This window comes from Streptomyces lycii (assembly GCF_009735685.1).
Taxonomy (GTDB): Bacteria; Actinomycetota; Actinomycetes; order Streptomycetales; family Streptomycetaceae; genus Streptomyces; species Streptomyces lycii.
Genome location: NZ_WHPN01000076.1, coordinates 1 through 55,746, shown reverse-complemented (window position 1 = coordinate 55,746; position 55,746 = coordinate 1). Strand labels below are relative to the sequence as shown.

Annotated in this window: 52 protein-coding genes (1 of these 52 only partly in view); 31 read left to right on the top strand and 21 right to left on the bottom strand. The window is 72.7% G+C overall.

Annotated features, from left to right (window positions below):
• The 3 genes from hemC to hemB form a co-directional block, all read left to right on the top strand.
• Positions 1-902, top strand: partial view of a hydroxymethylbilane synthase gene (gene hemC, locus GCU69_RS03880; RefSeq protein WP_268969217.1) — the 3' portion only. 226 nt of this gene lie to the left of the window's left edge; the window shows 902 of its 1,128 coding nt (coding positions 227-1,128); its start codon lies off the left edge, out of view; it ends in the stop codon at positions 900-902.
• Positions 899-2,566: a bifunctional uroporphyrinogen-III C-methyltransferase/uroporphyrinogen-III synthase gene (locus GCU69_RS03875; protein ID WP_098752442.1), complete on the top strand. Its 1,668-nt coding sequence runs from the start codon at positions 899-901 to the stop codon at positions 2,564-2,566. Before hemC ends, GCU69_RS03875 begins: the two co-directional genes overlap by 4 nt.
• A gap of 397 nt (positions 2,567-2,963) precedes the next feature.
• The gene (gene hemB, locus GCU69_RS03870; protein ID WP_156205126.1) at positions 2,964-3,959 is read left to right on the top strand and encodes a porphobilinogen synthase; all 996 of its coding nucleotides are present in this window, start codon (positions 2,964-2,966) and stop codon (positions 3,957-3,959) included.
• Between the two features lie 135 nt (positions 3,960-4,094).
• Here hemB and GCU69_RS03865 read toward each other — a convergent pair whose 3' ends face one another.
• Together GCU69_RS03865 and GCU69_RS03860 are read right to left on the bottom strand one after the other, a co-directional pair.
• Positions 4,095-4,415: a hypothetical protein gene (locus GCU69_RS03865; RefSeq protein ID WP_235978201.1), complete on the bottom strand. Its 321-nt coding sequence runs from the start codon at positions 4,413-4,415 to the stop codon at positions 4,095-4,097.
• Positions 4,408-5,292 carry a hypothetical protein gene (locus GCU69_RS03860; RefSeq protein WP_098752440.1) on the bottom strand — a complete coding sequence of 295 codons (885 nt, stop codon included), beginning with the start codon at positions 5,290-5,292 and terminating at the stop codon, positions 4,408-4,410. The genes GCU69_RS03865 and GCU69_RS03860 overlap by 8 nt, the downstream gene beginning before the upstream one ends.
• A gap of 348 nt (positions 5,293-5,640) precedes the next feature.
• Here GCU69_RS03860 and GCU69_RS03855 point away from each other — a divergent pair, with 348 nt between their 5' ends.
• Positions 5,641-7,740, top strand: coding sequence for a glycosyl hydrolase (locus tag GCU69_RS03855; RefSeq protein ID WP_156205125.1), 2,100 nt, complete (start codon positions 5,641-5,643; stop codon positions 7,738-7,740).
• Between the two features lie 273 nt (positions 7,741-8,013).
• Positions 8,014-9,153 (top strand): pyridoxal-phosphate-dependent aminotransferase family protein, encoded by a 1,140-nt coding sequence (locus GCU69_RS03850; protein WP_098752438.1) that lies wholly within the window; start codon positions 8,014-8,016, stop codon positions 9,151-9,153.
• Positions 9,154-9,288: 135 nt separating this feature from the next.
• Here GCU69_RS03850 and GCU69_RS03845 read toward each other — a convergent pair whose 3' ends face one another.
• Together GCU69_RS03845 and argS are read right to left on the bottom strand one after the other, a co-directional pair.
• Positions 9,289-13,356, bottom strand: coding sequence for a S8 family serine peptidase (locus GCU69_RS03845; RefSeq protein ID WP_156205124.1), 4,068 nt, complete (start codon positions 13,354-13,356; stop codon positions 9,289-9,291).
• Positions 13,357-14,044: 688 nt separating this feature from the next.
• Entirely contained in the window at positions 14,045-15,829 is a 1,785-nt protein-coding gene (gene argS, locus GCU69_RS03840) for an arginine--tRNA ligase (RefSeq protein ID WP_098752436.1), read from the bottom strand.
• A 350-nt stretch (positions 15,830-16,179) separates the two neighbouring features.
• On the opposite strand from argS, the gene lysS reads away from it, so the two are divergent.
• Positions 16,180-17,961 (top strand): lysine--tRNA ligase, encoded by a 1,782-nt coding sequence (gene lysS, locus GCU69_RS03835; protein ID WP_218940476.1) that lies wholly within the window; start codon positions 16,180-16,182, stop codon positions 17,959-17,961.
• 74 nt (positions 17,962-18,035) lie between these two features.
• Here the strand turns inward: lysS and GCU69_RS03830 are convergent, their stop codons facing one another.
• The 4 genes from GCU69_RS03830 to GCU69_RS03815 all read right to left on the bottom strand — a co-directional run bounded on the left by GCU69_RS03830 (position 18,036) and on the right by GCU69_RS03815 (position 22,768).
• A complete protein-coding gene (locus GCU69_RS03830) occupies positions 18,036-19,262 on the bottom strand; it encodes a PARP domain-containing protein (protein ID WP_156205123.1) in 1,227 nt (408 codons plus the stop codon).
• Positions 19,263-19,608: 346 nt separating this feature from the next.
• Complete coding sequence (locus GCU69_RS03825; protein ID WP_156205122.1) at positions 19,609-20,871, bottom strand: DUF2637 domain-containing protein; 1,263 nt, start codon at positions 20,869-20,871, stop codon at positions 19,609-19,611.
• Between the two features lie 122 nt (positions 20,872-20,993).
• Positions 20,994-21,656 (bottom strand): DUF3558 domain-containing protein, encoded by a 663-nt coding sequence (locus GCU69_RS03820; RefSeq protein ID WP_235978199.1) that lies wholly within the window; start codon positions 21,654-21,656, stop codon positions 20,994-20,996.
• 104 nt (positions 21,657-21,760) lie between these two features.
• Positions 21,761-22,768: a hypothetical protein gene (locus GCU69_RS03815; RefSeq protein WP_156205121.1), complete on the bottom strand. Its 1,008-nt coding sequence runs from the start codon at positions 22,766-22,768 to the stop codon at positions 21,761-21,763.
• A 212-nt stretch (positions 22,769-22,980) separates the two neighbouring features.
• Here GCU69_RS03815 and GCU69_RS03810 point away from each other — a divergent pair, with 212 nt between their 5' ends.
• The gene (locus GCU69_RS03810) at positions 22,981-24,174 is read left to right on the top strand and encodes an RtcB family protein (protein ID WP_098753302.1); all 1,194 of its coding nucleotides are present in this window, start codon (positions 22,981-22,983) and stop codon (positions 24,172-24,174) included.
• Positions 24,175-24,244: 70 nt separating this feature from the next.
• Here the strand turns inward: GCU69_RS03810 and GCU69_RS03805 are convergent, their stop codons facing one another.
• Both GCU69_RS03805 and GCU69_RS03800 read right to left on the bottom strand, forming a co-directional pair.
• Positions 24,245-25,015, bottom strand: coding sequence for an SDR family NAD(P)-dependent oxidoreductase (locus tag GCU69_RS03805; RefSeq protein ID WP_098753303.1), 771 nt, complete (start codon positions 25,013-25,015; stop codon positions 24,245-24,247).
• A gap of 252 nt (positions 25,016-25,267) precedes the next feature.
• Positions 25,268-25,600, bottom strand: coding sequence for a YnfA family protein (locus GCU69_RS03800; protein ID WP_098753304.1), 333 nt, complete (start codon positions 25,598-25,600; stop codon positions 25,268-25,270).
• Between the two features lie 127 nt (positions 25,601-25,727).
• Here GCU69_RS03800 and GCU69_RS03795 point away from each other — a divergent pair, with 127 nt between their 5' ends.
• Both GCU69_RS03795 and GCU69_RS03790 read left to right on the top strand, forming a co-directional pair.
• Complete coding sequence (locus GCU69_RS03795) at positions 25,728-26,213, top strand: cation:proton antiporter regulatory subunit (RefSeq protein WP_098753305.1); 486 nt, start codon at positions 25,728-25,730, stop codon at positions 26,211-26,213.
• Positions 26,214-26,217: 4 nt separating this feature from the next.
• Positions 26,218-27,468, top strand: coding sequence for a cation:proton antiporter (locus GCU69_RS03790; RefSeq protein ID WP_098753306.1), 1,251 nt, complete (start codon positions 26,218-26,220; stop codon positions 27,466-27,468).
• An 81-nt stretch (positions 27,469-27,549) separates the two neighbouring features.
• Here the strand turns inward: GCU69_RS03790 and GCU69_RS03785 are convergent, their stop codons facing one another.
• Positions 27,550-29,127: an FAD-dependent monooxygenase gene (locus GCU69_RS03785; protein WP_156205129.1), complete on the bottom strand. Its 1,578-nt coding sequence runs from the start codon at positions 29,125-29,127 to the stop codon at positions 27,550-27,552.
• 100 nt (positions 29,128-29,227) lie between these two features.
• Between GCU69_RS03785 and GCU69_RS03780 the strand changes: the two genes are divergently transcribed.
• Positions 29,228-29,833: a TetR/AcrR family transcriptional regulator gene (locus tag GCU69_RS03780; protein ID WP_098753308.1), complete on the top strand. Its 606-nt coding sequence runs from the start codon at positions 29,228-29,230 to the stop codon at positions 29,831-29,833.
• Here the strand turns inward: GCU69_RS03780 and GCU69_RS03775 are convergent.
• Positions 29,785-30,801, bottom strand: a complete 1,017-nt coding sequence (locus GCU69_RS03775) for an AAA family ATPase (RefSeq protein ID WP_328629979.1) — start codon at positions 30,799-30,801, stop codon at positions 29,785-29,787. The two genes, GCU69_RS03780 and GCU69_RS03775, sit on opposite strands and share 49 nt — an antisense overlap.
• Positions 30,802-30,886: 85 nt before the next feature.
• Between GCU69_RS03775 and GCU69_RS03770 the strand changes: the two genes are divergently transcribed.
• On the top strand, positions 30,887-31,543 hold the full coding sequence (locus GCU69_RS03770) for a class I SAM-dependent methyltransferase (protein WP_156205120.1): 657 nt from the start codon (positions 30,887-30,889) through the stop codon (positions 31,541-31,543).
• A 27-nt stretch (positions 31,544-31,570) separates the two neighbouring features.
• On the opposite strand, the gene GCU69_RS32500 is transcribed toward GCU69_RS03770, so the two are convergent.
• Both GCU69_RS32500 and GCU69_RS03760 read right to left on the bottom strand, forming a co-directional pair.
• Positions 31,571-31,705, bottom strand: coding sequence for a DUF397 domain-containing protein (locus GCU69_RS32500; protein WP_235978197.1), 135 nt, complete (start codon positions 31,703-31,705; stop codon positions 31,571-31,573).
• Positions 31,662-32,576, bottom strand: coding sequence for a helix-turn-helix domain-containing protein (locus GCU69_RS03760; RefSeq protein WP_098753311.1), 915 nt, complete (start codon positions 32,574-32,576; stop codon positions 31,662-31,664). The genes GCU69_RS32500 and GCU69_RS03760 overlap by 44 nt, the downstream gene beginning before the upstream one ends.
• Before the next feature lie 166 nt (positions 32,577-32,742).
• On the opposite strand from GCU69_RS03760, the gene GCU69_RS03755 reads away from it, so the two are divergent.
• The 5 genes from GCU69_RS03755 (at position 32,743) to GCU69_RS03735 (ending at position 35,618) form a co-directional block, all read left to right on the top strand.
• On the top strand, positions 32,743-33,351 hold the full coding sequence (locus tag GCU69_RS03755) for an ATP-binding protein (RefSeq protein WP_176604516.1): 609 nt from the start codon (positions 32,743-32,745) through the stop codon (positions 33,349-33,351).
• Positions 33,352-33,589: 238 nt separating this feature from the next.
• A complete protein-coding gene (locus tag GCU69_RS03750) occupies positions 33,590-34,075 on the top strand; it encodes an acyl-CoA thioesterase (RefSeq protein ID WP_235978195.1) in 486 nt (161 codons plus the stop codon).
• Between the two features lie 97 nt (positions 34,076-34,172).
• Positions 34,173-34,835, top strand: a complete 663-nt coding sequence (locus tag GCU69_RS03745; protein ID WP_098753312.1) for a class I SAM-dependent methyltransferase — start codon at positions 34,173-34,175, stop codon at positions 34,833-34,835.
• A gap of 205 nt (positions 34,836-35,040) precedes the next feature.
• Positions 35,041-35,322, top strand: a complete 282-nt coding sequence (locus GCU69_RS03740; protein WP_098753313.1) for a hypothetical protein — start codon at positions 35,041-35,043, stop codon at positions 35,320-35,322.
• Positions 35,323-35,405: 83 nt separating this feature from the next.
• Entirely contained in the window at positions 35,406-35,618 is a 213-nt protein-coding gene (locus GCU69_RS03735; RefSeq protein WP_143671182.1) for a hypothetical protein, read from the top strand.
• 68 nt (positions 35,619-35,686) lie between these two features.
• Here the strand turns inward: GCU69_RS03735 and GCU69_RS03730 are convergent, their stop codons facing one another.
• The 3 genes from GCU69_RS03730 to GCU69_RS03720 form a co-directional block, all read right to left on the bottom strand.
• Positions 35,687-36,409 (bottom strand): cation diffusion facilitator family transporter, encoded by a 723-nt coding sequence (locus GCU69_RS03730; protein ID WP_156205119.1) that lies wholly within the window; start codon positions 36,407-36,409, stop codon positions 35,687-35,689.
• Positions 36,409-36,744 (bottom strand): ArsR/SmtB family transcription factor, encoded by a 336-nt coding sequence (locus GCU69_RS03725; RefSeq protein WP_156205118.1) that lies wholly within the window; start codon positions 36,742-36,744, stop codon positions 36,409-36,411. Before GCU69_RS03725 ends, GCU69_RS03730 begins: the two co-directional genes overlap by 1 nt.
• 300 nt (positions 36,745-37,044) lie before the next feature.
• A complete protein-coding gene (locus tag GCU69_RS03720) occupies positions 37,045-37,506 on the bottom strand; it encodes a hypothetical protein (RefSeq protein WP_408055755.1) in 462 nt (153 codons plus the stop codon).
• Positions 37,507-37,746: 240 nt separating this feature from the next.
• Between GCU69_RS03720 and hemL the strand changes: the two genes are divergently transcribed.
• Positions 37,747-39,078, top strand: coding sequence for a glutamate-1-semialdehyde 2,1-aminomutase (gene hemL / locus GCU69_RS03715; RefSeq protein ID WP_098753317.1), 1,332 nt, complete (start codon positions 37,747-37,749; stop codon positions 39,076-39,078).
• An 80-nt stretch (positions 39,079-39,158) separates the two neighbouring features.
• A complete protein-coding gene (locus tag GCU69_RS03710) occupies positions 39,159-39,863 on the top strand; it encodes a histidine phosphatase family protein (RefSeq protein ID WP_098753318.1) in 705 nt (234 codons plus the stop codon).
• A 211-nt stretch (positions 39,864-40,074) separates the two neighbouring features.
• On the opposite strand, the gene GCU69_RS03705 is transcribed toward GCU69_RS03710, so the two are convergent.
• Positions 40,075-40,713, bottom strand: coding sequence for a TetR/AcrR family transcriptional regulator (locus GCU69_RS03705; protein ID WP_098753319.1), 639 nt, complete (start codon positions 40,711-40,713; stop codon positions 40,075-40,077).
• 122 nt (positions 40,714-40,835) lie between these two features.
• On the opposite strand from GCU69_RS03705, the gene GCU69_RS03700 reads away from it, so the two are divergent.
• The 6 genes from GCU69_RS03700 to ccsB all read left to right on the top strand — a co-directional run bounded on the left by GCU69_RS03700 (position 40,836) and on the right by ccsB (position 47,069).
• Positions 40,836-41,624: an SDR family oxidoreductase gene (locus tag GCU69_RS03700; RefSeq protein ID WP_098753320.1), complete on the top strand. Its 789-nt coding sequence runs from the start codon at positions 40,836-40,838 to the stop codon at positions 41,622-41,624.
• A 349-nt stretch (positions 41,625-41,973) separates the two neighbouring features.
• Positions 41,974-42,579 carry a hypothetical protein gene (locus GCU69_RS03695; RefSeq protein WP_098753321.1) on the top strand — a complete coding sequence of 202 codons (606 nt, stop codon included), beginning with the start codon at positions 41,974-41,976 and terminating at the stop codon, positions 42,577-42,579.
• A 199-nt stretch (positions 42,580-42,778) separates the two neighbouring features.
• The gene (locus tag GCU69_RS03690) at positions 42,779-43,408 is read left to right on the top strand and encodes a TlpA family protein disulfide reductase (protein ID WP_098753322.1); all 630 of its coding nucleotides are present in this window, start codon (positions 42,779-42,781) and stop codon (positions 43,406-43,408) included.
• A gap of 5 nt (positions 43,409-43,413) precedes the next feature.
• Positions 43,414-44,178, top strand: a complete 765-nt coding sequence (locus GCU69_RS03685; RefSeq protein WP_408055756.1) for a cytochrome c biogenesis CcdA family protein — start codon at positions 43,414-43,416, stop codon at positions 44,176-44,178.
• Between the two features lie 3 nt (positions 44,179-44,181).
• The gene (gene resB / locus GCU69_RS03680) at positions 44,182-45,966 is read left to right on the top strand and encodes a cytochrome c biogenesis protein ResB (protein WP_156205117.1); all 1,785 of its coding nucleotides are present in this window, start codon (positions 44,182-44,184) and stop codon (positions 45,964-45,966) included.
• On the top strand, positions 45,963-47,069 hold the full coding sequence (gene ccsB / locus GCU69_RS03675; RefSeq protein ID WP_098753325.1) for a c-type cytochrome biogenesis protein CcsB: 1,107 nt from the start codon (positions 45,963-45,965) through the stop codon (positions 47,067-47,069). The genes resB and ccsB overlap by 4 nt, the downstream gene beginning before the upstream one ends.
• 211 nt (positions 47,070-47,280) lie before the next feature.
• Here the strand turns inward: ccsB and GCU69_RS03670 are convergent, their stop codons facing one another.
• Positions 47,281-47,616: a PLDc N-terminal domain-containing protein gene (locus tag GCU69_RS03670; protein ID WP_156205116.1), complete on the bottom strand. Its 336-nt coding sequence runs from the start codon at positions 47,614-47,616 to the stop codon at positions 47,281-47,283.
• Between the two features lie 89 nt (positions 47,617-47,705).
• Between GCU69_RS03670 and GCU69_RS03665 the strand changes: the two genes are divergently transcribed.
• Positions 47,706-49,160: a menaquinone biosynthesis decarboxylase gene (locus tag GCU69_RS03665; RefSeq protein ID WP_098753327.1), complete on the top strand. Its 1,455-nt coding sequence runs from the start codon at positions 47,706-47,708 to the stop codon at positions 49,158-49,160.
• Positions 49,157-50,089, top strand: coding sequence for a menaquinone biosynthesis prenyltransferase MqnP (gene mqnP / locus GCU69_RS03660; protein WP_098753328.1), 933 nt, complete (start codon positions 49,157-49,159; stop codon positions 50,087-50,089). The genes GCU69_RS03665 and mqnP overlap by 4 nt, the downstream gene beginning before the upstream one ends.
• A gap of 192 nt (positions 50,090-50,281) precedes the next feature.
• Here mqnP and GCU69_RS03655 read toward each other — a convergent pair whose 3' ends face one another.
• Complete coding sequence (locus tag GCU69_RS03655; protein WP_098753332.1) at positions 50,282-50,929, bottom strand: rhomboid family intramembrane serine protease; 648 nt, start codon at positions 50,927-50,929, stop codon at positions 50,282-50,284.
• Positions 50,930-51,082: 153 nt separating this feature from the next.
• Here GCU69_RS03655 and GCU69_RS03650 point away from each other — a divergent pair, with 153 nt between their 5' ends.
• Positions 51,083-51,925: a UbiX family flavin prenyltransferase gene (locus tag GCU69_RS03650; protein ID WP_235978193.1), complete on the top strand. Its 843-nt coding sequence runs from the start codon at positions 51,083-51,085 to the stop codon at positions 51,923-51,925.
• 52 nt (positions 51,926-51,977) lie between these two features.
• Here the strand turns inward: GCU69_RS03650 and GCU69_RS32495 are convergent, their stop codons facing one another.
• Positions 51,978-52,121, bottom strand: coding sequence for a hypothetical protein (locus tag GCU69_RS32495; protein WP_170315771.1), 144 nt, complete (start codon positions 52,119-52,121; stop codon positions 51,978-51,980).
• A 155-nt stretch (positions 52,122-52,276) separates the two neighbouring features.
• On the opposite strand from GCU69_RS32495, the gene GCU69_RS03645 reads away from it, so the two are divergent.
• The 4 genes from GCU69_RS03645 to GCU69_RS03630 all read left to right on the top strand — a co-directional run bounded on the left by GCU69_RS03645 (position 52,277) and on the right by GCU69_RS03630 (position 55,473).
• A complete protein-coding gene (locus GCU69_RS03645; protein WP_098753333.1) occupies positions 52,277-52,729 on the top strand; it encodes an Lrp/AsnC family transcriptional regulator in 453 nt (150 codons plus the stop codon).
• A 92-nt stretch (positions 52,730-52,821) separates the two neighbouring features.
• On the top strand, positions 52,822-54,003 hold the full coding sequence (gene mqnE, locus GCU69_RS03640) for an aminofutalosine synthase MqnE (protein WP_098753334.1): 1,182 nt from the start codon (positions 52,822-52,824) through the stop codon (positions 54,001-54,003).
• Positions 54,004-54,209: 206 nt separating this feature from the next.
• On the top strand, positions 54,210-54,920 hold the full coding sequence (locus tag GCU69_RS03635; RefSeq protein WP_098753335.1) for a UdgX family uracil-DNA binding protein: 711 nt from the start codon (positions 54,210-54,212) through the stop codon (positions 54,918-54,920).
• A gap of 31 nt (positions 54,921-54,951) precedes the next feature.
• Positions 54,952-55,473 carry a GNAT family N-acetyltransferase gene (locus GCU69_RS03630; RefSeq protein WP_156205115.1) on the top strand — a complete coding sequence of 174 codons (522 nt, stop codon included), beginning with the start codon at positions 54,952-54,954 and terminating at the stop codon, positions 55,471-55,473.
• The last annotated feature ends 273 nt before the right edge of the window (positions 55,474-55,746 follow it).

Sequence of the window (55,746 nt, the reverse complement as noted above, 5' to 3'; positions counted from 1 at the left end):
TCCGCGAGCTGACCGGCCGGCCCGTCGAGCTGGTCGAGATCACCACGTACGGCGACACCTCCCGCGAGCACCTCGCGCAGATCGGCGGCACCGGGGTCTTCGTGTCCGCGCTGCGCGACGCGCTGCTGGCGGGTGAGATCGACTTCGCGGTGCACTCGCTGAAGGACCTGCCGACCACGCAGCCCGACGACCTGGCGCTGGCCGCCGTCCCGCCCCGGGAGGACCCGCGGGACGTGCTCGTCGCGCGCGACGGCCTCACCTTCGAGCAGCTCGTGGCGCAGCCCGGCCGGGCGCGTGTCGGCACCGGTTCGCCGCGCCGCATGGCGCAGCTCAACGCCTGGGCCAAGATGCTCGGCGGCGACATCGAGACCGTGCCGATCCGCGGGAACGTCGACACCCGCATCGGTTTCGTGCGCTCCGGTGAACTCGACGGTGTCGTGCTCGCCGCCGCCGGTCTGAGCCGGGTCGGCCGGATCGACGAGGCGACCGAGAAGCTGCCCGTCGACGCGATTCTGCCCGCCCCCGGCCAGGGGGCCCTGGCCGTCGAGTGCGCCGCCGACCACACCGTGGACGGCGTCTCCCTCGCGGCCGTGCTCGCCGAGCTCGACGACCCGTACACGCGGGCCGCCGTGACCGCCGAGCGTTCCCTGCTCGCCGCCCTGGAGGCCGGTTGCAGCGCACCTGTGGGCGCGCTGGCCGACCTGTTGGCCGACGGGCAGGTTGTCACCGAACTGCGCCTGCGCGGCGTCGTCGGCACCACCGACGGCAAGACGCTGGTGCAGCTGTCCACCACCGGTCCCGTACCGTCGTCTCTCGAGGACGCCGCGGCTCTCGGCCGCGAACTCGCCTCCGAGATGCTCGCCAAGGGTGCGGCCGGTCTGATGGGGGAGCGAGCACTTTGAGCCCCACCGCCGTAAATCTTCGATCCGCAACGCACTCCGCTCTCGGTCAGGTCACCTTCCTCGGTGCCGGGCCCGGGGACCCGGGGCTGCTGACGCTCCGCGCCGTGGAGGCGCTGGGCCAGGCGGACGTGCTGGTCGCCGACCCGCAGGTGCTCGACGTCGTGGTGACCCACGCGCGCGCAGGGGTGGACATCCCGCAGCAGGCCGGGCATGACGGCACGTCAAACTCCACGGGCGGGCGCGTCTTGGAAGACGCCGCCAATCTTGTCATGCAGGCCGCGCGGGGCGGCAAGCGGGTGGTCCGTGCGCTCTCCGGTGACCCGGGACTGGACGGCGACGCCGTCGGGGAGATGCTCGCGTGCGCCGCCGAGGGCATCGTCTTCGAGGTCGTGCCGGGAGTGGCGAACGCCGTCGGCGTGCCCGCGTACGCCGGTGTGCCGCTGCGCTCCCCGGACGGGGCCGACGTCCGTTTCGTGGACGCCGCCACCGCCTCCGACCGCTGCTGGACGGAGGTCGGCGCGAGCGACGCCACTGCCGTGGTCTCCACCACCCTGGAGTCGGTCACGGCCGCCGCCGGGGAACTCGTCGCCGCCGGGCGCAAGCCCGACACCCCGATGACCGTCACCGTCGCGGGCACCACCACCCGCCAGCGCACCTGGACCGCCACCCTCGGCACCGTCGCGCAGGTGCTCAAGGCCGCGAAGGTGCTGCCGTCGGCCGAAGGCGGGCAGTCCGTCGTCGCCGTCGTCGGCGAGCACAGCGCGGCCGCGCACCGGGACCGGCTCGCCTGGTTCGAGTCCAAGCCGCTGTTCGGCTGGAAGGTCCTCGTGCCGCGCACCAAGGAGCAGGCGGCCTCGCTGTCCGACCAGCTCCGTTCGTACGGCGCGGTGCCCAGCGAGGTGCCGACCATCGCCGTCGAGCCGCCGCGCACCCCGCAGCAGATGGAGCGCGCGGTCAAGGGCCTGGTCACCGGCCGCTACGAGTGGATCGCCTTCACCTCCGTGAACGCGGTGAAGGCCGTCCGCGAGAAGTTCGAGGAGTACGGGCTCGACGCGCGCGCCTTCGCCGGGATCAAGGTGGCCGCCGTCGGCGACCAGACCGCCAAGTCGCTGATCGACTTCGGTGTGAAGCCGGACCTGGTGCCCAGCGGTGAGCAGTCGGCCGCCGGACTCCTGGAGGACTGGCCGCCGTACGACCCGGTGTTCGACCCGATCGACCGCGTCTTCCTGCCGCGTGCCGACATCGCCACCGAGACCCTGGTGGCCGGGCTGATCGAGCTGGGCTGGGAGGTCGACGACGTCACGGCGTACCGCACCGTGCGCGCCTCGCCGCCGCCCGCCGAGACCCGCGAGGCCATCAAGGGCGGCGGTTTCGACGCGGTGCTGTTCACCTCGTCCAGCACCGTGCGGAACCTCGTCGGCATCGCCGGCAAGCCGCACAACGTCACCGTCATCGCCTGCATCGGTCCGGCGACGGCCAAGACGGCCGAGGAGCACGGGCTGCGGGTCGACGTCCTGTCGCCGGAGCCGTCGGTCACCAAGCTGGCCGAGGGGCTCGCGGACTTCGGCGCGAAGCGCCGGGCGGCGGCGGTCGAGGCGGGCGAGGCCGTGACCCGGCCGAGTGAGCGCCGGCCCGGTTCACGGCGGCGTCGCGCGGCGACCTGACCCGCGTCCGCGGGTGCGTCCGGAGGTGACTGACCCGCGTTCGCGGCGGCGTCGGGCGGCGACCGACCCGGGTCCACGGCCGGACGCCCGGGATCGTGCCGCACGCCCCAGGGGTTGGGCCCTGCGCCCGGGGCCCGCACGCGGGCTCTACGGGGCCCGTCGTTCGCCCGTTTCGCGACGCGAGCCCGTACGCTCGGGCCCCGCTCCGTAAGCCCGTGCCCGTGCGCTCGGGCGCGGGATCGCGGGCGGTCCCGCGCCGTAGGGTTCCGGCCGCGCGAGCGCCGGGGCGCCGCCGCGGCCCGCGCCGTACGCCGCTCGCTCCGCCGGGGCCCGGCCCGCGCGCGGGTCGACATCGCGTCGGCAAAGGCTCCCCCGGGACGGGCGTAGCGTGGAAGGCATGAGTGAGCACGGATCCTTCAACGGTATGCGTCCCCGTCGGCTCCGCACGACCCCGGCCATGCGCCGCCTGGTGAGCGAGCACCGGCTGCACCCGGCCGAGCTGATCCTCCCCGCCTTCGTACGGGAGGGCATCAGCGAGCCGGTGCCGGTGTCGTCCATGCCGGGTGTCGTCCAGCACACCCGGGACACCCTCCGGAAGGCCGCCGCCGAGGCGGCCGCGGCGGGGCTCGGCGGGATCATGCTGTTCGGCGTGCCGCGCGAGAAGGACGCGATCGGCTCGGCCGGGACGGACCCGGACGGCATCCTCCAGGTGGCCGTCCGGGACGTGAAGGCCGAGGTCGGCGACGATCTCGTCGTCATGTCGGACCTGTGCCTGGACGAGTTCACCGACCACGGCCACTGCGGCGTCGTGGACGAGCGGGGCCGGGTCGACAACGACGCGACGCTGGAGCGGTACGCCGAGATGGCCCGCGTCCAGGCCGACGCGGGCGTCCATGTCGTCGGCCCCAGCGGCATGATGGACGGCCAGGTCCGGGTCGTCCGGGAGGCTCTCGACGGCGCCGGTCACCAGGACGTGTCGATCCTCGCCTACACCGCGAAGTACGCGTCCGCCTTCTACGGTCCCTTCCGCGAGGCCGTCGACTCCTCGCTCCAGGGCGACCGCAAGACGTACCAGCAGGACCCGGCCAACGCGCGCGAGTCCATGCGCGAGCTAGCCCTGGACCTCGACGAGGGCGCCGACATGGTCATGGTCAAGCCGGCGCTGCCGTACCTGGACGTGCTGCGCCGGGTCGCGGACGCCGTGGACGTGCCGGTCGCGGCGTACCAGGTGTCCGGCGAGTACGCGATGATCGAGGCCGCGGCGGAGCGGGGCTGGATCGAGCGCGACCGCACCATCATGGAGACCCTGACCGGCGCGAAGCGGGCCGGGGCGAACATGATCCTGACGTACTGGGCGGCGGAGGTCGCGCAGCGCCTGAACCGCGGCGAATAGGCCGTCCGCCCCCGGGTTCACTGCCTGGTTGCCGCCGTGCCCCGGTTGCCCCGCTCGGGGAGACCGGGGCAACCGGGGCATACGGCTTTCGCGCTGTCCGCGAGGCTTCGTCAGCTCGGCGGTCGGGCGCCCGGGCTACGCCTCGGTGAAGACGTCCTCGGTGGAGGTGGCGGTGAGGGCTCGGCGTAGCCAGCGCACCGGGAGCCACGGGTCCTCGCAGCCGGTGATGCGTTCGCGGGCAGCGTCGGAGAGTTCGACTCCGCGGCGCTCCAGGACGAACAGGACGACCTCAGTCCGGCTCCTTTCCCGCCCTTCGGGCAAAAGTTCGGCCAGGGCTTCCGCCACGACTGCGAAACGACCCTCTTGGCGACCCTCTTCGCGGATTTCTTCCGCGAAAGGCGACTTGTAGAACGAAAGGTCGGCGATGAAAAAGGGGCCCTCCGGTGCCTCAGCCACCGGGGTGTGACTCGGTGAAGATGTCCTCGGTGGAGGTGGCGGAGAGGGCTCGGCGGAGCCAGTGCCGCAGGAGTGCGGGGTCCTTGCAGCCGGTGATGCGTTCGCGGGCCGCGTCGGAGACCTCGAGACCGCGGTCCTCCAGGATCAGCACGATGTCCTCGGCGCGGCCCTCGGCGCGGCCTGCGTCCCGGATCTCTTCCGAGAGGGGCGACTTGTAGAAGGAAAGATCCACTGCCACCAGGGTCCTCCACTGTTCCGAGGCCGGGAGCTTGCCCAGGCCCTGTGCGATGAATTCGACGATGGGATCACTGATCGTTGGCGGTGTGTCCCGCAGCGCGGTCGACATCGCTTTGAGTATGGCACCGACATCGGGGTTCGCGGCGTGCGTGATCGCGGCGAGCGTGGCGAGGGCGAAGTCCTTGCGCACCTCGGCCGGGTCGGTGATCACGGGCATGTTGTGCGGCCCCGCGACGAGCGGGTGCAGCATGAGCGTCGCCCACTGCGGGGGCCCGATGCGGACCGGTCGTGCCGCCCACTCCGCGGTCGCCCGGTCCTGGCAGACGACCAGCAGCAGGGGCGGCAGGCTGTACTTCGTGTGCAGGTACGAGGCGTAGTACGCCCAGCTGGCGGGCTTGGCCGGGTCCTTCCTGCCCTGGGCCTCGACAGCCAGCAGGAAGGACCCGCCGTCGGGACCGTCGAAGCGCAACAGCGTGTCGACGCGGCGCTCGACGGGCCGGGCCTCGGTGAGGTCGGTCGGCAGGACGGCGACGGCGCTCGGAGCCGGAAATGTGACGCCGAGAACCTCGGAGAGGCCGGAGAACAGCCCCGGATACTCCTGGAAGATGCGGTGCATCGCCTCGTGGGGCGAGCTGACCATGCTGATTCCTGTGGTGGTGTGGCGGTACGGGGAGGCATGCCGTCGGCACGTGTACGTGTGCCCGGCCTGCCGTACGGCGAGCATAGGTATGCAAAACGGCTCATTGCTCGGCCAGTTGGGTGGATTCCCCCATATGGATGGTTCCTGGGCGGCCGGGGCAACTTGCTGGTCGCGTCGGCTGCCGTCCGTGGAGTCCCGGTGGGCCGTGGGCGGATGGCCCGGTGCAAGGGATTCTGTTTAGTTACTTCACCGACGTAAGTAAGTTCTCTATAGTCCCACTCCAGCAGGACGGCCCGCGGCATCCCCGCCGTCACCGGCGCCACTTCGGCATCCATCCCTGGAGAGTCCATGCACAGACGCAGCTTCTCCCCGTCCGGCAGGTGGCAGGGCGCGGTCGCCGCGTTCGCCGCCGCCGCGGCCGCGGTGGTCGGTCTCGGGGTCCTCACCCCGGTCGCCGCCGCCGACAGCGGTCCGGCGGACGGCCGGCACCACGGCAAGCCCAAGACGGTGCGAATCGTCGATCCCGACGCGACGCCCGAGACCCGTTCGCTCTTCTCCTATCTGCGGGACCAGCAGGGGAAGGGCATTCTCTTCGGGCACCAGCAGGACACCGAGTTCGGCGTGACCTTCGACGAGTCCGCGGAGACCGACGGCTTCCGGTCCGACGTGGAGGCCGGGGTCGGGGACCATCCGGCCGTCTTCGGCTGGGACGTGGGGCACGACGGCTGGGGCTCGGCGCCGGGTGAGCCCACTCCCGAGGAGAACTTCGAGCACACCGTCGAACTCATCGAGCGGGCCGACCGGATCGGCGGCATCCACACCGTCACCGCCCACATGGACAACTTCGTCACCGGCGGGGACTTCTACGACACCGATGGCAACGTTGTCGAACGCATCCTGCCCGGCGGTGACCACCACGCCGCGTTCAACGCCTATCTCGACCGGGTCGCCAAGCTCGCGCACGCCGCCGACGACAAGGACGGCAACCCGATCCCGATGGTGTTCCGCCCCTTCCACGAGAACAGCGGATCGTGGTTCTGGTGGGGCGCCGCGCACGCCTCGCCCTCGGAGTTCACCGAGCTGTTCCGCTACACCGTGGAGTACCTGCGCGACACCAAGGACGTGCACAACTTCCTGTACTCCTACTCGCCCGGCGGCTCCTACGGCGGCACGGACGACGTCTACATGCGCACCTACCCCGGCGACGCGTTCGTCGACGTCCTCGGCTACGACAACTACGACGACAGCGGCGCCTCCCAGCAGTGGCTGGACGGTGTCGTCGCCGACCTCGGCATGATCGCGAGGATCGCCGAGGAGCGCGGCAAGGTGTCGGCCTTCACCGAGTTCGGGATCAGCGGCGCCCTGAAGCCCAACGGCGGCAACAGCGAACTGCGGTGGTACACGAAGGTCCTCGACGCCATCGCCGCCGACCCGGACGCGAGCCGCAGCGCCTGGATGCTGACCTGGGTCAACTTCGGCACCGAGCAGTTCTTCGTCCCGTACCCGGCGACTGCGGACGAGGAGGAGCACGAACTGCTTCCCGACTTCCGGGACTTCCACGCCCGCCCCGCCTCCGTCTTCAGCGCGGAGCTGGACCGGCGCGACGTCTACGACCGCAGGGTGCGCGCCCGGGACCACGAGCCGTATCTGCACATCGTCTCGCCCACCGACAACCAGCGGATCACCACCCCGGAGGCCACCGTCCGGGTGCGGCTCTCCGACTCCGCGCAGCCGCACGAGGTCCACTACACCGTCGGCGACGACCCCGCCCGCCGTCCGCTGCGGTACGACCGCGACACCGGCTACCACACGGGCATCTGGGAGATCGGCGCGGAGAACCTCGACAACACGGTCACCGAGCTGACCGTCACCGCCGAACTCCGCGGGCCCGGCCGGCGGAGGCTGGAGCTGACGAACCGGATCGTCCTCGGCGAGAAGCCGCCGCTCCCGCCGGGTGTCGTGGACGACTTCGAGGGCCACGCCGACGATGTCGCGCTCCGCGCGGAGTACAGCCCGTACGGCACGAACACCATCTCGCTGTCCCAGGACCCCAGGGGCGGCGGCGAGAACGCGCTGAAGTTCGACTACGACTTCACCTATCAGACGTACACCGGCATCGGTAAGCGCATCGAGGGCGACTGGTCGGCCTACGATTCCTTCTCGCTGTGGCTCCGGCCGGACGGCTCGGACCACAAGCTGGTGCTGCAACTGGTCGCGGGCGGTGTCGCCTACGAGGCGTATCCGTCGATGGCCGGCACCGAGGCGGGCGAGGTGACCATTCCGTTCGCCGACTTCCGGCCCGCGCCCTGGGACACGGAGAACGCCGGCCGCCGGATCTCCGGTGAAGACCTGCGGAACCTCTCCCAGTTCAACGTCTTCGTCAACCAGGCCGAGGGCGGGACGACCACCGCCGGCAGCTTCCACGTGGACGACCTGCGCGCCCACTAGACGCCGCCCCGCGTCCGCGCACGTCACGCACCCGGCGGCGGGCTGTCTCCACCGGGCCCGGTCGCCCTTCGCGAGCCCCACACACCGCCCCACACGCTGCCCCGCTCGTCACACCCGTCGTCGTTCGCCGCAGAGGTACGCTCGCCCCACAGCGCCGCACCGGCCAGGTGCCGTACCGATCAGGTGCCCAACCGGACAGGTGCCGAACAGAAGAGGTGCCGTACCGGTCAAGTGCCGCACCGTTCCGCCCGCAACGAGTGAGTGAGCAGCCCCATGTCGCACCCCCTCCTCGATCTCGAACCGCTCTCCGCGGAGCGCTTCGCCGCCATCGAGCGGCGGGTCGCCTCCGTCCTGCGGACCGACGCCGACGTACTCGTGATGCAGGGCGAGGCGTTGCTGCCCCTGGAGGGCTGCATCCGCTCCGCCGCCCGGCCGGGCTCCACCGCGCTGAACGTCGTCACCGGCCCGTACGGCCAGACGTTCGGCGGCTGGCTGCGGGACTGCGGGGCGACGGTCGTGGACATCGAGGTGCCGTACGACACGTCGGTGCCGGCGGACGCGGTGCGGCGGGCGCTGGCGGAGCACCCGGAGACCGAGCTGGTCTCCCTCGTGCACGCCGAGGCCGCCACCGGCAACACCAACCCGGTGCCCGCCGTCGCCGAGGCCGTCCGGGAACACGGGGCGCTGCTCATGGTCGACGCGGTGGCGTCCGTCGCCGCCGAACCCCTGCTGACCGACGCGTGGGGCATCGACCTGTGCGTCATCGGCGCACAGAAGGCCATGGGCGGCCCGGCCGGTGTCTCGGCCGTGTCGGTCAGCGAGCGCGCCTGGGAGCGGATCGCCGCCAACCCGGGGGCGCCGCGCCGCTCGTACCTCTCCCTCCTGGACTGGAAGGAGCGTTGGATCGACCAGGGGCGCGTCGCGCTGCCGCACGCGCCCGCGCAGTTGGAGATGCTGGCGCTGGAGGCGTGCATCGAGCGCATCGAGGAGAACGGCGGGCTCGACGCGTCGTTCGCCCGCCACCGGTCCGCCGCGGCCGCGCTGCGCAGCGGCGTGCAGGCCCTGACCGCCCAGGGCCCGGAGGGGCTGCGCCCGTACGTGACCGAGGCCCGCGACGCGGCACCGGTGGCCACCACGCTGCGGGCCCCGGCCTCGCTGGACGCCCGCGAACTGGTCACCGCGGCGCTCGCGGCAGCCCCGGCGGACGCCCCGGCGCCACCGCTGGTGGCGGGCGGCGGCGCGCTGGCCAAGGAGATGATCCGGGTCAACCACTACGGCCCGGACGCCACGCCCGGCACGGTGCTGCGGGTGCTGTCGGCGCTGGCGGCCGCCCTGAACGGGGCGGGCGTCCGGGCCGACGCCGACGCGGCGGCGGCCGCGGCGGAGACGGCCTGGTCGACGCCGACGGGCTGAGCGGCGGGAAGGCCAAGGGCCCGCCGGGTCGGTCGTCCCTGCCGGTTCGACCGCCCCGGCGACGAAGGCGGCCGGGCGGATGCGGGCCGGGCGGATGCGGGCCGGGCGGATGCGGGCCGGGCGGGCGCGGGCCGGTCACCTCAGCAGATACGCGTCGAGCAGCGTCGCCTCGAACGTGTTTCCCTCCCGGTCCTCCAGGGTCACCGCGAAGGAGACCGATCCGGTCCCGGCCGGGTGCCGCAGGACCAGGTGCTCACCGCCGGCACGGCCTTCACCGGCACCGGCACCGTCCCCGGCACGGCCTCCGCCGCCACCGGTGTCCCCGTCACCGGTGTCCCCGTCACCGGTGTCCCCGTCACCGCCGCTGTCCGGACCGCTGCCGCCCGTCCCGTCCCCGCCCAGCACCGGCGCGTCCCGCCACGTGGCGCCCCGGTCGTAGGACACCCGTACCTCCAGCGCCCGGTAGCCGTCCCGGGCCGCCGGGCCCTCGACGGTCAGCGGCACCGTCATCCGTTCCCCGGCCGCCGCCGAACTGTCCGGTGCCAGCCGCGGGGCGAAGCGGACGGCCGACAGCGGCAGCGGGGCCCACTCGCGGCCCTCCGTGCGCGCCGAGCGGTAGGTCCATTCCGCGCTGACACTGCCGCTGACCGCCGAGTCCCCGGCCCTCCGCGTGGCCTCGACCGCGACGCGGTACTCCGCCTCCTCCGCCGCCACCGCGAAGGACGAACACTGCGGCGCGGCCGTCTCCGCGACCGTCCCGCCGTTCGCCGTCACCGTGGAACGGGCGTCGGCGTACCGGCCGCGGCCCACGTGCCCGGCGCCGTCCACGAGGACCGGTACGCAGACGTGCATGCGGTTGCCCAGCCGTCGCCCGCCGCGGTCGGTGTTGTCCCCTTCCGCGCCGATCCCCGGGCCGAAGACGCCGGTGTTGAAGGTCTCCCGGTACGTCTCCCCCGGCCGGTAGACCGCCGGCCGGCCGGTGAACTCGGCCTCCCAGCCGCCCTCGGCGCCGTACTGGGCGGCCGTCAGCGACCAGGTGAAGCCCTCGGGCGCGGTGAAGTGGTTCCGTACCGTGCCGGGCAGGGCGAGGTCCTCGCCGGAGGGCAGCTGTACGGAGGCGGGCCCGCCGCCCGCGCCGTTCCCCGCGCCGTCGCGGGTGTCGGTCCACTGCGCGGTGGTGGTGGCCGTCTTGCCGCTCGCGGGCGCGCCGACGGCGGTCTCCACGGTGGCGAGTTCGTCCGCCGAGACGCGGTGCTCGAAGCCGTCCCAGAACGCCCCCGCGCGGTCGTACAGCAGGTGGTAGCGGGCGTCGCCGCGCGTCCACAGGCCGCCCACCTGCGTGCGGAACTCCTCCCCGGCGACGCGCGGCCCGACGTGGCCGAGCCGCAGCCGGTCCAGCTCGACGATCTCCAGCTGCGGATAGACGGCGATGCCGCTCTGGTACGTCAGGAAGCCGCGGCGCGGCTCGGCGCCGTCCGGGGCCGTGATCGCCACGGGCTTCGCCTCGCCGTGGTCGAACGCGACGGTGCCGCCCCGGTCCAGGGTGATCAACGGCCGGATCATGACCGACTCGTGGCTGCCGCCGTCGCCGTCGGGCACGGACAGCATGCTCTCCACCAGATAGTCGTCGCGGGGCAGCCGTACCGAGACGGTCCCGTCGCCGTCGGAGTCCGCGGGCAGCGGCACCCAGCCCTGCTGCCGGCCGTAGACGTTGACGGCTCCGGTGGCCGCGCCGCCCGCGGAGCGGCCGTCGGTGCCGCCGCCCCCGGAGGCGTCATCGGTACCGTCGTCGGCCCCGTCAGTGGCCCCGTCGGTGGCTCCGTCACTGGCGTCGTCGGTGGCGCCGCCGGAGTCGTCACCGCCGTCGCCGCCCGCGGAGGCGCCTTCGCCGTCGTCACCGGCACTGCCGCCTCCGGCACTGTCGCCGACGCCGCCGTCGTCACCGGGCCCGCCTCCGCCGCCTCCGTCACCTCCGTCGCCCGGGTCGCCGCCGCCCCCGGAGGCGTCACCGGTACCGTCGTCGCTCCCCGGCCCGCCCTCCGCGGACCCGCCAGGCGGCCGTACCCGGACCGTCAGGGTGTGCTTCTCCTCCTCCAGTTCGACGCCGACCGCGGTACGGACCGTCTGGCCGCCCGCCGTCTCCGTCCGGGCGACGACGCTGCCGGAGAACGTTCCCGAGAGGTCGTCGCCGACCCGGGTGTCCGCGATGACGCCGACCGCGGCCGTGCCGCCCGCCGGGACCGTCACCCGGTCCTCCGACAGCGTGAACATGCCGTCCGGTGCGGGTTCGCCGCCGGGCCGCAGCGCCTCCACGGAGAGGTCGAACGTGACCGCCTCCGCGCCGTCGTTCCGGTACGTCAGCTGCCGGGTCACCGGCTCGTCGGTGTCGTGCGGCGACTCCAGCAGGCCGAAGTCCACCGCCGTCTGCTCGCTGACCACGCTCTGCCGGTACGCCCGCGCCACGTCGACGCGGCCGGTGCCCTGCTCATAGGCCGGGGCGTCGGGGTCGCCCGGCGCGGCCGAGGCCACCAGCAGCCGCTTGAGCTGGTCGCCCGTCAGATCGGGGCGCCGCTGCGCCAGTACGGCCGCCGCGCCCGCGACGTGCGGCGCCGCCATCGACGTACCGGACATCTCGACGTAGCGGCCTTCACCGCCCTGCCCGGGCGGCGCGGTGCCCTCGACCCCCTCGGCGGCCTTCGCGGCGACGATGCCGGCGCCGGGCGCGGTGAGATCCGGCTTGAGCGAGCCGGCGAGGGTCGGCCCGGCGCTGGAGAAGTCCACGAGGGCGTCGTCCCGGTCCACCGCGCCCACGGTCAGCGCGGACTCGGCGCTGCCGGGTGTGCGGACGCTGCGGCCGGACGGCCCCTCGTTCCCCGCCGCGACGACGAACAGCACGCCACGCTCGGCGGAGAGGGTGTTCACCGTCTCCTCCAGCGGGTCGGTCTCCGGCGTGTCGAACAGCCCGAGGCTCAGGTTCACCACCCGGGCGCCCTGTCCGGCCGCCCACTCCATGCCGGCGACGATGTCGGAGGTGTAGCCGTTGCCGGTGTCGTCGAGGACCTTTCCGTCGAGGATCCGCGCGCCCGGTGCCACGCCCCGGTACGCGCCCCCGGACGCCGCGCCGCTGCCGGCGACGGTGGACGCGACATGCGTGCCGTGGCCGCTGCGGTCCACGGCGTCCGGCGCCTCGGAGAAGTCGCGCTGCCCGATCTCGACCCCGGCGAGGTCGGGATGGGTTTCGTCCACCCCGGTGTCCAGGACGGCGACCTTGACCCCGGTCCCGTCGTACCCGTCCTTCCAGGCGTCGGGGGTGCCGATCCGCGCCACGCTGCGGTCGATGGCCGCGCCGACCCTGGCGTCGAGCCAGACCCGCTCGACCCCGTCCGCGGCGGTGCGGAACGCGGAGTCCGCGGCCGGGGCGGCGGTCAGCGCGTCCCAGAGAGCGGCGCGGTCCTTCCGGGGCGCGCGCACCGCGTCGGCGCCGATCACGGGGAGCGAGCGGTGTACGGAGGCGCCCGCGGCGGTGAGCCCCGCCCGCGTCGCCGCCGCCGCGCCGGTCCGGGCGCCCGGGCCGCGTCCGCCCGTGTAGGCCACGATCAGCGGCAGGCCGGCGCGGTTCGCGTCGTCGTAGCCGTCCCGCACCAGACCGGTCACGTCGAACAGCCGCCGGTCCAGCTTCCCCCGGTCGACGAGCTGCCGGGCGTCCGCCGGCACGGCGTACGTGCCCTCGCGCGCCGACCGCACCCGGATCGGGATGCCCTCCCGCCCGGGGCCCGGCAGGACGTCCGTCACCCGCCGGCCGGAGCCGTCCACGACCACCCGGTCACCGGTGATCAGGGTGACGGTCCTCGGCGCGCCGCCGGAGGCCGCCCCCGGTTCGCCGCCCGGGCCTTCCGCGCCGCCCGGGCCCGTCCCGGGTGAGCCGCTGCCCGCGCCCGTGCCGCCTCGCGCGCCCGGGCCCGCCGTATCCCGGGCCGCTGTATCCCGGCCCGCCGTGCCCGAGTCCGCCGTATCCGAGCCCGCCTTGCCCGAGCCCGCCGTGCCGTGGCCCCCCGTGCCGGAGTCCGCCGCGAGCTGTGGCTCCGTGGCCGCTCCGTCCCCCGTACGCGGCGCGCCGCCGGCCTGTGTGGCCGTACCGAACACCAGTGCCGCCGTGAGTACGGCGGTGAGCAGGCGCTGCCGCTGTCCGTGCCGGATTCGCACAGTCCTCTCCCCTCTGTGAACCTGCGCTTGACGGGAGCGCGTCCGGCGGCAGCCGATTCCCCGGTCGATCCCCTTCGACCGGATCCCCTCGGCCGGTCTTCCCCGACCGGTCCCCCTGCCGCGTTTCCCGGCCGCCCCCGCCGGTCGTGAGGATGGTGACCCCCCGGCTGTTGAGACAACAACCATGCCTTTCCGGGGTAGTTGCGGATCAACGGGTGAAGACCCGGATCCCGCCGCCCCAGGACTGCCCGGACGCGCACCGCACCGGCGCCCGACGCGCACCGCACCGGCGCCCGACGCGCACCGCACCGGCGCCCGGCAGCACCGCACCCGCGCCCGGCCGCGCGGCCCTTGCGTCCCCCCGGACGCCGCCGGCACCGGCGTCCCCGCGAACGAGGAAGCCCCCGTCCACCGGTCACAGGACCGGCGGACGGGGGCTTACGCGCTGTACGGCGTCGCGGGCCGCCCGGGCTGTACGGACCCGGGGGCGGGCGCGTCCAGTCGTACGGCTGCCGGGCTGCCCGGACGTCCGGGCTCCGGGTGCTCCCGGGCTCCAGAGGCTCCCGGGAGCCGGCGGACCCCGGGTGCCGGAAGCCGGCGGACCCCGGCGCGCGCAGGCGTCCGGGGTGGTGGCTCGCAGCCGCTCGGGCGCCGCCCCGGCGCGTACGGTTCCGGGGCGGGCGGCGGCTCAGAGCCGCTCGGGGGCCCGGATGCCGAGCAGTGCCATGCCCTGCCGCAGGGTGCGGGCCGTCAGCTCGCACAGGAACAGCCGGTTCGCCACGATGTTGGGCTCCTCGGCCTTGAGCACCGGGCACTGGTCGTAGAACGTCGTGTAGACCGACGCCAGTTGGTAGAGGTACGCGGCCAGCTTGTGCGGCTCGTACGTCTCCGCGACCGACGCCAGGGTCTCCGCGAACTCGTCCAGGTGCAGGCCCAGCGCCCGCTCGGCCGGCGCCAGCGGCAGCTCCGGGTGGGCCTTCGGGACGGCCGTGCCGGCCTTGCGCAGGATCGACCGGATCCGGGCGTGGGCGTACTGGAGGTAGACGCTGGTGTCGCCGTTGAGCGAGACCATCCGGTCGAGGTCGAAGACATAGTCCCGGGACATCGACGTGGAGAGGTCGGCGTACTTCACGGCGCCGATGCCCACCTGCGCCGCCCGCTCGGCGATCTCTTCCTCGCTCAGCTCCCGGGCCTTCTCGCGTACGACGACGGCGGCCCGGTCCACGGCCTCGTTCAGCAGGTCGACCAGCCGCACCGTCTCGCCCTCACGGGTCTTGAACGGCTTGCCGTCCTTGCCGAGCACCGTGCCGAACGCCAGCTGCTTCGCCGCGCCCTCGGGCAGCCATCCCGCCCGGCGCGCGGTCTCGAAGACCATCTTGAAGTGCAGCGCCTGCCGGGCGTCCACGACGTACAGCAAGGTGTCCGCCTTGAGCGTGCCGATCCGGTTGCGGATGGCGGCGAGGTCGGTGGCCGCGTAGCCGAAGCCGCCGTTGGACTTCCGCACGATCAGCGGGACCGGCTGCCCGTCGGGACCCTTCACGTCGTCGAAGAAGACACAGAGGGCGCCCTCGGAGCGGACCGCGACACCGGCCGCCTCCAGCTCGTCGCAGACCTGGTTGAGATCGTCGTTGTACGCGCTCTCGCCGACGACGTCCTCGTCCCGGACCTCGACGTCCAGCAGCTCGTACACGCCCTGGAAGTAGATCTTCGACTCGTCGACGATCTTGTGCCAGAGCGCGAGCGTCTCCGCGTCACCGGCCTGGAGGTCCACCACCCGCCGCCGCGCCCGGTCCTTGAACTCCTCGTCCGTGTCGAAGAGCGCCCGCGACGCCTTGTAGAGCCGGTTCAGGCGGGCCATCGCGGCCTCGCCCTCGCCGGAGGCCGCGGCCGTGTCGGAGGCGTGGTCCAGCTCGTGCGGGTGCTCGATGAGGTACTGGATGAGCATGCCGAACTGGGTACCCCAGTCGCCGATGTGGTGCCTGCGCACCACGCTCTCGCCCCGGTGCTCCAGGATCTGCACGATCGCGTCACCGATCACCGTCGAGCGCAGATGGCCGACGTGCATCTCCTTCGCGACGTTCGGCTGCGAGTAGTCGATCACCGTGGTGCCGGGGTTCTCCGCGTACGGCACGCCGAGCCGGTCGTCCGCGGCGCGGGCCGCCAGCGTCGAGGTGATCGCCGAGTCGGCGACGGTGATGTTGAGGAAGCCCGGGCCGGACACCTCGATCGCCGCGATCGCCGCGTCCGGGTCGGCGTTCCCGGCGGTCGGGATCCGGTCCACGACCTGGCCCGCCAGCTCGCGCGGATTGCCGCCCAGCTTCTTCGCGAGCGCCAGCATGCCGTTGGCCTGGAAGTCCGCCCGGTCGCTGCGTCGCAGCAGCGGGTCCGCGGAGCCGGCCTCCGGCAGGGCGGCCGAGAGGGCGTCCGCGACGCGCTGGTGGACTGTGGCGGCGATGGAGGGAACCGGGGCCATGGGGTGCTAGCGCCTTCTTTCGCTGGAGTGCTCGCTGGAGCGCTCGCCGGAGGGTCTCCCCGCCGGTACGGCCGGGAGGGACGGTGGTCGCACAGAGTCTGCCGGACAGTCCGTCGCAAAGACTGTGTCGCACAGAGTCTAGGGATCCGCCGTCGGCGGCGGCGAACGGTTTGCCCCCAGTATCCCATGGCGCCGCGGCGCCCCCGGGGTCTGGGACAATGGCACGGCCGGATCTCCGGGCACGCCCGGAGCACCTGTTCCGGCGGTCTTCCGGGCCCGGCGGAACGGCCGGGAACGGCCGGGAACAGCCGGGAAGAGACGCTGGACGAGACGCGGGAAGAGAAGAGGAAGTGCCGATCGTGGCTCAGAGCACCGAGACCGACTGGGTCTCCCGTTTCGCGGACGAGGTCATCGCCGAGGCGGAGCGCCGAGCCCCGGGCAAACCCATCGTCTGCGCCTCGGGCCTCAGCCCCTCCGGTCCGATCCACCTCGGCAACCTCCGCGAGGTCATGACCCCGCATCTGGTCGCCGACGAGATCAAGCGGCGCGGGTACGACTGCGTGCACATCCTGTCCTGGGACGACTACGACCGCTTCCGCAAGGTCCCGGCCGGCATCGACCCGTCCTGGTCGGAGCACATCGGCAAGCCGCTGACCAGTGTCCCGGCCCCGCCGGGCAGCGAGTACGCGAACTGGGCCGAGCACTTCAAGGCGCCCATGGCCGCGGCCCTGGAGGAACTGGGCATCGAGGTCCGCGGCATCAGCCAGACCCTCCAGTACACCTCCGGCGCGTACCGCGACCAGATTCTCTTCGCGATGCGCGAGCGGGAGCGGATCGACGCCGTCCTCGACCGCTACCGCACCAAGGACAAGGCCGCGACCCAGGGCCGTGTCACGCAGCAGGCGCAGGAGTCCAAGAAGCTCCAGCAGAAGAAGGCCAAGCTCGACGAGGCCGAGGCCGCCGCCGCCGAGGCCGCCGCCGAGGGCTCCGGAGCGGCGAGCGAGGACGACGGCTCGGCGGGCGCGGGCGGCGCCGGGTACTTCCCGTACAAGCCGTACTGCTCCAACTGCGACCGCGACCTGACCACGGTCACCGCCTACGACGACGAGTCGACGGAGCTGGCGTACACCTGCCGGTGCGGCTTCGGGGAGACCGTGCTGCTGTCCGAGCACAACCGCGGCAAGCTGGTCTGGAAGGTCGACTGGCCGATGCGCTGGGCCTACGAGGGCGTCGTGTTCGAGCCCTCCGGAGTCGACCACTCCTCGCCCGGGTCGAGTTACGTCGTCGGCGGCCAGCTGGTGAAGGAGGTCTTCGGCGGCGAGCAGCCCATCGGCCCGATGTACGCCTTCGTCGGCATCAGCGGCATGGCCAAGATGTCCTCCTCCAAGGGCGGCGTGCCGACCCCCGGCGACGCCCTGGAGATCATGGAGGCGCCGCTGCTGCGCTGGCTGTACGCGCGGCGGAAGCCCAACCAGTCCTTCAAGATCGCCTTCGACCAGGAGATCCAGCGGCTTTACGACGAGTGGGACGCCCTGGAGCGGAGGATCGACGCCGGGACGGCCCAGCCGGCCGACAGCGCCGCGCACAGCCGCGCCACCCGCACCGCGGCCGGTGAGCTGCCGCGCACGCCGCGGCCGCTGCCGTACCGGACGCTCGCCTCCGTCGCCGACATCACCACCGGCGACCCCCGGCAGACCCTGCGCATCCTGCGGGAACTCGACCCGGCGAACCCGATCGACACCCTGGACGAGGCCCGGCCCCGGCTGGACCGCGCCCAGAACTGGATCACCACCCACGTCCCGGCCGAGCAGCGCACCCGGGTCCGCGAGGAGCCCGACACCGAGCTGCTGGACGGGCTGGACGACTCGGAGCGGGAGTCGCTGCGGCTGCTGCTGGACGGGCTCGACGACCACTGGTCGCTGGACGGGCTGACGACGCTGGTCTACGGCGTTCCGAAGATCCAGGCGGGCCTGGACCCGGACGCCAAGCCCACGCCGGAGCTGAAGGTCGCGCAGCGCGGCTTCTTCGCGCTGCTCTACCGGCTGCTGGTCGGCCGCGACACCGGCCCGCGGCTGCCGACGCTGCTCCTGGCGGTCGGCGCGGACCGGGTCCGGGAGCTGCTGGACGGGTAGCGGGGCCGGCGGAACTCCGCCCGCGGCCGGGCCGGGCCGGGACAGCCGGGCCCGGCACCGCCGCCGGCCCGGGCCTATGTCTGGTAGTAGATCCGGATCTCCGGGTAGAGCAGTGACACGTCCTTGAAGAGAAACTCGTTCCCTCCGGTGGCGCCCATGGCGAGCGGATCGTTCTTCAGCCCCGGGCTGTAGATCGACGTCCGGCCCGCCTTGAGCTTGTTCTCGTCGTCGGCGCGCTTGCTCTTGTCGTAGATGCGGGCCTTGTTCGGCTGCCCCAGCAGGCCGCGGGCCATCAGCATTTCCTTGCGCGGGTGGTTCGGGTCGGTGCAGTCGAAGTCGGTGCACTGCGGATCGGGACAGCGGGTGTAGGTCTGCGCCTTCGACGTGCTGTCCGCCATGTAGACACCCTTGCCCAGCTTGCCCCAGTTGTCCGGCTCGCCATCCTTTGCCCTGTTGCTGACGTATTTCAGGTCGAAACCGCCGCTCTGGATGCCGGTTATCGCCGCCGGTGTGGTCCCGTGGACGAAAAATGCCTCGCCCGCGCTGGCCGGAGCCTTCACGTTCCCGGCGGGGGGCAGCGCGTCGGGACCGGGGCGGTGGTCCGGGCCGGGGCCGGGGGCCATCGAGACCGCCGCTGTACCCGCGAGGTCGGGGCGCTGCCCGATCGACCAGGGGACCCTCTCGCTGCCGTCCCGGCCGGTCCCCTCGAAACCGCCCTCGCCGTCCTTGACGGACAGTGACTGACGGTACATCTGCCGCTTCGCGGCGTACTTCTCCCACAGTTTGGGGTTGGCGACCACTTTGATCGCGGTGATCTGCATCTCACGGGACTGCGGGGGCGGGGGCCCGTTCTTCTTGCCCTCATCCTTCCGGCGCCGCAGTTTCGCTTCCCCCTGCGGCCCCAGCGCGGCCACCTTGGCCGGGTCGTCGAGTTCCCGGGTGATGACGCCTATCCGCGTCTTCTCACCGGCGGGCGCCGTGTACGGCGTGAGTCTCTGCGACGCGCGCGCGTACTCCTCGATCGCCCGGAAGACGGGGTGGTCCTGGGCGAGGAAGGAAGCGAAGACGCCCTCCGATTCCTGCTGCCAGGCCAGCGTCTTCCAGTAGTCCGGGACGTCCCGGCCCAGGAAGCTGTTCAGGTCGACCTTCTTCTCGGCGGCCGGAGCGGGTGTGATCGCGTCCGGGTCGCCCCCGGTCCGTTGCACGGGCACTTGTCCGGCCCCGGGGTGGTGCAGGCAGCCGGCCGAGTGACTGTGCCGGTCGGCCTCGACCACGCGGGTCACCGCGGCATTGCCGGCCATCCGCTGCAGCGCCATGAGATCGGCCGGGGAGCGCACCCCGCCGGCAGCGACCGGACCCGTCGGTGGGATCGCGGAGCCGGCAGCGGTTCGAGGTAACGGTGTGAGCGGTCGGCGCGCCGGTATACGTTTGCGTTCCTGCACTGTCACTCCCTGCTGGTCCCCTGGCCATCTTCCGGATTCTCCTTGCGGGGAGGGCGTTCCTGCCATGTCCGGACGTGCAGACCGCCGGGCAGTCCTGTCCGGCTCGCCGGCCGTCCCGCGGCAGCGGCAGCGGCAGCGGCAGCGGCAGCGACAGTGAGCGGTGAGCGGTGAGCAGGCGAGCGGTGAGCAGCGCCGGCGCCGGCTCCTACGCGATGTGATCCTGCAGCATTTCGCTGTTGAGACGGGTCGTGAACCGCTCCATGTACTGGTTGAGCTCGCGAGCCCGCAGCCGCAGCTCGTACGTGGCCTCGACGTTCGCGGCGAAGGCGCCGGGCGTGGGCATGCCCTCGCCGTCTATCGAATACCGGAACACCTGGTAGAGATCCTCGTCCGAGGGCGCCGCGCTCGGTACGCCCTCGCCCAGGGGGCGCGTGCCGCCCGAGCCCGTCGGCACCTCGACGTGCGGCTCCTCCGCCTGCTCCCGGACCGGTTCGGGCATCGGCTCCGCGGCAGGCGTGGGCTCGGCCGCGCGGGGCTGGGGCGCCGGGGCCGCCTGCGGCTGTCCGTCGGGGACGGTGCGCTGCTCCCGCGCAGGTGCGTACGCGAGCGGCTCGTGCTCCGGGGCCTGGACGTCCCGGTGCCGCACGTCCCGGGAGGTGGCGAACCGCCGGTCCGGCTCCTCCTCGGCCGCCGCGGCCGGCCCCGATGCCCGGTCGGGCGTCGTCCGGCCGGCCCCGGGTTCCAGTTCCGGCGCCGAACGGTGCTGGGGCAGCATCTGCGGTGCGATGCCCGCCGCCGCGAGGCCGGCCGAGGCGGTCTCCGCCAGCGGCACCCCGTACCGGGCCAGCCGCAGCGGCATCAGTGACTCGACCGGGGCCTTGCGGCGCCAGGCACGGCCGTAGCGGGCGCGGAGGCGGGCCTGGTAGACGAGGCGGTCCTGTTCGAGCCGGATCACCTCGTCGTAGGAGCGCAGCTCCCACAGCTTCATACGGCGCCAGAGCCGGAAGGTGGAGGGGAAGGCGAGCAGCCAGCGGGAGAGCCGTACGCCCTCCATGTGCTTGTCGGCGGTGATGTCGGCGATCCGCCCGATGGCGTGCCGCGCGGCCTCGACGGCGACGACGAACAGCACCGGGATCACCGCGTGCATGCCCACGCCCAGCGGGTCGGGCCAGGCCGCGGCGCCGTTGAACGCGATGGTGGCGGCGGTGAGCAGCCAGGCGGTCTGCCGCAGCAGCGGGAAGGGGATGCGGATCCAGGTGAGCAGCAGGTCCAGGGCGAGCAGGACGACGATGCCCGCGTCGATCCCGATGGGGAAGAACACCGAGAAGGCGCCGAAGCCCTTCTGCTCGGCGAGGTCGCGCACGGCGGCGTAGGACCCGGCGAAACCGATCGCGGCGATCAGCACCGCACCGGCGACGACCACCCCGATGAGTATGCGGTGTGTGCGTGTCAGTTGCGTCGCGGCCACCCGCGGACCCCTTCCGGCTGTGGGAACTGGCGGGCACAGCCTGGCACATCTGTGCGAGTGACGAGGAGCCCGGACCCTTCGGCGGGTCGCGGGCTCCTGTGCGGGGTGCGGGGCGGGGGCCGCTACTTGTTCGCGGCCGCGACCGCCTTCACCATTTCCCCGGCGGCCTTCTCGGCGTCCTTGAGGAGGTCGGAGGACTTGGGGGCCTTCGCGTCCTCGTAGCCGGCGCCGTTGTAGTTCACGGTGACGACGACGTTCTCGGTGCGGGCGACGACGGTCTGGTTCTTGTAGCCGTCACCGTCCTTGGTGATGTCGTAGCGGACCGACGCGGCCTGGTCGCCGAGGCCGGACGGTGTCCCGGTCTCGACCTTCTTGGCGTCCTTGGTGCCCTTCGCCTCCTCGACCTGCTTGGCGAAGTACTCCCCGGCCCGCTTGTCGGCGCTGCCGAGCGTCGGGTCCGACTCGAAGCGCTGGAGGGAGACGTCGAGCCAGCGGAACTGGAAGCCGTCCAGGCCGTGCCAGGTGCAGGTGCCGCGGGCGTTGATGTCGCTCGACTTGCCGGCCGAGCCGGACTTGTCGTCCGCCTCCGGGACCAGGTCCTCGATCGTCTTCTCGGCGACGGCGTCGCACGGCTTCGGCAGCTTGGTGTACTTCGCGGGCGCCGGGGCGGCCGACGAGGAGTTCTTCGACGGCGACGCCGAGTCGTCGGCCTTGTCGCCGGAGTCCGAGGAGCAGCCGGCGACGAACATCACCGGTATGACGGCTGCGCTTGCCAGAAGTCGCATGGCTGATCGGTGCATGGTTCCTTCGCTCATCTGTCGTCCAGGGGCGGCGGTGCCACCCGTACGCCGACCCACGGTAAAGGGTTCCCGCGGGTCACACGGGCGTCTCAGTCGTCGAAGCGCTCGCTCAGTTCGCGGGCCAGCCGCTGCGCGTTGCGTTGCAGCTCCTCGCTGTCCGGGATGGCCGAACGGTCCGTGGACCACTGGTCGTAGCGGATGGTGACGATGACGTTGGAGGTGCGGAAGACGAGCGCGATGTCGCGGTGCAGGCCGGAATCGGCGGTGACGAGACGGTCGTCGATGTAAGCGACATCACCCAGTTCGTCGAGCGGGCGGGGCGCGATGTCGGGGTCGGCGGAGGCGTCCGCGGACGGGGACTCCTTGTCCGCGTCGTCCTTCTCACCCTTCCCGCCCTTCCCGCCCTTTTCGTCCTTCTCGCCCTCGTTCTGCTTGTCGCTGCCGCTGCCGCTGCCGCTGCCGCTGTCGCCCCTGCCCGGTTCGTCGGCCGTGCCGGACTCCGCGCCGTCGCCGGGACCGGTGCTCTCCGCCTCGTCGGCGCCCTCGGCCTCCTCCTCGGAGGCGGACGCGGACGGCTCGCCGGAGCCGGGCCCCTCCCCGTCCCCGCCGCCGGGCTGCCCGGTCCCGTCGCCCGCGTCCGGGGCGGGGATGTCCGCCTCCTCGGCCTTGGCGTCGTACAGCTTCTGCGCGCGGTCCTCGTCGCTGAGGTCCGCGTCGTAGGAGACGACCCGCTCGAAGTCGATGTCGAGGTGACGGGTGCCGGCGGCGGACTCGGCGGTCCAGCGGCAGCCCGCGCGGCGGTCCGTGTCGTACGTCAGGGCGGCCTCGCCGTCGTACGCCTTCTCCCGCTCGCTCTCCTCCTGGCCCTCCTCGACCAGGCCGGGCAGCAGGTCGCGCAGGGTGCCGCGGCCCACGGAACCGCAGGCCTCGGGGAGCGAACGGTACTTGCCGGGCTCGGCGGCCGGGGCGCTGCTGGACGGCCCGCCCGGCTTGGAGTCCTCGGCCTCGTCGCCGCCGGAGGAGCCGGTGCAGCCGGCCACTCCCGACAGCAGCGCGGCGGCCAGGACGGCCACGGGTCCGTACGCCCTTCGCTGCACGTTGACCGGCTCCCTTCGGGTGAAAAGTGGTTGCCGCCCGTCGGCGGCCGATGGACACAATGTCTACAGCACACACCGTCCGGCCCGCCGGGTCGCTGCCGGTTTTACGGCGGTACATCCGGCTTTTCACGGGCGCATGGCGGCGGGCGTGCGGGGGACCCGGCACAGGCACGCGGAACCCCGGCGCGACATCAACGGGGGAACGAGGAGTCATGGCCTACACCGAGCTGCCCGGAGCCAGGGTGCCGATCCGGATGTGGACGGATCCGGCGACCGTCGAGGAGGGCGCGCTCCAGCAGCTGCGCAACGTCACCACGCTGCCGTGGACCGAGGGTCTGGCCGTGATGCCGGACGTGCACTACGGCAAGGGTGCGACGGTGGGCTCCGTGATCGCGATGCGGGGCGCCGTGTGCCCGGCCGCCGTCGGCGTCGACATCGGCTGCGGGATGTCCGCGGTGAAGACGTCGCTGACGGCCAACGATCTCCCCGGCGACCTGTCCCGGCTGCGTACGCGGATCGAGCAGGCGATCCCGGTGGGCCGCGGGATGCACGACGAGCCGGTGGACCCGGGGCGGCTGCACGGCTTCCCGGTGGCGGGCTGGGACGACTTCTGGGCACGCTTCGGAGGCGTGGCAGAAGCGGTCAGATTCCGTCAGGATCGGGCCGTAAAGCAGATGGGAACGCTCGGATCCGGGAACCACTTCATCGAGGTCTGTCTGGACGAGTCGGGCTCGGTCTGGCTCATGCTGCACTCCGGCTCCCGGAACATCGGCAAGGAACTGGCCGAGCACCACATCGGCATCGCGCGGAAGCTGCCGCACAACCAGGACCTGCCGGACCGCGACCTGGCCGTCTTCACCGCGGACACCCCGCAGATGGCGGCGTACCGGAACGACCTCTTCTGGGCGCAGGAGTACGCCAAGCTCAACCGCGCCGTCATGATGGGGCTCCTCCAGGACGTGGTCCGCAAGGAGTTCAAGAAGGCCCGGCCCGTCTTCGAGCCGGTCATCTCCTGCCACCACAACTACGTCGCCGAGGAGTCCTACGGCGGTACGGACCTGCTGGTCACCCGCAAGGGCGCGATCCGCGCGGGCAGCGGCGACCACGGCATCATCCCGGGCTCGATGGGCACCGGCTCGTACATCGTGCGCGGGCTGGGCAACGCGGCGTCCTTCAACTCCGCCTCGCACGGCGCCGGGCGCCGGATGAGCCGGAACGCGGCCAAGCGGCGTTTCTCGGCGCGGGACCTGGAGGAGCAGACGCGGGGCGTGGAGTGCCGCAAGGACTCCGGGGTCGTGGACGAGATCCCCGCCGCGTACAAGCCGATCGAGCAGGTCATCGACCAGCAGCGGGACCTGGTCGAGGTGGTGGCCAAGCTGCGGCAGGTCGTCTGCGTGAAGGGCTGACGGCACGGCCGGACACGTGACGGGGCGGGGCCCACCCCGCCCCGTCGTCGTTCCGCCGGGCCCCGCCGGCTCAGGCGCCCGGCTCCCGGTGCACCTTGTGGTTGGCCGCCTGGGCGCGGGGGCGGACCACGAGGAGGTCGATGTTGACGTGCGGCGGGCGGGTGACCGCCCAGGCCACGGTGTCGGCCACGTCCTCGGCGGTGAGCGGTTCGGCGACGCCCGCGTAGACCGCCGCGGCCTTCTCCTCGTCGCCCCGGAAGCGGGTCAGCGAGAACTCCTCGGTCCTGACCATCCCCGGCGCGACCTCGATCACCCGCACCGGGTCGCCGCACAGTTCCAGCCGCAGCGTCGTGGCGATCGCGTGCGCGCCGTGCTTCGCGGCGACGTACCCGCCGCCGCCCTCGTAGGTGCCGAGGCCCGCGGTGGAGGACAGCACGACGACCGTTCCGTCGCCGGAGGCGGTGAGCGCGGGGAGCAGGGCCTGGGTGACGTGCAGCACGCCGAGGACGTTCACCTCGTACATCGCGCGCCAGTCGGCCGGGTCGCCGGTGGCCACCGGGTCGGTGCCGAGCGCGCCACCCGCGTTGTTGACCAGGACGTGCACCGGGCTGTGGGGGTCGAGGGACGCGGCGAAGGCGTCGACGGCCTCGCGGTCGGTGACGTCCAGGGGGTATGCGAGCGCCTCGTGCCCGGCGGCGGTCAGTTCGGCGGCGAGCGCCTCGATACGGTCCTCGCGGCGGGCGGTGAGCAGCACCCGGTAGCCCGCCTCGGCGAGCCGGCGGGCGGTCGCGGCGCCGATGCCGCTGCTGGCGCCGGTGACGACTGCGGTGCGGGTGCTCATGGCTGGTCCTCCTGCTGGGCCGCGGCGGGGTGGGTGATCGCTGCTGTCCGCAGGATATGCGGGCGGCCCGGCGGCGTTGCGCCCGGTGGCCGGTCTGCGTTTGTCCCGCGGGACCGCTCGTGGGTGCTCCGCCCGAGGGGCCTCGGCGGGACCCCCGCGTGGCCTGCGCGGGGCCTTGGCGGGGCTGCGCGGGGGTGTCTCCCGCGCCCGCCGTGCGGGGCTCCGGGGCCGGGGCCCGGGGGCGAGGAGGCGTCAGCCGCGCGGGGCGTACATGATCACGGCCATGCCGGCCAGGCAGATCAGCGCGCCCGTCACGTCGTACCGGTCGGGCCGGAAGCCGTCGGCGACCATGCCCCAGGCCAGCGACCCGGCGACGAAGACGCCCCCGTACGCGGCGAGGATGCGGCCGAAGTTGGCGTCCGGCTGGAAGGTGGCGGCGAAGCCGTAGGCGCCGAGCGCGAGGACGCCGGCGCCGATCCACAGCCATCCCCGGTGCTCGCGGACGCCCTGCCAGACCAGCCAGGCGCCACCGATTTCGAACAGGGCGGCGACCGCGAAGAGGGCCACGGAGCGGGTCACGGACATGGTGCTCAGCGTACGGCCGGGAGGCCGCGCATCAAGTTATGGCAAAGTTCGGGGGATGGCCCGTGGCGACGCCGCCACGGGCGAAACCGACAAAACGGTGCAACAACCGCCATCCGAGGGGGCTTCCGTGCCGGCTCCACGCATGAGCACGACACCACTGCCGGGCATTGGTGTCCAATACGACCTGACCCTGCGTGATCACCGTCACCTCTCGGTGGTGGCCCACCGCGACGGGACCCGCACGCTGAGCGCCTACCGCGCGGACGACCCGGACGCGTGCTCGCTGTCGCTGCACCTCAGCGGGCCGGAGGCGGCTGTCCTCGCGGACACCCTGGAGCCGAACGACCACAGCCCCAGCCTGCTGCACACCACGGACCTCGGCCTGGTCGCCGAACGCCTGCCGCTCAGCGCCACGTCGTACTGGAACGGTCGCGTCCTCGGCGACGCGCGCCTGCGGACCGAGACGGGCGCCTCCGTCGTGGCCGTGCTCCGCCGCGCCGAGGCCATCCCCTCACCCGCGCCCGACTTCCGGCTGGCCGGAGGTGACACCCTCATCGTCATCGGCACCCGCGAAGGCGTGGACGCGGCCGCGGCCATCCTCGAACGGGACTGATCGCATGCACGGAGCTCTCTTCCTCATCGAACTCGGCGGCATCGTCCTGGGCCTCGGCCTGCTCGGCAGATTCGCCGGCCGCTACGGCTTCTCGCCGATCCCGCTCTATCTGCTGGCCGGACTCGCGTTCGGGCAGGGCGGGCTGCTTCCGCTCGGCGCCAGCGAGGAGTTCGTCGCGCTCGGGTCCGAGATCGGCGTCGTCCTGCTGCTGTTGATGCTGGGCCTGGAGTACACGGCCTCCGACCTGGTCAGCAATCTCAAGAAGCAGTATCCGGCCGGTCTGGTCGACTTCTGTCTGAACGCCCTGCCCGGCGCGGCGGCGGCCCTGCTGCTGGGCTGGGGGCCGGTGGCGGCGGTCGTCCTCGCCGGTGTCACCTGGATCTCCTCGTCGGGCGTCATCGCCAAGGTCCTCAACGACCTGGGGCGGGTCGGCAACCGGGAGACCCCGGTCATCCTCAGCGTCCTCGTCCTGGAGGACCTGGCGATGGCGGTCTACCTGCCCATCATCACGGCACTGCTCGCGGGCGTGAGCCTCGCCGCGGGCAGCGTGACGCTGGGCATCGCCCTGAGCGTGGCGGGGCTCGTGCTCTTCGTCGCCGTCCGCTACGGGCGTGTCATCTCCCGTTTCGTCTCCAGCGACGACCCGGAGAAGCTGCTTCTGGTCGTCCTCGGGCTGACGCTGCTGGTCGCGGGCATCGCGCAGCAGCTCCAGGTGTCGGCGGCGGTCGGCGCGTTCCTGGTCGGCATCGCGCTGTCGGGCGAGGCGGCGGAGGGCGCGCACAACGTGCTCATGCCGCTGCGGGACCTCTTCGCGGCCGTCTTCTTCGTCTTCTTCGGCCTGCACACCGACCCGACGAGCATCCCGCCGGTGCTCGCCCCCGCGCTGATCCTGGCCGTCGCCACCACCCTGACGAAGATCGCGACCGGCTACTGGGCCGCGAAGCGCGCCGGCATCGGCGAGCGGGGGCGCTGGCGGGCGGGCGGCACGCTCGTGGCGCGCGGCGAGTTCTCCATCGTCATCGCCGGACTGGCGGTCTCGGCCGGTATCGAGCCGGAACTCGGCCCGCTGGCGACGGCGTACGTCCTGCTGCTGGTCATCGTCGGCCCGCTGACGGCCCGCTACGCCGAGCCGCTGGCGCGCCGGCTGCTCGGCACGGGGTCCTCGGGCACCCCGGGGGCCGGGGCCGTGCCGCGGCCCGCGACCGGTGGCGCCGCTGAGCCGGACTCCGGGGCACGGTCGAACAGCATGCCGTGACCCGGTGCCGCGGCCGGTCGACCCGGTGCGGCGGCCGGTGCTGCCGGGCGGTTCCGGCGGCTCGTCTCGCGTGTGGTGTGGTCACGCCTCCGCCGCCCGGGCGATGTAGCCGTCGGGCCGCACCAGCAGCACCGTGCGGCGGCCCGGGTCCGTCCACCGGGCCCGCACGACCCGCCCGGGGCCTGCGCCGTCGCCCGCGGGTCCGGCCGCGCCGGTGCCGAAGAACCCGGGGCCGGTCCCGGCGGGGCCCACCAGGACGTGCCGCCCCGCCCGCAGCGCCTCGTACAGCCGCCCGAAGTCCGCCCCGTCCGGCGACGTGACCGCGAGATCCGGTGCGCGCCGCCCGGCGGGCGGGCGCTCCCCGCGCGCCGGGCGGTACGCGATGCCGATGCCCGTGACGTTCCCGACCGCCTTCCGGCGGAGGGCCGGAATCCGGTCCAGCAGGAAGGTGCCCGCCCGGCGGATCCCCAGCTCCGCCGGGTTGTCGGCCATCGCCAGCCGCAGAATCGTCCCGCTGCTGCGCAGTACGGTGCGGCCGACCGGATGCCGTTCGGAGTGGTACGTGTCCAGCAGCCGCCCGGGCGCCTCGCCGCGCAGCACCGCGGCCAGCTTCCAGCCGAGGTTGGCCGCGTCCTGGAGGCCGGTGTTCATGCCCTGGCCGCCGGCGGGGGAGTGGACGTGCGCGGCGTCGCCCGCCAGCAGCACCCGCCCGACGCGGTAGGCGGGCACCTGCCGCTCGTCGCTGTGGAACCGGGAGAGCCAGCGCGCGTCGTGCAGCCCGAAGTCGTCACCGAGGGCCCGGCGCACGTTCTCGCGCAGCTCGCCGAGTTCGACCGGGGTGTCGTCGGGCACCTGGCGTCGTCTGCTCCAGCCGCCGACCCGGTACCAGCCGTCGCCGTACGAGGCGACGAAGGCGAAGGCGTCGCCGACACCGTTGAGGGTGACCCCGTTGCCCGGGGGCCGGTCGAGGCGTACGTCCGCCAGCACCATGGAGCGGATGACGGCCTTGCCGGGGAACGGCAGGCCGAGGGCGCGGCGGACGGCGCTGCGGTGACCGTCGGTGCCGACGGTGTACGGGGCGCGGTGGACGAAGGTGCCGCCGGTACCGTCACCGGACTCGGCCCCGGCCCCGGCCCCGGACGCCGCCCCGGAGCCGTCGCCGGTCCCGGACTCGGCCCCGGCCCCGGGCGCCGCCCCGGAGCCGTCGCCGGTGGCCCGGACCGTCACCTCCGTCCCGGCCGCGTCCTGCCGCACATCCGTGACCTCGGCGCCGTACACGAAGCGCACGCCGTGCTCGGCGGCCCGCCGCTCCAGCAGCCGTTCCACCTCGTACTGCGGCGTGACGAGCAGGAAGGGAAAGCGGCTCGGCAGGTCGTCGAGGTCCAGGGAGAGCGAGCCGAAGAGACCCAGCCTCGACACCCGGCGGCCGGTCTTCAGCAGTTCGTCGGCCAGCCCCCGCGCGTCGAGCTGTTCGAGCGTCCGCGCGTGCACGCCGAAGGCGCGGGTGAGGTTGCTGATCCCCGCCGGCCGTCGCTCCAGCACGGTTACGGACAGCCCGGCGGCTGCGAGGTCGCCCGCCAGCAGCAGTCCGGTCGGTCCGGCGCCGACGACGAGGGCGTCGGACTCGGTGGTGGTGGGTGCGGGGTGGTTCGCGGTCATGGCCGCCTCCAAGTGCCAACAGTTGTTGGTCAACGCTTGTTGGCAACGGTACGAGCCCGGCCCATGGCCTGTCAACAACTGTTGGCCTACACTCGTTGGCATGCACCGTGACCAGGCCGCCGACCCGGCCCCCCGCCGCTCCGACGCCACCCGGGCCGCCATCCTCACCGCGGCCCGCGAGCGGTTCGCCGCCGACGGCTACGACCGCGCGACGATCCGCGCGATCGCCCGTGACGCGGACATCGACCCGTCGATGGTCATGCGCTACTACGGCAACAAGGAGGGCCTGTTCGCCGCCGCCACGGAGGCCGACCTGCGGCTGCCCGACCTCGCCGCCGTGCCGCGCGACGAGGTCGGCCGCCGGCTGGCCCGGCACTTCCTGGACCGCTGGGAGCAGGACGACGTGATGACGGCGACCCTGCGCGTGGGCGTCACCAACTCGGCGGGCACGGCCCGGATGCAGGGCATCTTCCGCGACCAGTTGGGCCCCGTCGTGGCCGCCGTGTGCCCGGACCCCGCCGAGGCCCCCGCCCGCGCGGCCCTCGTGGCGTCGCAGGTCCTCGGCATGGCGCTGGCCCGCTACGTGCTCCGCTTCCCGCCCGCGGCGGGCATGCCCCGCGAGGAGGTCATCGCCTGGCTGGGCCCGACGCTCCAGCGCTATCTGACGGGGGACCGGCCGTACAGCGCGTCCAGCGACACCAGTTGAAGATCGGGCGACGCCAGGGCGGCGGCCTCCGCCTTGGCGTTGAAGCCCGCTCCGCTGAAGCAGAGCAGGCGGGTGTCGCTGGTGTCGTAGCGGCCGCTCCGGGCCAGGAGGTCGCGGATGTGCCGGAGGCGTTCGACATGGGTCTGGCCCATGGTGTCGTTCCACTTCGCTTCGCCGATGGCGAGCAGGGGCGGCTTGCCGCCGTCGGCGATGCCGATCACGGCGACGTCGACCTCGTGGCCGGTGCGCGCGGCGGTGTCGTGGACGACGCCGTGCCCCACCCGTGCGGGCAGACCCCCCAACAGGCCGGGATCGGCATGGTGGAGCGCCCAGTCCCGGCAGACCTGTTCGAAGTGCGGTCCGAGGACGTTGCTGACGAACCGGCGGCGGCTGGCCTGCCAGACGCGTCCGGCGCTGCCCGGACGTTCCAGCTGGTCCCATACGGGCCGCATGACGGCGTGGTAGAAGCCGACCAGGGGTTCGGCGATGCGGTACGTCGGCCGGTTCTCCCGGAACACATCGGCGTCCCGGTGCAGCAGCCCGGCGTCCTCCAGGACATTGATCGGATGCGCGATGTCGGTTGCCTTGCGCTCCAGATATCCGGCCATGCCTCCGCGGGTGCCGTTTCCCTCGGCCACAGCTCCCAGAACGGACAGATACAGACCCGTGTCGCGCAGCTCGGGCTCCTCCGCCAGGAGATAGCGGGCTTCACGGAAGAGTGGTGTCTCGGGATTGAGGACGGTGCGGACGATCCAGTCGTCGAAGTCCTCCGGGCCGGCCGGGGAGTCGCCTCGGGCGAACTCCCGGCGGTAAGCCGGTGTGCCGCCGACGACCGAGTTGACCTGCATGGCCAGGCGTGGGTCGTCGATCTCCCAGAAGTCGGCGGCCAGGCGGTGGTCCAGCGGGCGGACGACCAGCTCCAGCCCTGCCGGTCCGGAGAGGGCCCCGGGTTCGGAGGGCACCGTCACTGAGCCGGCTGGAAGGCTCTGACGGACAAGGGCAGCGCAGCCGCAGGCGGGGAGCCGGTGCGAGCCCACTCGATAGGGTGCCCCGGTGCCGGAGGACTACTGGAACCACAACACCCACTACCACCCGCTCGTCCTCGACGCGGTCCCCGGCGGCTGCCGGGAAGCGCTCGACATCGGGTGCGGTGACGGCCTGCTGGCCCGCAAGCTGGCCGACCGGGCGGACCGGGTGCTGGGCGTCGACAGCTCGGCCGCCATGATCCGGCTGGCCCGCGAGCGCACGGCCGACGCCCCCGGCCTCTCCTTCCTGGAGGCGGGCTTCCCGGACTCCCCGGACTGCCCGGCCTCTCCCGACGACCGTCTCTCCCCGGGCCCGGACGACCCTCTCGGCGACGGGTGCTACGACTTCGTCTGCTCGGTCGCGTCCGTCCACCACATGGATTTCACCCGGGCCGTCGGCCGCATGGCACGGCTGCTCGCCCCGGGCGGCCGCCTGGTCCTGATCGGCGTCGCCCGCAACGGCACCCCGTGGGACCTGGCGGTCGACGCCGCCGGTGCCGTCGCGCACCGGGTGTGCGAGCGAAGGCACGGCCCGCTGCGGGAGCCGCCCGCCATCCCCGTACGGGACCCGGGGATGACGTACGGCGAGGTCCGCCGCGAGACCCGCCGCCTGCTGCCGGGATGCCGCTACCGGCGGCATCTGCTGTGGCGCTGGTCGGTGACCTGGGAGAAGCCGAGGGGGTAGGCGGACGGGCGCGGCGAGCGGGCTCGTTCAGACCGTGGGGCCGGACTTCACGCCGGCTATGAACGCCGCCCAGGCGGCGGGGGTGACGAGCAGCGCGGGGCCCTGCGGGGCCTTGCTGTCACGGACGGGCACGACGCCGGGGAATCCGGGGGCGACCTCCACGCAGTCTCCCCCGGCCTGGTTGCTGTAGCTGCTCTTGCGCCAGTCGGCGCCGGTCAGTTCGAAGCTGGACGGTCGCGTCACGGTGGTTGCCCTCCATCACGGATCGGATCATGTCGAGCGACATGAGCGGGGGCAGGGCCACTGCCCGCAGCCGATCGTAGGTCACGGAGTAGTGGCTCACCGATGCTGGTTCTTCCGTCAGTTGGCCGTGGTCGGCGCCCTCGGTGTAGGCGACTTGAGTGCCGTCCGGCAACGTCAGGATCGTCAGCGAACCGCCCATCGCCTCGTGGCCGCCCTGGTCGAACGGCATGACCTGAACGGTGATGTGGGGCTCGGCGGAGGCGTCCAGCAGTCGCGCCAACTGGTCCCGCATGACGGAGGCGCCGCCCACGGGACGCCGTAGCACGGCTTCGTCCAGCACGACCCACAACTCCGGGCGTCCGGGCGCCGAAAGCCGTTCCTGCCGTGCGAGGCGTGCGGTGACGCGGTCCTCCAGTTGCTCCCTGCCGCCGACCGACCGGTCGAGGCTCAACACGGCCCGCGCATAGTCCTCGGTCTGCAACAGGCCCGGGACCACGTGCGCCGCATACTGGCCGATGGCCACGGCCCTGGCCGAGTGCGCCATGAACGCCCGCGACCAGTCCGGGAACGCCTCCCGGTACACGTACGGCCACAGATCGGCCAGCAGGTCGTCCGCGCCGAGCGCGCTGTCCAGGGCGCGGGCCAGCTCCAGGGTCGGTTTCGCGCCGGACGCTCGCTCGATCTGGGTGATGCGGGTGCTCACGACGTGGACCTTCGCGCCCAGTTCGGCCTGGGTCAGCCCGGCGGCCGTGCGGAGTCTGCGGACGCGTGAGCCGAACAGCCCGGCCATGGACGATCCCGGGTCGATTTCCTTGGCCAAGACGTCACTTCCGTTCCTTACAGCCTGGGAGATAAGGCTTCATCACCTTTCGAGGGTAGATGCGCCGGACGATGCTTGGGCACGGAACGTCACGACTGCGGCACGCTCCGGGTCGTGCGGAGGATCGACGTACTGGATGGACGGCACCGTGCTGAAGACAACGACCACGCCGGGCGGCGGCGAACCGCAGCGGGAGGAAGGGGAAGGAGAGGTGGCGGCGGACGCGGACGCGGGCGCGGGCCGGGGGAGCGGCGCGCGGTTCGACGCGTCGCCGCGCGGGGCGCGGCTCGCGCGGCGGTTCGCGGTGCGGCGGCTGGACGGCTGGGGGTTCGCGCCGGAGTCGGACACGTCGTGCACGGTGGCGCTGCTGGTCGGGGAGCTGGCCGCCAACGCCGTACGGCACGGGCGGGTGGACGGGCGGCCGGACGGACGGGACTTCCGGCTCCGGATCGGATACGAGGCGCGGGCGCGGGTGATCCGCGTGGAGGTCTCCGACGCGTCCGCGGAAGGTCCGGGCCCCGTGCCCGCGGACCCCGGTCCGGACGGGGAGTCGGGGCGGGGGCTGCTGCTGGTGGACGCGCTGGCCGACCGCTGGGGCGTCGGGCCGCGAAGGCCGCCGGGGAAGACGGTCTGGGCGGAGCTGTCCGTGCCCGGGCCGCCGTCGGTGCAGCCGGGGCCGGCGCCGCAGGCAGAGCGGGCGGTGCGGCCGGGGCAGGCGGTCCGGGTCCGGCGGCGGGCGCGCTGACCCCGTACGTCCCGTACGTCCCGTACGGCGGGCGGAACCGGTTCCCCGGCGTCCGGCGGTGGTTCACGCCGGGGCTCGGCCAAAGGGGAACCGGCCCTGCCCCCGCGGCTCTTGGCCCGCGTGAAGCGCTCGCCTATCCATGAATGACGGACGTACTCCGAATGAAGGACGCACCGCCGGGCGTACCCGCGGCCGCCCGGCGCGCGTCACCCTCCGGACCGACGAAGTGGGTTCCACCATGGCCATGCCCGATGTCCAGCACGAAGTGCCGTCCATCGGTTCCCTTCCCGGCGTCACCCGGATGGTTGAGGTCCACTTCGAGGATCTGGATCCCACCGGGGTGGTGCACAACTCCCGTTATCCGCTGCTGCTGGAGCACGCGTTCACCGCGTACTGGCGGGAGCAGGGCTGGCATCACGACCCGACGCGGTCCGCGTTCGAGGATTCCGTGCAGGTCGTGCGGGCGCTTGAACTGACGTACCACTTCCCCGTGATGGAGCCGGGCATGGTGGCCGTGCGCTTCTGGCTCGAACGGGTCGGCCGCACCGGCTACACGTACGGCTTCAAGCTGCTGTCGGGCGACGGTGCCGTGGTGCACGCCGAGGGCACCCGCACCCAGGTCAACCTCGACCCGGCGACGCTGGCCCCCGCACCGCTCAGCGAGAAGGTGCTGGCGGCGGCGGAGCCGCTGACGCGGGAGGCCCGGGCCGACCGCCCGGCGTGATGACAGGGCTCGGTGTGACGGGGGCCGGTGTGGCGGGAGCCGGGCACCGGTCACGGCCGCTGCGGGAGGGCCGTCCGGAGGAGTACGGTGACCGGCCATGCGCCGACAGACGAAGCGACACCCCGTCTTCGCCCGCTACTACGCGAAGGTCGCCGGCCCCGCCCTGGACCGGGCAGGGATCGCGCGGCACCGCGGGCGGCTGCTGGCCGGCCTGTCCGGCGAGGTCGTCGAGATCGGCGCGGGCAACGGGCTGAACTTCCCGTACTACCCGGCCGGGGTGACCAGGCTGCTCGCGGTGGAACCGGAGCCGCGGCTGCGCGCGGCGGCCGGGCGGCGGGCCCGTACGGCCGCCGTACCCGTGGAGGTGGCGGACGGGCGGGCCGAGCGACTGCCGGCCGGTGACGCGTCGTTCGACGCGGCCGTCGCCTGTCTGACCCTGTGCTCCGTGGCGGACCAGGAAGCCGCGCTCGCCGAACTGCACCGGGTGCTGCGGCCGGGCGGGCAGCTGCGCTTCTTCGAGCACGTACGAGCCGAGTCGCCGGGGATGCGACGGGTGCAGCGGGCGCTGGACGCGACGGTCTGGCCGCTGCTGATGGGCGGCTGCCACACCGGCCGCGACACCTTGGCCGCCGTCACCGCGGCCGGGTTCACCGTCACCGGCGCCGACCGGTTCGCCTTCCCCGGAACAAGCCTCCCCTCGCCGTCCGGCACCCACATCCTGGGGACCGCGGAACGGGACGGGGCGCGGAACGGGGTGTGACCGAGCCGCCCGCGGCCCGGCCGAGGGAATGCCTGCCTGGCCTCGATATGCCGGACGCCGTGGAGAAATCAGGCGTCGCGCCGTGACCGGCGCACGCCGCACGCTTCCGGCTGCAAGTCCTGCGATGCCGTGAGACATTGGTTGTGTCGCGCGATCCCATTTCGAACCCCGTGCTCAGCAGGGGGAAGAAGCGGAGGCGCTGGATATGGCCACTGTCGAATCCTGGGACTACGCGGTCGTCAGGAACGCCGTCCCGCCCGGCGGGGCGTTCGTCAAGGGATGGGGCCCGCATCCGTTCCGTGATACGGCCGTCCTGGCAACCCCGTACACCTTCCACGGAAATCCTTCGGTCACCCATGTCATCGCGGTGGAGGAGAGCCGGACTCTGCTGAAGCCCGACGGCAATTACTACTACCGGGTCCACATGCGCAATCGCGGCCCGGATCCCCTGTCCGATTACTTCATCACCCTCGCAGTCATCGACTGACGGTTGCGAGTAATGACGTGTGCGAAAGGCCGGGAACGATGCGTCTTTTCGTCGTGTACGACGACCGGGGGGAAATCTCCACCGTGGCAACGCAACCCGAAGGGGCCCCGCCGCTGAGCGCCGACCTGGAGGACGGGGAGCACTCGGCGTTCGTCGACGCGCCCCAGGTGTCCGCGGGCGCCGACCGCCGGGAGGTGATCGCGCAGCTGCACGAGGTGAGGCGGAGCCGGCGCGTCACGGAGGACGCGGGCGGGGCCCGCCTCGTCGCCCGGGGCGAGGCGGAGCCGGCCGGCTGACCGGCCCGGCACCGTAAGCGGGCCCGAGACCGGTTCGCCTTCCCGTCCGAAGACCGGACCGCCGGACCTCAGTTGCAGCAGTCACAGCCGCGGTGGCAGCCGCAGCCTTCCGCCCCGCTGCCGGTGGACGGGGCCGCGGTGGTGGCCGGTGGCGCGCAGCAGCCTTTGCCCTGCCAGGCGTCGCGGCCTTCCTTGACGGCGATGCCGGCGATGACCAGGGCCGCGACCGGATCGGCCCAGGACCAGCCGAGAGCGGCGTTGAGGACCAGGCCGACCAGGAGCACGGCGGACAGGTACGTGCACAGGAGCGTCTGCTTGGAGTCGGCGACCGCTGAGGCGGAGCCGAGTTCCCGTCCGGCCTTGCGCTGGGCGGCGGACAGGAAGGGCATGATCACCAGGGAGAGTGCGGCGATGACGATGCCGGGGACGGAGCGCTCGGCTTCGCCTGTGCCGGTCAGGGCGCGTACGGCATCGAAGGTGACGTAGGCGGCGAGGACGAAGAACGAGACCGCGATGATCCGCAGGGCGGTCTTCTCCCGGGCCTCGCGACCGGTGTGCTCGCGGGCGGAGAACTGCCAGGCGACTGCGGCGGCGGAGGAGACCTCGATGACCGAGTCGAGGCCGAAGCCGACCAGGGCGGTGGAAGAGGCGATCGTGCCCGCGAAGACCGCGACGACCGCCTCGATCGCGTTGTAGGCGATCGTGACGGTGACCAGCAGGCGTATGCGCTGGGCGAGCGCTTCACGGCGGGCCGGGGACGGCCCCGGGGATATCGACATCTCGGCGGTCATCAGCAGCACCGCTTCGTGTCGGCGTCCGCACAGGTGCGGTCGGTGTCGACGGCCACCACGGCGGTGCGCAGGTCGTCCAGGGCGTGACCGAGGCGTTCGTCGGCGAGTTCGTAGCGGGTGCGGCGTCCGTCGGGCACGGTGACGACCAGGCCGCAGTCGCGCAGGCACGCCAGGTGGTTCGACAACCGCGTACGGGAAATCCCGAGAGCGTCGGCGAGTTCGGCCGGGTAGGCGGGAGCCTCGCGCAAGGTGAGCAGGATGCGGCAGCGGATCGGGTCGGCGAGCGCGCGGCCGAACCGGGCCAGTACCTCGATGTCAGGAGCAACGGTCAGCACCCGCTTGACAGTACAGCATGTCCTGAATTCAGGAAATGCTGTACTGATTGCTGAACTGCTTGCTCGTCGGTACGGCTCACCGCCGGGGCGGCTGGGCGGGGACGGGCGCGTGGTCGGCCGGGCGCCGCCCGCGCGGGCGGGCGCAAGCCGACGGTGGCCGGGACCGGTGAGGGCCGGGGTGGCTGGATGTGCCCCCATACCGCGCCCCGGCCGCCCGGCGGCCCCTCTGCGGCTCTCCGGCTCTCCGGCACGGAAAAGGGCGAGGCCCGAAGACCCCGCCCGAACCCACGAGCCCTCAGCTCAGGGCCACACCAGGCAGTACGGCTGGTGCCCCGCGTGATGCAGGCGCTCGCTGAAGTCCTGCCACTCGTGCAGCAGTTGGTAGATGTTGAACGCGTCGCGCGGGCCGCCGCGGTCCGGGACCGTGGACCAGATGAAGGCCGCCGCGCCCACCGACTCCTCGCCGATGCCCCGCAGCGGGTCGACGACCGTCATCGGGAGCTTGACCACGGCGTAGTCGGGGTGGAGGACGACCAGCTCCAGCGGCGGCACCTTGTGCAGCGGGATGCCCTCGATGCCGGTGAGGACCATCGCGGCCATCGTCTCCGGCTTGATCTTGGTGAACATGCCGCCCATGCCCAGCTCGTCGCCACCGAGTTCTTCCGGGCGCATGGAGATCGGGACCCTCGCGGCGGTGGCTCCGTCGGGTGCCCCGAAGTACTTGTAGGTCACCCCCACGTGCCCACTCCTGCTCCCCCTCATCGGTGTTTCGGGCTCACGCTCGCCGCGGTGCCGGCCTTTCCCCCTGCGCGCGGCACGTCGCGCGCCGGCCCGCTCGGGATCCAGGTCGTCGGTCCCCTCACCCAGTCCGCCACCGCGATGCATATTCTCCACCCGACCACTCGCGGCCATCGCCGCGCAACCCGATCATCGTCCCAAAGACCTCCCCACGGAGAGCCGGACGAAACGCCCGGACGCAGGATCGGCTCAGGCTCTGAGACCATGGCTGGCGTGACTTACTCGTACGATGCCCCAGTCTCGCAGAAGCTCTACGACCGTGCCGCCGCCGTGACACCCGGCGGTGTGAATTCTCCGGTGCGCGCCTTCAGGGCCGTGGGCGGTACGCCGCGCTTCATGGTGTCCGGCCGGGGCCCCTGGCTCACCGACGCCGACGGCCGGGAGTACGTCGACCTCATCTGCTCCTGGGGTCCGATGATCCTGGGCCACGCGCACCCCGACGTCACCCGGGCCGCGCAGGACGCCCTCGCCCGCGGCACCTCCTTCGGCACCCCCGGGGAGGGCGAGGTCGCGCTGGCCGAGGAGATCGTGGCCCGCGTCGAGCCCGTCGAGCAGGTGCGCCTGGTGTCCTCCGGGACCGAGGCCACCATGTCGGCGATCCGGCTGGCACGCGGGTACACCGGCCGCGCCAAGGTGATCAAGTTCGCCGGCTGCTACCACGGTCACGTGGACGCGCTGCTGGCCGCCGCCGGATCGGGCGTGGCCACCTTCGGGCTGCCGGACACCCCGGGCGTCACGGGCGCGCAGGCGGGCGACACGATCGTGCTGCCGTACAACGACCTGGAGGCCGTGCGGGAGGCGTTCGCCGCGAACCCCGGTGAGATCGCCTGCGTGATCACCGAGGCGTCCCCCGGCAACATGGGCGTCGTACCGCCGCTGCCCGGCTTCAACCAGGGGCTGGCCGGCCTCTGCCGGGACAACGGCGCGCTCTACATCTCCGACGAGGTCATGACCGGCTTCCGGGTCTCCCGGGCGGGCTGGTACGGCCTCGACGGCGTCCGCCCCGACCTGATGACCTTCGGCAAGGTCATGGGCGGCGGCTTCCCGGCCGCGGCCTTCGGCGGCCGGGCCGACGTGATGGCCGCCCTCGCCCCCGCCGGGCCCGTCTACCAGGCCGGCACCCTCTCCGGCAATCCGGTCGCGACCGCCGCCGGCCTCGCGCAGCTGCGGCTGCTGGACGACGCCGCGTACGAGACCGTCGACGCGGTGTCCGAGCAGGTGCGCGGCCTGGTCGGCGAGGCGCTGGCCGGGCAGGGCGTCCCGCACCGGGTGCAGAACGCGGGCAGCATGTTCTCGGTGTTCTTCACCGAGGACGCCGTCACGGACTACGACCGGGCGAGGAGCCAGCAGGCGTACCGTTTCACCGCCTTCTTCCACTCCATGCTGGAGCAGGGCGTGCACCTCCCGCCGTCCGCGTTCGAGTCCTGGTTCGTGTCCACGGCGCACGACGCGGCGGCGGTGGAGCGCATCGCCGAGGCCCTGCCCGCGGCGGCCCGCGCCGCGGCCCGGGCGACGCCCCCGGACGCCACGGCATGATGAGAGGTACGGGTACGGAAGAGGGCGGCGACGCCGGGGACGGCCCGGCGGACGGCAGCGGAAGAGGTGACGGAAGCGGTATGGGCGGCAGCGCTCCGGCCGGCGGCGACAGCGGCAGCGATGTGACCGTGGTCCATCTGATGCGGCACGGGGAGGTCCACAACCCCGACGGCGTCCTCTACGGGCGCCGCCAGGGCTACCACCTCTCCGCGCTCGGACGGCAGATGGCCGAACGGGTCGCCGAGCATCTCGCGGGCCGCGACATCACCCATGTCGTCGCCTCCCCGCTGGAGCGCGCGCAGGAGACGGCGGAGCCCGTAGCCAAGGCGCACTCGCTGGACACCGCCACCGACGAGCGGCTGATCGAGGCCGCCAACGTCTTCGAGGGCAAGACCTTCGGCGTCGGCGACGGCGCGCTGCGCCGGCCGGGGAACTGGCGGCACCTGACCAACCCGTTCCGCCCGTCCTGGGGTGAGCCGTACGCCGAGCAGGTCGCGCGGATGACGGCAGCGCTGGGCGCGGCCCGGGACGCGGCGCGCGGGCACGAGGCCGTGGCCGTCAGCCACCAGCTGCCCATCTGGATCATGCGCAGCTCCGTCGAGGGGCGCAGGCTCTGGCACGACCCGCGCAGGCGGCAGTGCACGCTGGCGAGCCTCACCAGCTTCACCTTCCAGGGCGACCGGATCGTGTCGGTCGGCTACAGCGAGCCCGCGCGGGATCTCGTACCGGCGCATCTGCTCGCGGGCGCGAAGCCGGTGAAGGGCGCCAAGGGGTTCGGCGCCTGAGGGCTGTCCCGCAGTCGGCCCTTGGCTTCGGTCACTGCGGGGCCGGCTTCGGTCACTGCGGGGCGGCGGGATGTCGGGCGCGCCTCCATCGCGAAGGCGGCAGCTCCGAGGGCTCCGGCGCTTGTGTGTGCGATTGTGTACCCGACGGGGTCGAGGGCCTGCCTGTGCGGGAGGGGTCGGGTGGTTGCGCAGAGCGGTGGGGCCTGGTGTCTCAGGCGCCGTGGGTCCCCGGCGTGCCGTATCGGGCGAGCATGGTCAGCACCGCTTGGTCGACCGCGTTGGTGACGGCGGTGTCGTCGGGCTCCCAGCGTGCGAGCAGCATCCGCGGCCAGAACACGTAGTTGGAGATCATCCCGAGGAACTGGGTCGCCGCCGTCTCCGCGTCGTCCAGCCGGGCTGTGCCGGCGGCGTTTTCCGCTTCCAGGTAGCGGCGGACCGATTCGAAGTAGGGCATCTTGCCGAGCGCGAACTGGGCCTCGCCGAGTTCGGGGAAGCGTGGCACCTCGGCGATGACGATGCGGAAGAGGGCGGCCATGCCGGGCTGGGTGAGCAGCGCCGCGTATCGGCGTCCGATGGTCTCGAGCCCCGCGCGGAGGTTCCCCGGCTCGGGGAGGGGCGCCTCCTCGTCGTCGACCCTCCAGTATTCGGTGACGATCGCCTCGAACAGGGCCGCCTTGGTGGTGAACTGCTTGAACAGCGTCGCCCTCGACACTCCGGCCGCCTCGGCGATGCGGGCCAGCGAGGTGCCGTCGTAGCCGGAGTCGAGGAACAGCTTCGTCGCTGCCTCGATGATGGACGTCCGCTTCTGCGCTGCCACGCGCCGGTGGTATTCCGATGGCTGTGCCGTCATGCCCTCCAGTATGCCTCTCGCTGCGAGGTGAGTCACTTGACTCACCCCTGGTCCCGTTCTTACTCTGGGAGGGGAGGTGAGTCACTCGGCTCACCACTAATGGAAGCCCGGAGGGAAGCATCATGGGACGCTTTGAGGGCCGGACCGTCATCGTCACGGGCGGCAGCGGGGGCATGGGCAGCAGTCATGTGAAGGGCTACCACGCCGAGGGGGCGAACGTCGTCATTGCCGGCCGCGACGACGACGCCGGCCGCGATCTCGCTGCTCGGCTCGGTCATCGGGCTCTGTCCGTCCACCTGGACGTCGCCGGTGAGGACGACTGGGCGGCGGTGGTGCGGGAAGTCGAAGACCGCTTCGGGCCGATCGCCATCCTGGTGAACAACGCGGGCGTCCAGAACCCGGCGGCCCTCATCGAACACACCGAACTCAGCACCTGGGAGCGCACCTTCAGCGCCAACGTCACCGGCCAGTTCCTCGGCATCCGGGCCGTGGCTCCGTCGATGCGCAGGGGCGGTGGCGGAAGCATCGTCAACATCGCCTCGACCATGGCTCACGGCGGCACGGCCTTCTACGCCCCCTACACCGCCAGCAAGTGGGCCGTGCGCGGGCTGACCAGGACGGCCGCGCTGGAGCTGGGGCGGGACAACATCCGGGTCAACTCCATCCACCCCGGCGTCGTCTCCACACCGCTGGTCAACGAACCCACCGTCGCCGGCCGGCCGGCCATCGCCGACTTCTACTCGCCCGATCCCTTCGCCATCCCCCGCCTCGCCGAACCCTCTGAGGTCACCCGCCTGTTGCTCTTCATCACCTCGCAGGAGGCGTCCTTCGCCACGGGCGCGGAATTCGTCCTGGACGGGGGCCTGCTGCTCGGCCCCGCACTCCAGCCCGAGGCCGGCATCGCAGCTTGAGGCCGGCATTGCGGCTTGGCCGGCATTGCGGCTTGGGGGCAGCATTGCAGTAGGGAGCGTGCAGTCGCGGACGCCCCGCCTTGTGCAAGGCGGAGCGATCTTGCCTTGCGGTGGTGACGGGCTGTGGCAGTTGGGATCACGGCGTACGGGCCGGGTGTGAGCCCCGCCCACACCGGAGCCCGCCCGTCCGGCCACCGGTATCGGCCGGAGGGTCACGGGGTGTCCGGGTACGTTCCGGGCTTGGCGGGGGCTGCTGCGCGCTGTGGTCGGGCGAACACATATGGTGTCCCGCGCACCGGCCGGTTCCGGCCGGTGTCCGATCACCATTCCCTGGGGGACAGACGTGTCCATGCGCAACTCTCTTTGGCTGCGGGCTGCCGCGCCCGTCGCGGTGCTGGCTCTGGCGCTCACCGCCTGCGGCGGCTCCGACGACTCCGCGAGCGCGGACAAGAAGCCCGCCGACGCCGTCGGCAAGGCCGACACGAAGCCGCAGGAGGAAGAGCCCAAGGAGCTCGCCGTCGGCGAGAGCGCGGAGGGCGTCGTCGAGGAGGACGCCGGCAAGATCACATACACCGCGGTCGCCAAGAAGGTCGACGTGGGCACCGAGGAGGACACCAAGAAGCTGGTGTCCGACCCGAAGAAGGCCGAGGGCCTGGTCCCGGTCGTGGCGCACCTGGAGTACACGCTCAAGGACGGCGGGGTCGTCCCCGACTACCCGAGCGTCAACGACGACGTCGAGATCCACGCCGACGGCCAGCGCGGCACCATCCTCATCGGGGCGTCGGACGACGCCCAGGGCTGCGACGACAAGAACGAGATCGAGAACTGGAAGAAGGGCGAGAGCTACGTCCTCTGCGAGACGTACATGATCCCGGTGGGCGCGAAGGAGCTCCAGGTCCACTGGACCGCCAACGACGACGCCGAGCCCGCCATCTGGAAGTTCGCCACCTCCTGACCCGGGCCGGGTGCCGGACCGGTGCCCGGCGGTGAGCCCGCCCCGCCGCGTGTGACCTGCGCGGACCGGGGCGGGCTCGCCGCGTGCGGAGCCCGTCCGGGCGGGCCCGGCGCCCCGCCCGGACGGGGCCGGCGAGGGGGCGCGCGCCCTCCCAGGGGGGCGCGGAAGATCCCCGAATCGGGCATGCGAAACTTTTCACATGAGTGCCAGCCACACCCCCCGAGGCCGGACGCCCCGCCGCATGTCACGACGCCGCACCGCCCTGGCGGCCGGTGCCGCTGCCGCCGCGCTCGTCCTGTCCGGCTGCGGTGACGGCGGCGCGGCGGACGGCGCCTCGGCGAACACCGGCTTCGTGCCGGGCACCGGCGGCATCGACGTCGCGAAGAAGGGCAGCCGGACGGCCGCCCCGGAACTGGCCGGGGAGACCGTCGACGGCAAGCACGCCGACCTGGCCGACCTCAGGGGCAAGGTCGTCGTCATCAACGTCTGGGGCTCCTGGTGCGCGCCCTGCCGTGCCGAGATGCCGCATCTGGTCAAGGTCGCGAACGACACCGAGGACGAGGGCGTGAGCTTCCTCGGCATCAACGCGCGGGACCCGAACATCGCCCCCGCCAAGCAGTTCGAGAAGGAGTTCGAGGTCCCGTATCCGAGTCTCTACGACCCGGTCGGCAAGCTGATGCTCCGCTTCCCCAAGGGCAGCCTCAACCCCAAGGCCATCCCGTCCACCGTGATCGTCGACAGGGACGGGAAGATCGCGGCCCGCGCGCTGAAACCGCTGGGTGAGGACGAGCTGCGCGAGACGCTCGAACCGCTGATCGCGGAGAAGTGATCGGATTGATCACGCTCGCCGCAGACACGGGAGTCAACGAGACCGTGCTCACCGGGGCACTGCTGCTCGCCCTGCCCGTCGCCGTCCTCGGCGGCCTGGTCTCCTTCTTCTCCCCGTGCGTCCTCCCGCTCGTGCCCGGCTACCTGAGCTACGTCACCGGCGTCAGCGGCACCGATCTGGCCGAGGCCCGCCGGGGCAGGATGGCCCTGGGCGCCTCGCTGTTCGTGCTCGGCTTCAGCGCCGTCTTCGTCTCCTACGGCACCCTCTTCGGGAACTTCGGGCTCACCCTCGACAGCTACCGGGAGACCATCACCAAGGTCCTGGGCGCGCTGACCATCCTGCTGGGCCTCGCCTTCATGGGCGTGCTCGGCGGCTTCACCCAGCGGGAGTTCCGGTTCCACTCCAGGCCCGCGATGGGCCTGGCCGGGGCGCCGCTGCTCGGCGTGCTCTTCGGCATCGGCTGGACCCCCTGCATCGGGCCGACGCTCGCGGCCGTCAACACCCTGGCCTTCAACGAGGCGAGCGCCGGGCGCGGGGCGCTGCTCACCGTCGCGTACTGCGTCGGCCTCGGCCTGCCGTTCATCCTGGCCGCCGTCGCCTTCCGGCGCGCGCTCGGCGCGTTCGCGTGGGTCAAGCGGCACCATGTCTGGGTGATGCGGGCCGGCGGGCTGATGCTGGTCGCCGTCGGCGTGCTGCTCGTCACGGGGGTCTGGGACCGCATGATCGCAGACCTCCAGGTCTGGTCGTCCACCTTCACCCCGGGAATCTGAACCATGGCCGAGACCGAGACGAAGAACGCAGCCGCCGCCGCGGGCGATGCCGGCACCGATCCCGGCACCGGCACAGGGGCCGGGACGGGGGAGGCCGCCGCCGCGGAGCGGTCCGACGACGCCGGGCTCGGCGCCGCGGGCTCGCAACTGTCCACCGCGCCCGACGAGAAGGCGCCGCTGCCGGGCCTCGGCGTGATCGGCTGGGCCCGCTGGTTCTGGCGGCAGCTGACCTCGATGCGGGTCGCGCTGATCCTGCTCTTCCTGCTGTCGCTCGGCGCCATTCCGGGCTCGCTGATCCCGCAGACCGGCGTGGACCCGATGAAGGTCGAGACGTTCAAGGAGGAGCACGACGTCCTCGCGCCGGTCTACGACAAGCTCGGGATGTTCGACGTCTACAGCTCGGTGTGGTTCTCGGCGATCTACATCCTGCTGTTCGTCTCGCTCATCGGCTGCATCGTGCCGCGCACCTGGCAGTTCGCGGGGCAGCTCCGCGGCCGCCCGCCGGGCGCCCCCGGCCGGCTGACCCGGCTGCCCGCGTACACCACGTGGCGCACCGACACGGACCCGGACGACGTGCTCGACGCCGCGCTGCGGACCGTACGGAAGCGCCGCTTCCGCTCACGCCGGGCCGGGAACGCGGTGGCCGCCGAGAAGGGCTATCTGCGCGAGGCCGGCAACCTCGTCTTCCACATCGCGCTGATCGTGATGCTGCTGGCGTTCGCCGCCGGCAGCCTGTGGAAGGCCGAGGGCGGCAAGCTGATCATCCAGGGTGACGGCTTCGCCAACACGCTCACGCAGTACGACGACTTCAAGTCCGGCTCGCTCTTCGACAACGACAACCTCGCGCCGTTCGGCTTCCGGCTGCACGGCTTCGACGCGTCCTACGAGCGGACCGGCCCGCAGAAGGGCACGCCGCGCACCTTCCGCGCCCACATCTCGTACTGGGAGGGCGCCGACGGCCCGGAGAAGAAGGACACCGTCGAGGTCAACCACCCGCTGGAGGTGGCGGGCAACAAGGTCTACCTGGTCGGCCACGGCTACGCGCCGGTCGTCACCGTCAAGGACGGCCAGGGCGACGTCGCCTTCCGGGGCCCGGTGGCGTTCCTCCCGCAGGGCGACGGCAACTTCACCTCGGTCGGCGTCGTGAAGGTCCCCGACGCCCGGGACAAGAACGGCGAGAAGACCCAGCTCGGCTTCCAGGGGCTGTTCCTGCCGACCTTCGCGCTCGACGAGACCCGCGGCCCGCACTCCACCTTCCCCGCGCTGGACTACCCGGTGCTGTCCGTCAACGCCTTCCACGGCAGCCTCGGCATCGACTCCGGGATCCCGCAGAACATCTACCAGCTCGACACCCGGAAGATGAAGCAGTTCAAGGAGGACGGCGACCTCTTCCGGAAGTTCCTGCGCCCCGGTGAGACCGCGAAGCTGCCCGACGGCGCGGGCTCCATCACCCTGGACGGGGTCGAGCAGTGGGCCACCTTCCAGGTCTCCAGCCAGCCGGGCAAGGGCTGGGCGCTGGGCGGCGCCGCCGCGGCGCTGCTGGGCCTGGCGGCCTCGCTGTTCATCCAGCGCCGCCGGGTGTGGGTCCGTGCCACACCCGCGGAGGGCGGCGGGAGCGTGGTCGAGATGGCCGGGCTCGGCCGCAGCGAGTCCCCCAGGCTCCCCGAGGAGCTGGCCGATCTGGCCGTAGCCTTGCAGGCGGCCGCGCCCGCGACCGCAGAAGAAGATCACGAAGAAGATCACGAAGACGACGATCCCGGTGATCCTGTCGAAGGAGCGCGCGCGTGAACCTCGCTGCCGCAGCCAACGAGAACATGGCGAACATCAGCAATGTCCTGATCTATTCGGCGATGGCGGTCTACACCCTCGCCTTCCTCGCCCACATGGCCGAGTGGGTGCTGGGCAGCCGGAGCAAGGTCGCCCGTACGGCGGCCGCGCTCACCGGCTCCGGCACCGGCACCGGGAAGGCCGGGGCTCCGGCGGCGCCGGCCGCGGGGACGGCGGGCGGCAAGGGCGGCACCGCCGTCCTGGAGCGCCCCAAGGTCGTCACCCGCAGCGCGGCCGGCAGCCGTGACGTCCCGGACGGGCCGGGCGCGGCGGGCGGTGACGAGGGCGGCGACCTGTACGGCCGGATCGCCGTCTCGCTGACGGTGCTGGCCTGGCTGGTGCACGCGGGCGGGGTGCTCGCCCGCGCGCTGTCCGTGGAGCGGGCCCCCTGGGGCAACATGTACGAGTTCTCGACGACCTTCTCCATGGTCGTCGTCGGTGCCTATCTGACGCTGCTGGTGCTCGGGAAGCCGGTCCGCTGGCTGGGGCTGCCGCTGGTCACCACCGTGCTGCTGGACCTGGGCCTGGCCGTCTCCGTGCTCTACACCGAGAGCGACCAGCTCGTCCCGGCGCTGGACTCGTACTGGCTGTGGATCCACGTATCCTGCGCGATCATCTCCGGCGGTGTGCTCTACCTCGGCGCCGTCGGCACCCTGCTGTACCTCTTCCGGGACCGCTACGAGAGCAAGCTCGCCGACCCGTCGGGGAAGCAGCCCGGTGCCTTCGCGTCGTCCGTGATGGAGCGGCTGCCGTCGGCGGCGAGCCTGGACAAGTTCGCGTACCGGGTCAACGCCGTCGTCTTCCCGCTGTGGACCTTCACCATCATCGCGGGCGCCATCTGGGCCGAGGCCGCCTGGGGCCGCTATTGGGGCTGGGACCCCAAGGAGGTCTGGTCCTTCATCACCTGGGTCGCGTATGCCGCCTATCTGCACGCCCGGGCCACCGCGGGCTGGAAGGGCCGCAAGGCGGCGTATCTCGCGCTGCTGGCCTTCGCCTGCTTCCTCTTCAACTACTACGGCGTCAACATCTTCGTCACCGGCAAGCACTCGTACGCCGGAGTCTGAGCCGGTCCCGCCCGCCTGCCGGGCGGGCACGACACGCGACGGCCGCCGCCCCGTGCCAGGGGCGGCGGCCGTCGTCGTGCGGTGTGCGGTGTGCGGCTGTGCCGGTGTGCGGTCGTGCCGGTGTGCGGTCGTACGGCTGTGCGTCGTGCGGCTGTACGGCCGTGGGGGCTGCGCGCGGAGGCCCGGGCGGGCGCGCGGGGCGTGCGGCGCGTCAGCCCTGGCGCGGATCGTCCGGGCCGCCGTCGTTCCGCTTGTCCTTCTTGTCGTCGTCGAGCGACTTCAGGAAGTCCGGGTTGTCGTCCGGGGCGACCCAGCCGCCGCCGGCCGCGGACGGGCGCCGGCCACCGCCGAGGGCCGGGGCACGGCGCGGGCGTCCGGCGAGGATCCAGGCGAGCGAACCGAACAGCATGTACCCGAAGAGAACGATGATCAGCACCCAGGCCGGCTTGGGAAGCTTGCGGACCTGTTCCTCGGGCGTGTTGAGGCAGTCGATGAACGCGTAGATCCACAGCGCCAGGACCAGCAGGAACGGCAGATACCTGAGCATGGCTGCGATGGCCCCCAAAGGAAGGTGGCGAGCACCGGGACGGCCCCCGGTGACAGCTCCAGGGTACGGGGTGGCGGATACTGGGCGGCATGGCATACGAGGATCTCCGCTCGCTGCTGCGGGCACTGGAGCGCGACGGCGACCTCAAGCGCATCAAGGCCGAGGTCGATCCGTATCTGGAGGTCGGCGAGATCACCGACCGGGTCAACAAGGCGGGCGGTCCCGCGCTGCTCTTCGAGAACGTCAAGGGCTCGTCGATGCCGCTGGCCATGAACGTCTACGGGACGGACCGGCGGCTGCTGAAGGCGCTCGGGCTGAAGTCGTACGCGGACATCGGCGACAGCATCGGCGGGCTGCTCAAGCCGGAGCTGCCGCAGGGCTTCACCGGGATGCGGGAGGCGTTCGGGAAGCTCGGCAGCGTGGCGCACGTGCCGCCGAGGAAGGTGAAGGACGGGCCCGTCCAGGAAGTGGTCCTCACCGGGGACGACGTCGACCTCACGCAGCTGCCCGCGCTGTTCACCTGGCCCGAGGACGGCGGCTCGTTCTTCAACCTCGGCCTCACCCACACGAAGGACCCGGAGAGCGGCGTCCGCAATCTGGGCCTCTACCGCCTCCAGCGGCACGACAAGCGCACCATCGGCATGCACTGGCAGATCCACAAGGACAGCCGGAACCACTACCAGGTCGCCGCCCGGCGCGGCGAGCGGCTGCCGGTCGCGATCGCCTTCGGCTGCCCGCCCGCCGTGACGTACGCCTCGACCGCGCCGCTGCCCGGCGACATCGACGAATACCTCTTCGCCGGTTTCCTCCAGGGCCGGCGCGTCGAGATGGTCGACTGCAAGACCGTGCCGCTCCAGGTCCCCGCCCGGGCCGAGGTCGTCATCGAGGGCTGGCTGGAACCGGGGAAGATGCTGCCGGAGGGGCCGTTCGGCGACCACACCGGCTTCTACACGCCGCAGGAGGACTTCCCGGCGCTCACCATCGACTGCGTCACGATGCGCAGGCGCCCGCTGCTCCAGTCGATCGTCGTCGGCCGCCCGCCGACGGAGGACGGGCCGCTGGGCCGGGCCACCGAGCGGTTCTTCCTGCCGCTGCTGAAGATCATCGTGCCGGACATCGTCGACTACCACCTGCCGGAGTCGGGCGGCTTCCACAACTGCGCGATCGTCTCCATCGACAAGCGCTACCCCAAGCACGCCCAGAAGGTCATGCACGCCATCTGGGGCGCCCACATGATGTCGCTGACCAAGCTGATCGTCGTGGTCGACAAGGACTGCGACGTGCACGATCTGCACGAGGTGTCCTGGCGGGCGCTCGGCAACACCGACTACGCCCGCGACCTGACCGTCGTCGAGGGCCCGGTCGACCATCTCGACCACGCCTCGTACCAGCAGTTCTGGGGCGGCAAGGCGGGCATCGACGCCACCCGCAAACTGCCCGAGGAGGGCTACACGCGCGACGGCGGCTGGCCGCGGATGGTCGAGTCGGACCCGGAGACGGCCGCGAAGGTCGACCGCCGCTGGAAGGAGTACGGGCTCAAGTGACCGCCGAACCCACGAGCCCGGAGCTGACCGGCGGCGGGCCCGAGCCGGCCCGGCCCGGCAAGGTGAAGTCGTTCCTGCGGCTGGTGATGATCGAGCACTCGGTCTTCGCGCTGCCGTTCGCCTATATCGCCTCGCTCACCGCGATGTTCCTGGACGACGGCTCCGTGCACTGGTGGGAGCTGCTGCTCGTCACCGTCGCCATGGTGGGCCTGCGCACCTTCGCGATGGCCGCCAACCGGATCATCGACCGCGAGATCGACGCCCGGAACCCGCGCACCGCGGGCCGCGAGCTGGTCACCGGCGCGGTCAGTGTGCGCTCGGCGTGGACCGGCGCGCTGGTCGCGCTCGTGGTCTTCCTCGGCGCCGCGGCGCTGCTCAACCCGCTGTGCCTGGCGCTCGCGCCGGTCGCGGTGGTCCCGATGGTCGTCTATCCGTACGGCAAGCGGTTCACGGACTTCCCGCACGCGATCCTGGGCCTGGCGCAGGCGATGGGCCCGGTCGGCGCCTGGATCGCGGTGACCGGGGAGTGGTCCTGGGACGCGGTGGTCCTCGGCCTGGCGGTCGGGGTGTGGATCGGCGGCTTCGATCTGATCTTCGGCAGCCAGGACGTCGCCGCGGACCGGGCGCACGGCGTCAAGTCCGTCCCGGCCCGCTACGGCATCCCGGCGGCGCTGTACGGGGCGCGCGGCGCGCACGTCGTCACCACGGGGCTGCTGGCCTGGTACGGGGCGGCGACCGGCGCGGGTGCCTTCTTCTGGGCGGGGCTGGTGATCGTCGCGGTGGCGTTCGTCTACGAGCACTCGATCGTGCGGCCGCACGACCTGTCCCGGCTGAACCGGGCGTTCTTCACGGTCAACGGCTTCATCGGCATCGCGCTGTTCGGCTGCGCGCTGCTGGACCTGGTGGTGCGCGGGCTGGCGTTCGCGTAGGGGCCGTGCCCCCCGTACGCCGCCCGCGTACGGGCGGCGTACGGGCGTACGGGCGTCCGGGCGGCGGCGGCACAGAGCCGCGAGCCGGGGATCCGCGAGCCGTGGGAGCGGGGAGGGGCCGGGAGCCGGGCCGGGGAAGACGGGGGCGGCGGGCAGCAGTCCGGCCCGAAGCCCGCCCGCGGGTGCCCGGGCTCAGTCGATGGTCATGTCCCTGCGGCCGCCCGGAAGGGCCCGGCGGCGGAACAGGAACGCCGCCAGCACGCCGCCGATCAGCCCGAACAGATGCCCCTGCCAGCTGATCGAGCCGTCCTGCGGGAGCACGCCCCACAGGATCGAGCTGTAGAGCAGGCCGATCACCAGGCCGACGATGATGTCGGTCACCCGCCGGTCGACGAAGCCCCGGACCAGCAGATGGCCGAAGAGGCCGAAGACCACGATCGAGGCGCCCGCCGTCACCGAACCGTCCGGCGCGACCAGCCACACCCCGAGCCCGCCGACCACCACGATCACGGCGACGACGGCGACGAAGCGGCGGATCCCGCGCAGCGCCGCGAGGAAGCCGAACAGGGCCAGCGGCACGGTGTTCGCCGCGACATGGTCGAAGCCGAAGTGCAGGAACGACGCGGGCACCACGTCGCGCAGCTCGCCGAAGTCCCGCGGCGAGACGCCGTACGTGTCGAGGGCGTGCCCGGTGGCGGCGTCGGCCACCTCCAGCAGCCAGAGCAGGGCCACCCAGCCGGCGATCAGCCAGACGGCCGTCCGGGCGCGGTCGGCCTGCGTGCGCTGCGGCCGTCCGGCCCCCGTTCCCGGCGGCCGGCCCGCGGTGGGTCCGTACGACATGGCGCCCCCATCCTGTCGAACTGTCCTGCCGGACCGCCCGACCAGTCGACCTGTCCCGTCGAATCTCTTCCGGCGACAACTCCCGCCGTCAACGGGGGAACGTCCGGGGCACCGTATCCAGTTCCTGCCGGGGGCTCCCGATAGGCTCGAAGCGTGGAGCCGCCGCACACCGACCAGCACGCCGCACCGCGGCCCGCCGCACCGGCGGGCCCGGGAGACGCGCCGTCCGCGACCCCGCCCGCACCCCGGCCCGCGGCCGGGGCCCCGGTCCCGTCCGCCGCTCCGTACGGGGCGGGGAGGGACGGGCGCCGGCCCTGGGTCGTCGGGGTCTCGGGCGCGTCCGGCACGCCGTACGCGGCGGCCGTGCTGCGCGGGCTGCTGCACGCGGGCGAGGCCGTCGACCTGGTGGTCAGCCGGGCGTCCCGGCTCACGCTGCTGGACGAGACGGGGATCGCCTTCCGCGACGCGCACTGGCGGGAGGACCTGCGCCGCTGGCTGGCGCGCGGCGCGGACGGCAGCCCGGACTTCTTCGAGGCGGCCCTGTCGGGGCTGCCGAACCTGGACGACGTACGGCACTGGCCGGCCGGGGACCTGTCGGCGGGGCCGTCCTCCGGCTCGTATCCGACACGGGGCATGCTGATCGTCCCGGCGAGCACGGCGTCCGTGGCCGGGGTGGCGCTGGGGCTGTCGAAGGACCTGCTCCAGCGGACGGCGAGCGTGACGCTCAAGGAGCGCCGTCCGCTGGTGGTGTCCGTACGGGAGACCCCGCTGAACGGCCAGACGCTGCGGCATCTGGTGACACTGGACGAGGCGGGCGCGGTGGTGCTGCCGGCCTCGCCCGCGTTCTACGCGGGCGCGACGCACATCCAGGATCTGGTGGACTTCGTCGCGGGGAGAGTGCTCGACGCGGCGGGGGTGCCGCACAAGCTGTACCGCAGATGGGAGGGGGAGCTGGGTGGCGGCGGCCGCCGCGGTGATCCGCGGGACGCCCCCTGACGCGCCCGCGCTTCCCGGGTGCGCGGCGCGGGGCCCGGAGCGGCCGCGTGCGTCAGCGCTTCGGGCGGCGGTGGGCGCCCCGGGAGCGGGCGCGGGCGGCGCGGAGCGGGGCGGGCTGGTGCACGTGGGCACCCGAACGGTGCGCCAGCTCCTGAAGCTCGCGCATCTGGGCCAGCGTCATCTCGATCGTGTACACGGTGGGCTCACTCCTGAGGGATCGTCTTTGATCATCTGAAAGATTCGCAGGGATTCGCCAGAAACTTAAGCGAATCACAGGCCAATCAGGCCTGTATGCCTTAGATTCTATACGTAAAACCTCGATGTGGCTAAACATTGGAAGGCTTCAGGCATATGGACGCGGTGGACAGGCAGCTCATCCAGGCTCTGCGGGAGAACGGCCGGGCCTCATACGCCGAGCTGGGACGGCTCGTCGGTCTCTCCGGCCCGAGCGTCACCGACCGGATCAACCGCCTGGAGACGGCGGGCGTCATCACCGGCTACCGCGCGACGGTCGATGCCGCCTCGCTGGGCCTCGGGGTCACGGCGCTGATCGGCATCTCGCTCTCGGACGCCACCGACCACGAGGAGGTGGCGGAGCGGCTGCGGGACCTGGCGGAGATCGAGGACTGCTGGTTCATCGCGGGCGACGACTCCTACATGCTCAAGGTGCGCGCCGGTGACGTGGACGACCTGGAGCGCACCATCCGGCGGCTGTCGGGCACCAAGGGCGTCTCCCGGACCCGTACGACGATCGTGCTCTCCACCAAGTGGGAGGACCGGGTCGGGGAGCTGCCCGAGGAGTGACCCGCGTCGCACAGCCGGACCGGCGGCCGGAGGTGTCCGCGCCGGGGCGTACGCTCGACGGAGATTGTCGACGACGGAGCGGAGGCTGCCGGATGAGTGGGTCTGGTCTCGATGTGGGGCTCAAGCGTGAGCTGGAGCAGAAGGTCCGCGCCGGGGAGCGGCTGACCCGCGAGGACGGCATCGCGCTCTACGAGAGCGACGACCTGGCCTGGCTGGGTGGTCTGGCGCACGAGGTGCGGACCCGGAAGAACGGCGACGTCGTCCACTTCAACATCAACCGCCACCTCAACATGACGAACGTGTGCACGGCGTCCTGCGCCTACTGCTCCTTCCAGCGCAAGCCGGGGGAGAAGGACGCCTACACGATGCGCATCGAGGAGGCCGTGCGCCTGGCCAAGGCGATGGAGGGCGAGAAGCTCACCGAGCTGCACATCGTCAACGGCCTGCACCCCACGCTGCCCTGGCGCTACTACCCGCGCTCGCTCTCCGCGCTCAAGGAGGTCCTGCCGGACACGGTCTCGCTCAAGGCCTTCACCGCCACCGAGATCCACCACTTCGAGACCATCTCCGGGATGGACGCCTCCGACATCCTCGACGAGCTGATCGAGGCCGGTCTGGAGTCGCTGACCGGCGGCGGCGCGGAGATCTTCGACTGGGAGGTCCGGCAGCACATCGTCGACCACGCCACCCACTGGGAGGACTGGTCGCGGATCCACCGCCTCGCCCACGAGAAGGGCCTGAAGACGCCCTGCACCATGCTCTACGGGCACATCGAGGAGCGGCGGCACCGCGTGGACCACGTGCTGCGGCTGCGCGAACTCCAGGACGAGACCGGCGGCTTCCAGGTCTTCATCCCGCTGCGCTATCAGCACGACTTCGTCGACATGCAGGACGGCAAGGTCCGCAACCGGCTCCAGGCCCGTACGACGATGGCCTCCGGCGCCGAGGCGCTGAAGACTTTCGCCGTCTCCCGGCTGCTCTTCGACAACGTCCCGCACGTCAAGGTCTTCTGGGTGATGCACGGCGTGCAGACCGCCCAGCTGGCGCTCCAGCACGGCGCGGACGACATGGACGGCTCGGTCGTCGAGTACAAGATCACGCACGACGCGGACAACTTCGGCACCCCCGACAAGCTGACCCGTGAGGACCTGCTGGAGCTGATCCGCGACGCGGGCTTCCGCCCGGTGGAGCGCAACACCCGCTACGAGATCATCAACGAGTACCCGGGCCCGGACCCGGACCGGCGCGAGTCGCCGCAGGCGATGCGGGTCTGACCCGCCCCTCGGCGCGGTGCCCGCACCGAGGGGCGGGCACCGCGGGTCCGGCCGGCCGGGGCGGGCGTGGGGGGGGCAGGCGTACGGGGCCGTGCCCCGGGGCCGAGGGCGGGCCGGCAGCGGGGCACGAGCCCGCGCGGGCGTCCACGAGCCGGTCCGTGCGCGCGCGGGGAGTGACGGCCGCCGCGCGGGGTACCCGGCGCGGCATGGGCCCCACCGACACCGGGGCGGAGGCGCGCTACGACGCCGAGCCCTTCGTACCGAGCCGTGCCGGGCTGAAGAAGCTGCGGGAGGCCGCGGCGGGCTGCCGCGGCTGCCCGCTGCACGAGCCCGCGACCCAGACCGTCTTCGGCGCCGGAAGCACCGACGCCCGCGTGGTCCTCGTCGGTGAGCAGCCCGGCGACCAGGAGGACCGGCGCGGCGAGCCCTTCGTCGGCCCGGCCGGGCGGCTGCTCGACAAGGCCCTCGCCGAAGCGGGCATCGACCCGGGCGAGGCGTACGTCACCAACGCCGTGAAGCACTTCAAGTACGAGCAGACCCCGGAGCGCGGCAAGCGGCGCATCCACAAGCCGCCGAGCCTGCGCGAGATGACCGCCTGCCGGCCGTGGCTGGCCGCCGAGCTGGCGCTCGTGAAGCCGGAGCTGATCGTGGCCCTGGGCGCCACGGCGGGCAAGGCGCTGCTGGGCCCGTCGTTCCGGGTGAGCAGGCAGCGCGGTCAGCTGCTGCCGTTCCCGGGCCTCGGCGGGGAGAGGGCGCGGGAGCGGAACGAACCGGGCACGCGCGGGGAGGGCGCGGCCGGGCCGGACGCGCTGGTCGCCACCGTCCACCCGTCCGCGGCACTCCGCGCCCGGGACCGCGAGGCGGTGTACCGCGGCCTGGTCGCGGACCTGCGGGTGGCCGCGGAGGCCCTGGGATAGCGCCGCGACGGGGCCCGCTACGCTCGGAACCATGCTCACGTTCGACCTCGACCCCGCCGTCACGCCCGCCCTGCGCGACAGCGTCTGCGACCTGTGGACCGACGTCACCAACGCCGGCGGCGCCGTGGGCTTCCTGCCCCCGGTGACCCCGGAGGACGTCCGCCCCGAACTGGTACGGCACCTGGTCGCGATGGCCGAGGACCGGATGCGGCTGCTGGTCGGCCGCGACGAGGACGGGCGTGTCGCCGCCACCGCGTTCATCGGCTTCAACTCGCACCGTCTGATGCGGCACTGGGCGTCGGTCTACACGGTGATGGTGCACCCCTCGCACCAGGGCAAGGGGTACGGCCGTGAGCTGCTCGCCGCCGTCGAGCAGGCGGCGCGGGGCATGGACGGCATCCGGGGGCTGCGCCTCACCTGCCGCGGCGGCATGGGCCTGGAGCGGTTCTACGAGTCCTGCGGTTACAAGGAGGTCGGCCGGGTCCCCGACGCGATCCGGGCCGGCGAGGACGACTACCGCGACGACGTCGTGCTCTGGCAGTCCCTGGGCTGACTGTTCGCTGTTCGCTGTTCGCTGTTCGTCGTCCGTCGTCCGTCGTCCGTCGTCCGTCGTCCGTCGTCCGTCGTTCGTCGTTCGTCGTTCGTTGCCGGTCGCCCGCCGCTTGCCGCCCACAGTCTCCTGTCCGGCGTCCGCGGTTCGTGTCCCGCCCCTGTCCGGCGTCTGCGGTTCGCGTCCCGCCGCCTGCTGTCGGTCGTACGCCGTTCGTCGCCCGCCGTTGCTGGTCCGCCCCGGCGCCCGCCGTTCCCGTCCCGGCCCGCCGCGCCG

What these genes read in the sequence shown, in the direction of transcription:
- GCU69_RS03710 (WP_098753318.1), top strand. Translation starts at nt 39,159, where the DNA reads ATGGGCGGCAGCGCTCCGGCCGGCGGCGACAGCGGCAGCGATGTGACC.
- GCU69_RS03850 (WP_098752438.1), top strand. Translation starts at nt 8,014, where the DNA reads ATGTCGCACCCCCTCCTCGATCTCGAACCGCTCTCCGCGGAGCGCTTC.
- GCU69_RS03705 (WP_098753319.1), bottom strand. Translation starts at nt 40,713, where the DNA reads ATGACGGCACAGCCATCGGAATACCACCGGCGCGTGGCAGCGCAGAAG.
- GCU69_RS03630 (WP_156205115.1), top strand. Translation starts at nt 54,952, where the DNA reads ATGCTCACGTTCGACCTCGACCCCGCCGTCACGCCCGCCCTGCGCGAC.
- GCU69_RS03760 (WP_098753311.1), bottom strand. Translation starts at nt 32,576, where the DNA reads ATGGCCGGGCTGTTCGGCTCACGCGTCCGCAGACTCCGCACGGCCGCC.
- GCU69_RS03855 (WP_156205125.1), top strand. Translation starts at nt 5,641, where the DNA reads ATGCACAGACGCAGCTTCTCCCCGTCCGGCAGGTGGCAGGGCGCGGTC.
- GCU69_RS03790 (WP_098753306.1), top strand. Translation starts at nt 26,218, where the DNA reads ATGCACGGAGCTCTCTTCCTCATCGAACTCGGCGGCATCGTCCTGGGC.
- hemL (WP_098753317.1), top strand. Translation starts at nt 37,747, where the DNA reads ATGGCTGGCGTGACTTACTCGTACGATGCCCCAGTCTCGCAGAAGCTC.
- GCU69_RS03730 (WP_156205119.1), bottom strand. Translation starts at nt 36,409, where the DNA reads ATGACCGCCGAGATGTCGATATCCCCGGGGCCGTCCCCGGCCCGCCGT.
- GCU69_RS03755 (WP_176604516.1), top strand. Translation starts at nt 32,743, where the DNA reads ATGGACGGCACCGTGCTGAAGACAACGACCACGCCGGGCGGCGGCGAA.
- GCU69_RS03670 (WP_156205116.1), bottom strand. Translation starts at nt 47,616, where the DNA reads ATGCTCAGGTATCTGCCGTTCCTGCTGGTCCTGGCGCTGTGGATCTAC.
- GCU69_RS03785 (WP_156205129.1), bottom strand. Translation starts at nt 29,127, where the DNA reads ATGACCGCGAACCACCCCGCACCCACCACCACCGAGTCCGACGCCCTC.
- GCU69_RS03810 (WP_098753302.1), top strand. Translation starts at nt 22,981, where the DNA reads ATGGCCTACACCGAGCTGCCCGGAGCCAGGGTGCCGATCCGGATGTGG.
- GCU69_RS03750 (WP_235978195.1), top strand. Translation starts at nt 33,590, where the DNA reads ATGGCCATGCCCGATGTCCAGCACGAAGTGCCGTCCATCGGTTCCCTT.
- resB (WP_156205117.1), top strand. Translation starts at nt 44,182, where the DNA reads ATGGCCGAGACCGAGACGAAGAACGCAGCCGCCGCCGCGGGCGATGCC.
- GCU69_RS03800 (WP_098753304.1), bottom strand. Translation starts at nt 25,600, where the DNA reads ATGTCCGTGACCCGCTCCGTGGCCCTCTTCGCGGTCGCCGCCCTGTTC.
- GCU69_RS03690 (WP_098753322.1), top strand. Translation starts at nt 42,779, where the DNA reads ATGAGTGCCAGCCACACCCCCCGAGGCCGGACGCCCCGCCGCATGTCA.
- GCU69_RS03830 (WP_156205123.1), bottom strand. Translation starts at nt 19,262, where the DNA reads ATGGCCGGCAATGCCGCGGTGACCCGCGTGGTCGAGGCCGACCGGCAC.
- GCU69_RS03695 (WP_098753321.1), top strand. Translation starts at nt 41,974, where the DNA reads ATGCGCAACTCTCTTTGGCTGCGGGCTGCCGCGCCCGTCGCGGTGCTG.
- GCU69_RS03745 (WP_098753312.1), top strand. Translation starts at nt 34,173, where the DNA reads ATGCGCCGACAGACGAAGCGACACCCCGTCTTCGCCCGCTACTACGCG.
- GCU69_RS03720 (WP_408055755.1), bottom strand. Translation starts at nt 37,506, where the DNA reads ATGAGGGGGAGCAGGAGTGGGCACGTGGGGGTGACCTACAAGTACTTC.
- GCU69_RS03740 (WP_098753313.1), top strand. Translation starts at nt 35,041, where the DNA reads ATGGCCACTGTCGAATCCTGGGACTACGCGGTCGTCAGGAACGCCGTC.
- GCU69_RS03805 (WP_098753303.1), bottom strand. Translation starts at nt 25,015, where the DNA reads ATGAGCACCCGCACCGCAGTCGTCACCGGCGCCAGCAGCGGCATCGGC.
- GCU69_RS03860 (WP_098752440.1), bottom strand. Translation starts at nt 5,292, where the DNA reads ATGGTCAGCTCGCCCCACGAGGCGATGCACCGCATCTTCCAGGAGTAT.
- mqnE (WP_098753334.1), top strand. Translation starts at nt 52,822, where the DNA reads ATGAGTGGGTCTGGTCTCGATGTGGGGCTCAAGCGTGAGCTGGAGCAG.
- GCU69_RS03780 (WP_098753308.1), top strand. Translation starts at nt 29,228, where the DNA reads ATGCACCGTGACCAGGCCGCCGACCCGGCCCCCCGCCGCTCCGACGCC.
- GCU69_RS03700 (WP_098753320.1), top strand. Translation starts at nt 40,836, where the DNA reads ATGGGACGCTTTGAGGGCCGGACCGTCATCGTCACGGGCGGCAGCGGG.
- GCU69_RS03655 (WP_098753332.1), bottom strand. Translation starts at nt 50,929, where the DNA reads ATGTCGTACGGACCCACCGCGGGCCGGCCGCCGGGAACGGGGGCCGGA.
- GCU69_RS03665 (WP_098753327.1), top strand. Translation starts at nt 47,706, where the DNA reads ATGGCATACGAGGATCTCCGCTCGCTGCTGCGGGCACTGGAGCGCGAC.
- GCU69_RS03635 (WP_098753335.1), top strand. Translation starts at nt 54,210, where the DNA reads ATGGGCCCCACCGACACCGGGGCGGAGGCGCGCTACGACGCCGAGCCC.
- GCU69_RS03820 (WP_235978199.1), bottom strand. Translation starts at nt 21,656, where the DNA reads ATGCGACTTCTGGCAAGCGCAGCCGTCATACCGGTGATGTTCGTCGCC.
- argS (WP_098752436.1), bottom strand. Translation starts at nt 15,829, where the DNA reads ATGGCCCCGGTTCCCTCCATCGCCGCCACAGTCCACCAGCGCGTCGCG.
- GCU69_RS03645 (WP_098753333.1), top strand. Translation starts at nt 52,277, where the DNA reads ATGGACGCGGTGGACAGGCAGCTCATCCAGGCTCTGCGGGAGAACGGC.
- hemB (WP_156205126.1), top strand. Translation starts at nt 2,964, where the DNA reads ATGAGTGAGCACGGATCCTTCAACGGTATGCGTCCCCGTCGGCTCCGC.